Origin of the sequence: Mesorhizobium sp. M1050 (assembly GCF_040318715.1) — a bacterium.
In the GTDB taxonomy this organism is placed as follows: Bacteria; Pseudomonadota; Alphaproteobacteria; order Rhizobiales; family Rhizobiaceae; genus Mesorhizobium.
In genome coordinates this window covers 1-57,671 of the sequence record NZ_JAMYMV010000025.1, presented here as the reverse complement: position 1 = coordinate 57,671, position 57,671 = coordinate 1, and the positions used below count along the sequence as shown (strand labels likewise).

The following is a 57,671-nucleotide window of genomic DNA, read 5'->3' as shown; positions in this document are numbered from 1 at the left end:
ACCTGATCGCCAGGGGCCGCGACCCCGCAAAAGAAGGGCCCTCGGGATGTGAAAACCCCCGAAGGTTGATCTCCAACTTTCGGGGGTCAGTTCAGATTGCCGGGTCTTTCTGGGGATCGATCAGGCCATCCGCGCGCCTTCTCAGGCGTGCAAAGGACGCTGCAACACTTTGATTTTGCGCATGATCCTTTTTTGAAAATCGAATCCGATTTTCGGGGTTACGCGCGAGCCTTTTCGTACAGTTCCAGCACGTGATCCCAGTTGATCAGGCTGTCGACGAACGCCTCGAGATATTTCGGCCGGGCGTTGCGATAATCGATGTAATAGGAGTGCTCCCAGACATCGACGCCGAGGATCGGAGACGCGCCATGGACGAGCGGGTTCTCGCCATTCGGCGTCTTTGAGATCGCCAGCTTGCCGTCCTTGACTGAAACCCAGGCCCAGCCGGAGCCGAACTGCGTCGTGCCGGCGGCAATGAAGTCGGCCTTGAACTTGTCGTAGCCACCGAGGTCGCTATCGAACGCGTTCTGCAGGGCGCCGGGCAGCTTGTTGCCGCCGCCGCCCTTCTTCATCCACTTCCAGAAATGGATGTGGTTGTAGTGCTGAGCGGCATTGTTGAAGAGACCGGCATTCTTGCCGAACGACTGCTTGACCACCTCTTCGACCGACAGATCGCCCAGGCCGGCCTCGGCAGCGAGTTTGTTGCCGTTGTCGACATACGCCTTGTGGTGCTTGTCGTGGTGATATTCCAGCGTCTCTTTCGACATGTAAGGCTGCAAGGCCTCATAGTCGTAGGGCAGAGCGGGCAATTCAAAAGCCATGGACAGTACTCCCTCGTGGAAAAATCCGGTGTCGATACCGGACTAAGATAGGTCTGGAATGGGTTGGGGCAACTCCGGAATGGAGCGCCGATCGCCTTTTTATCCGCTCAGGCGGCGGAAGTCGAATGCGCCCATTCCCAATAGAGTTCGCGCGCCTTCTTGGCCACCGGCCCCGGCTGCAGATTGCGGTCCTCGATACGCGTGATCGGCACCACCTTGGAATGATTTCCGGTCGAGAAGATCTCGTCCGCTTCGAGGAAGTCGCGCACCGACAGCGTCTTTTCGGTGGTCTTGAAGCCATATTCGCCAAGCAGCGTCATCGTGCGCGAGCGGGTGATGCCGGACAGGAAGGTGCCATTCGGCGCCGGCGTCAGCACATGGCCGTCCTTGACCAGGAAGATGTTCGAGGTTCCGGTTTCGGCGACGTTGCCCAGCATGTCGAGCACCATTGCATTGTCGAAGCCGCGCATCTTGGCTTCTAGAATGGCACGGCCGTTGTTGGGGTAGAGGCAGCCGGCCTTGGCATTGGTCGGCATGGTTTCGATGGTCGGGCGCCGGAATGGCGACACGGTCACCGAAAAGCCGGTCGGCGGGATCATGGGCGACTCATAGAGGCAAAGGCAGAAGCGGGTCGAGGCGGGATCGGCCGGCACGCCCATGTAGCCGCCATGCTCGGCCCAGTACATCGGCCTGATGTAGACCGCCGTCCTGCCGTCGAACTTCTTCAACCCATCCCATGTCAGCCCGACGATCTTGTCGGCGCTCATCGACGGCTTGAGGCCGAGTGCAATCGCCGAAGAATTCACCCTGGCGGCATGAAGCTCGAGGTCCGGGGCGACGCCTTCGAACCAGCGGCCTCCGTCGAACACGCTGGTGCCGAGCCACATCGCGTGGCTTCGCGGCCCCAGAATGGCGACATTGCCCTCGTGCCAATCACCATCGACGAAAGTCCATGTCGTGGATTGCGCCGCAGCCGCCAGTGTCATCGTGTTGTCCCGCCTCAATCGGTCTCGTGTGAGCCATTGGAAGATGCTTTGGCGGGCGCCGTCAACCGGCATCGAATAGTTTTGTTGAGGCCAGCGACGGGGCGCCGTGCAATCAAAGCTTGCACCTTGTTGCGCCTGCCCTCAAAACTGTCTTCATGCAATACGCCGCCTATGTCTTCGACGCCTATGGCACGCTGTTCGACGTGCATGCCGCCGTACGCCGTCATGCCGATCGGATCGGGCCGGACGGTCAATTGTTGTCCGAGATCTGGCGTGCCAAGCAACTCGAATATTCCTGGGTGCGCTCGCTTATGGGTGCCTATGCCGATTTCTGGCAGTTGACCGAACAGGCGCTCGATTTCGCCCTGCGCAAGGTTCCCTCGGCCGATCCCAGCCTCAAGGCGATCTTGCTGGATGCCTACTGGCGGCTGGATTGCTATCCGGAAGTGCCGGCCGTGCTCAAGGCGCTCAAGGCTTCGGGAGCGAGGCTGGCGATCCTGTCCAATGGCTCACCCGAAATGCTCCAGGCAGCGGTCAAGTCCGCCGCGCTCGACCAGGTCCTGGACGACATCTATTCCGTCGACGCGGTCCAGCGCTTCAAGACCGATCCGGCGGTCTATGACATGGTCGCGACCGGCTGGCGCCTCTACCCGGGCGCGGTTTCCTTCCAGTCCTCCAATCGCTGGGATATCGCAGGCGCCACCAAATTCGGTTTTCGCACGGTCTGGATCAATCGCTCCGACCAGCCGGAAGAGTACCGGGACTTGCCACCGACCCTGATCCTGCCGTCGCTCGAAGCTTTGGTTCCAGGCAGCTGAGACGCGCGCATGTGTCCCTGTCGCCACAGTGGCAACGCAGTCACAGCTTCGCCTTGGTTTGTCCACCTTCCGGCCAGAATCGGAACTGCCTATCGCCCCAGGTGTTGTCAGGCACCCGCGCAGCGATCGGCGCATTGACGCTTTGTTGCGATTTGAGACTTAAAGAAGGCAAACATGTCCAAAATCGAAATCGAATCCTATCGCCTGAGCCGTCGCGGCTTTCTCAACGCCGCAGCCTTAGGCGCTGCTTCGATCGCGGTTTCCGCATGCGCGACCACCGGACCGGGGCCGGTCGAGCCACCGCCGCCAGCCTATGTCGAGCCGCCGCTAGCCGACTATGTGACAATGTACGGCGCGGTCAGTGATGGCGGCTTCGATTTGCCGGCGATCCCGTTCGACAGGATCGATCCGCAGTTCCTGCGCCAGATCGTTCCCGATCCGACCGGCCAGAAGCCGGGAACGATCGTCGTCGATACCACCGGCCATTTCCTCTACCTGGTTCGCCCGGGGGGCCAGGCAATCCGTTATGGTGTCGGCCTAGGCCGCGCCGGTTTCGAATGGTCCGGCGATGCCGTCGTCCAGTGGAAGCAGAAGTGGCCGAAATGGACGCCGCCGGATGAAATGATTGCCCGGCAGCCGGAATTGAAACCATACAGCGCCGAAAATGGCGGCATGCCCGGCGGGTTGAAGAACCCGCTCGGCGCACGCGCGCTCTATCTCTTCCAGGGCAACGTGGACACGCTTTACCGCCTGCACGGCTCGCCGGAATGGCGGTCGATCGGCAAGTCCGTCTCGTCAGGCTGCGTACGCCTGATGAACCAGGATATCATCGATCTCTATGATCGCGTGCCCTCGAAGACACCAGTTGTCGTCACCAGCGATGCCAGCCAGCCAGTGGTGGCGACTGCGAATCGCCGGGCAATCCCGATCGACGCCGGCGTGCCGGAAGGATCGATCCTGCTCGGGCCTCTGAAAGAGATCACCAACTCGATCTTCTGATCCGACGGGCGGCGGGCAACGCCGCTGCCTCCGGTCCTAACGCCCCCGCGACAGGCTGCCCAGGATGCCGCGAACGATTGCCCGACCGACTGACGAGCCGACGGATCGAACCACCGACTTGATCGCCGCCTCGGCCACCGTCTGGCGGTTGGACGGGCGCGGTGCAGGCGAGCGCCTGCCATCGGATTGCGGCGCGGACTCGTCGTTGCCGAAGCCCGGAATCGTCCAGCGCGAGCGACCGCTGCCGGCCTGCTGCGCCTGCTCCTCGGCATCCTGCGCATCCTTGGCCTTTTTTTGCAGCATCTCGAAGGCCGATTCGCGATCGATGACCTGATCGTACTGGCCGGCGACCGGGCTTTCCTGGATCAGCTTCTGGCGCTCGGCCACCGTGATGGGCCCAAGCCGCGACGATGGCGGGCGTATCAGTGTCCGCTGCACCATCGACGGAACCCCCTTGGCTTCCAGCGTCGAGACCAGCGCCTCGCCTGTGGCGAGCTGAGTGATGGCGGTCATGCAATCGAAATCTGGATTAGGCCGGAACGTCTCGGCTGCCGTCTTCACCGCCTGCTGCTCGCGCGGCGTATAGGCGCGCAGCGCGTGTTGTACGCGATTGCCGAGCTGGGCGAGAACCTTTTCAGGGATATCCAAAGGGTTTTGCGTGACGAAATAGACGCCGACGCCTTTCGAGCGGATCAGCCGGACCACTTGCTCGACGCGATCGATCAGCACTTTGGGTGCTTCGTCGAACAGAAGATGCGCCTCGTCGAAGAAGAACACCAGCTTCGGCTTGTCCGGATCGCCGACTTCCGGCAGCACCTCGAACAGTTCCGACATCAGCCACAACAGGAAGGTCGCGTAAAGCCGTGGATTCATCATCAGCTTGTCGGCGGCAAGCACGCTGATGGCGCCGCGCCCGTCGCGGGTGGTGCGCATGATGTCGGCGATGCGCAGTGCCGGCTCGCCGAAGAAGTTTGCCGCGCCCTGCTGCTCCAGGACCAGCAGCGTTCGCTGGATAGCCCCGACCGATGGCTTCGTCACATTGCCGTAACGCGAGCCGATCTCCTCGGCGCGCTCGGCGATGTTGGCCAAAAGCGCCTGCAGATCCTTCATATCGAGCAGCAGCAGGCCTTCCTCGTCCGCCAGGCGGAAGGCGATGTTCATGATCCCTTCCTGCGCCTCGGTCAGGTTCATCAGGCGCGACAGAAGCAACGGCCCCATTTCCGAAACCGTGGCGCGGATAGGATGACCCTGTTCGCCGAATAGATCCCAGAAAATGACGGGGAATTCCTGGAAGTCATAGGGGTCGAGCTTGACCTGTTCGGCCCGCTTGACGAGAAAATCCTGCGCCGTACCCATCATCGCGATGCCGGACAGGTCACCCTTGATGTCGGCGCAGAACACCGGCACGCCGGCGTTGGAAAAACCTTCGGCCAGGATCTGCAAGGTGACGGTCTTGCCGGTACCGGTGGCGCCGGTCACCAGGCCATGACGATTGCCATATTGCAGCAACAACTGCTCGGCACGCTGATAGCTGTCGTCGGGCTTGCGGCTGGCGCCGATGAAAATACTGGTGTCGTCAGCCATATGTCCGGTCTCCGCAAACTGATGTGTTCAAAGCCAGTGCCTTGCCGCAGGTATAGTCAGGCCGTTGCACAGCGACAATGCCATTCGTTCAAGTTGGAACCATTCGTCCAAGTCGTGGCAATCGTTCAATCGCGGGAACCCTCCAATCGATTTTTTGAAGCTTGCGGATTTTGCCGGTGTTTGGCAATCGTTCATGGTTCGTGCACGTGGGCCGACCTATATCTTTTGGATCGAATTCGGCCGCTGAAAACGCATTGGATTGCGATATCGAACCGAGGACCGTAGACTGAACCGCTCCAGGCTGGTGCGGGCGCATAAAGCGAGGAAGACGGATGGCCGCCGAAGCCCTGACCAGGGATGTCGAACCAGAGAACGCCGAGCGCCAGCGATGGCGAGCCTTGGCGGAAAAGGCACTCGCCGGCGCATCCTTCGAAGAGAAGCTGGTCTCGCATACCGACGACAACATCCGCATCGAACCGCTCTACGATCGCAGCACAGCGGCAGAACCGACCGTGCGCGCAAACCCGAAATCGCCGTGGATCGTCAGCCAGCGCATCGACGATCCGGATATCGAGCGCGCCAGAACCCAGGCTCTGGACGACGTAGCGCAAGGCGCCACGGGATTGTCACTTGTCTTCGAAGGGGCGCCGAACGCGTTCGGCTACGGCCTGCCGAGAGCGGCGGAAGCCCTGGAGACGGTATTGGACGGCGTACCGCTCAACCGCGTCCAGGTTCGCATCGACGCCCATCCCTGGAGCCGCGCCGTGGCCGACTGGCTGGTGGCGTTCCTGAGCAAGCGCCGGTCAGACCCGGCAAAACTCAACCTCTCCTTCGGCATCGATCCGGCGGCGATCTTCGCCGGAACCGGCCGGCTGCGCATGTCGATCGAGGCGTTGCAGGCTTCGATGCCGCAGTCGCTGGCGCATTTCTTCTCGATGGGCGTTCCGGGCGTGCTGCTGGAAGCGGACGGACGTGTGTTCCACAATGCCGGTGCGACGGAAGCGCAGGAGCTTGGCATCATGCTGGCTTCGGCGATATCCTATCTCAGAATGTTCGAGACGGCGCGGCAGCCGCTTGTCTATGCCGCGCCCCATATCGGCTTTGCGCTGAGCGTCGACCAGGATCAGTTGCTGTCTATGGCCAAGGTGCGGGCGCTGCGCAGGCTCTGGGCGCGGGTGCAGGAGACCTGCTCGATCCCCAATTCCACGGCCAACATCCATGCCGAGACGTCGTTTCGGATGATGACAGCGATGGATCCGGAGACCAACATCCTGCGCACCACAATCGCCTGCTTTGCCGCGGCGTCCGGAGGCGCCGATTCGATCTCGATCCTGCCGCACACGATCGCGCATGGCTTGCCGGCGGGGTTTGCCCGACGTGTCGCCCGCAACACGCAGCTGATCATGGCGAATGAAAGCCATATCGATCATGTCGCCGATCCTGCCTATGGTTCCGGCGCGGTCGAAGCGCTGACCAACGAACTCTGCGAGATGGCCTGGGCGCAATTGCAAACAATCGAGGCCGAGGGCGGCATCCTGTCCAGCCTTCGGGACGGACATATCCAGAAGCGAGTTCACGCCGCGGCAGCGCAGCGCAATGCGGCCTACCAGGCAGGCGAGCGGGTCATCATCGGCACCACGCTCTACCCGCTGAAAGGTGAACGTCCGGTCGAGACGCTGGCAGCGGAACGGCGGCCTGCCTTCACCGAAGGCGTTGCCATCTGTGAGCCGCTGTTTCCGGTCCGCATCGACCAATCCATCGGAGCCGCCTCTTGATCCCCGATTTCAGCCAGATCGGTTGGGTCCCGCCACCCCGCGCACCCGTCGAGGTCAAAGGCCAGCGGACGACGCCGGAAGGACTTGTCGCCAAGCATCTGTACAATCAAAGCGACCTCAAGGGGTTGCCGCATCTCGACACCTATCCGGGCCTGCCGCCCTTCGTGCGCGGCCCCTACCCGACCATGTATATCCAGCAGCCCTGGACCATCCGGCAATATGCCGGCTTCTCGACGGCCGAGGAGTCCAACGCCTTTTACCGGCGCAATCTTGCCGCCGGCCAGAAGGGGCTGTCGGTCGCCTTCGATCTTGCCACGCATCGCGGCTATGACAGCGACCATCCACGCGTTGCCGGTGACGTCGGCATGGCGGGGGTAGCCATCGATTCCATCCTCGACATGCGGCAACTGTTCGACGGCATTCCGCTCGGCGAGATGACGGTGTCGATGACGATGAACGGCGCCGTGCTGCCGATCATGGCGCTCTACATCGTCGCGGCGGAAGAACAGGGCGTTGCGCAGAAGGATCTTGCCGGAACCATTCAGAACGACATCCTGAAGGAGTTCATGGTCCGCAACACCTATATCTATCCGCCGAAACCCTCGATGCGGATCGTTTCGGACATCTTCTCCTACACGTCGAAGAACATGCCGAAGTTCAATTCGATATCGATCTCCGGCTATCACATGCAGGAGGCCGGCGCGACAGCCGACCTGGAGCTTGCCTACACGATCGCCGACGGCATCGAATATGCCCGCGCCGGCGTTGCAGCGGGCCTCGATATCGACCGCTTCGCGCCGCGTCTGTCCTTCTTCTGGGCGATCGGCATGAACTTCTTTATGGAAGTCGCCAAACTGCGGGCTGCGCGCCTGCTGTGGGCGACCCTGATGAAGAAGAATTTCTTGCCCAAGGACGAGCGCTCGCTGTCGCTGCGCACCCATTGCCAGACTTCGGGCTGGTCGCTGACGGCGCAGGATCCCTACAACAACATCATACGCACCATGATCGAGGCGATGGCGGCGACGCAGGGACATACACAGTCGCTGCACACCAATTCCTTCGACGAGGCGATGGCGCTGCCGACCGACCACTCGGCACGGATAGCCCGCAACACGCAGCTCATTCTGCAAAAGGAATCCGGCACGACACGCGTTATCGATCCATGGGGCGGCTCGGCCTATCTCGAACGGCTGACGCATGACCTGGCGGCCCGCGCGCTTGCCCACATCGAGGAGGTCGAGGCGCGCGGCGGCAGGGCCGCCGCGACCGAACAGGGCATTCCCAAGCTGCGCATAGAGGAAGCGGCAGCGCGCACGCAGGCACGCATCGATTCCGGCGAACAGATGCTGGTTGGCGTCAATGCCTATCGTCCCAAGAAGGACATGGAGGTCGACGTGCTGAAGATCGACAATGCCGAGGTCAGGGCCAGGCAATTGTCGAAGTTGCAACGTCTGAAGGGCACGCGCGACGTCGCCGCCGTCGAAACCGCACTCGATGCGCTGACCCGTGCCGCACGGGGCAACGAAAACCTGCTGGAGTTCGCCATCCGGGCCGCGCGAGCCAATGCCACGGTAGGCGAGATTTCATTCGCGTTGGAAAGAGCCTTTGGGCGCCATGTCGCTACGGTGCAGACCATTTCTGGCGTCTATCGCAAAGCCCTTGGCGATCATCCCGTTGTCGACGGGCTGCAGGAGAAGCTTGAGGCCTTCGAGAAGAGAACTGGGGGCAAGCCGCGTATACTCGTCGCCAAGATGGGACAGGACGGCCACGATCGTGGGCAGAAGGTTATCGCCACGGCCTTCGCCGATCTCGGCTTCGACGTCACCGTCGGAGCGATGTTCCAGACACCCGATGAGATCGCCAGGCTGGCGGTCGCACAGGACGTCCACATCGTCGGCGCCTCGTCGCTGGCTGCAGGGCATCTGACGCTGATCCCCGAGCTACACGACTCGCTGAAGAAGCTCGGCCGCGGCGACATGCTGATCGTCGTCGGCGGTGTCATCCCTCCACAGGACTATGACGCGGTGCTGAAAGCAGGCGCGGCTGAGATATTCCCGCCGGGCACGGTCATTCCGGAAGCAGCGGATCGCTTGCTGGACCGGCTGCTTTCCGCTTGATAGCCTTGTTATAATAACTGTTGCAACACGGGCGATTGCGTTATAATCGAGATTGCAACAGGATGACCCATCATGAACACGACCATTCGCAAGATCGGTAATTCCGAAGGCGTGATCCTGCCCAAGGAGCTGCTCGATCGTCTGAACATGAAGGCAGGCGATCAGCTTCAGATCGTCGAAACGGACAAGGGTATTGCTCTTGAGCCGGTGGACGACAGTTTCGAACGGCAGATGGAAGCTGCTCGCAAGGTCATGGACAAATACAAGGTCGCTCTTCAGAAGCTCGCGGAATGAACTGGGAGTTCCTGACCCGACGCGCGGTCGAAGCGATGCATGCCGAGCAGTTGCGCAGGCATGGCGGGGCACAAGGTTTGAGAGACGAGAACGCTCTCGAATCAGCGCTTTCACGCGATGAAAATAAGGCGAACTATGGGGATCCGGCGATCGAGGATCTCGCTGCCGCCTATGTCTTTGGTATTGCCCGGAATCATGCCTTTGTCGACGGCAACAAGCGTACCGCCATCGTGGCCGCCGGCGCATTTTTGATTGTGAACGGCCATGTCCTGACAGCCGATAACGGCACACTCTACGAATTCGTCATGGCAGTCGCTTCAGGCGAAATCGATGAAGCGGGCGCTGCAGCGTTCTTCCGGGACCATGTCGTCAAGCTCGAAGACTAGCTGTCGGAAAGCTTGACGATTTCCCATTCCTTGCCGTTGACCACGGCTACGTCGCCGACTTTCTTGCCGAACAGAGCGACGGCCATCGGCGATACGTGCGAAATCGTGCCCTTTGCCGGATCCGCCTCATCCTCGCCGACGATTTTCCAGTGCACCTTCCTGCCGTCATCGCCCTCAAGCGTGACGCCCATGCCGAAGCGTACAAGGTCGCTGCCCGGTTCCGGCACGGAGAGTTCGGCGCTTTCACGCCGGGCGGTCCAGTAGCGTAGGTCGCGTGACACCAACGCGATGCGCTCGCGGTCTGCCTTCCTTTCGGCTTTCGCCAGTATATCGCGCAAATCGGAAAGATTGTCCTCGATCTGCGCCAGGCCGCGCTCCGTCACCAGATTGCGGTGGTGGCTGATCGGTCGCTCACCGACGCCGGCAATGGCGTTTTCGCTGTCTTCCTCGCGAGTGAAAGCTCTGCTCATTCCCTGAACTTAGGCGCGGAAAGGCTGCTCGACAAGCGAATGTCGTTGCCCTCGACCGGAGAGGCGGACCGGCTGGCACGATTCCTGCGGTGCAAGGGTCAAAAGCCAGGACCTGTGCCGATGTTGAACAGACGAACGCTGCTGATCGGAACCGCCGGCTTTGCCGTCGTCGGCCTCTCGCTTGGCAAGGCGGCCGCCGCCAGCCTGACTGGCATCGAGAAAGCCTCTATGCGCGGTTCGATCAATGCCACGGAACTTGGCGTGCAGCCCGGCACCCTCGACGATCAGAGCAAGGCCTTCGCCAAGCTGCTGCGCGACGCAAACGATCGCGACATGCCGGTGTTCCTGCCGCCGGGCACCTATGTCGTATCCAACCTCTCGCTGCCTAGCCGCGTGCGTCTTTCCGGCGTGCCGGGCGCAACGCGCATCGTCTATGGCGGCGACGGTCACCTGTTCATGGCCGAGCAGGCCGACCATATCGAACTCGGCGGGCTGGTCTTCGACGGCGCAAACCGCTCGATGGGCGATCATGCGCAAGGGCTGCTCGATCTGCGCCGGGTCGCGCATCTGGTCATCGACAATTGCCAGATCACCGGCAGCGGCAAGAACGCACTGGCGCTGGAACACGCGACGGGGCGTGTCGAACGCTCGGAGATATCGGGGGCTGCCGATGCCGGCATCTATTCGGTCGAAGCCGGCGGGCTGGCGATCACCGGCAACACAGTCTCCGACTGCGCCAATGGCGGCATTCTCGTGCACCGCTGGCAGGTGGCGGAAGACGGCACCATAGTGACCGGCAACCGCGTCGAACGGATCCAGGCACGCAGCGGCGGGACCGGTCAGAACGGCAATGGCATCAATGCTTTCCGGGCCGGCAATGTAGTCATTTCAGGCAATATCGTCTCCGACTGCGCCTTCTCGGCGATCCGCGCCAACAGCGCCAGCAATCTGCAGATATCGGGCAATACCTGCTCGCGTTCCGGCGAAACAGCCGTTTACTCCGAGTTCTCGTTCGAAGGCGCCGTCATCAGCAACAACATCGTCGATGGAGCCGCCAACGGCATCTCGATCGTGAATTTCAACGAAGGCGGGCGGATGGGCGTCTGCTCTGGCAACATCGTGCGCAATCTGTCGACCAGTGGTCCCTACCCCGCCGACTCGCCTGGATTCGGCGTCGGCATTGGCGTCGAGGCCGACACGACCGTTTCCAACAACGTCATCGAGAACGCGCCGCTCTACGGCATGCAGATCGGCTGGGGGCCGTATCTGCGCAACGTCGTCGCCACCGGCAACATCATCCGCAAGGTTGGAACCGGCATCGTCGTGTCGGTGGTTGAGGGCGCCGGCACAGCGGTCATTTCAGACAATGTCATCGACAGCGCGCTGAACGGCGCCGTTGTTGGCCAGCGCTGGGCCGAGCCGGCGACAGGCGATCTCACCTCGTCAAACGATAGCGGATATGCGCATCTGACCGTCGAGCGCAATCACGTCAGTTGAGGGCCGGTTTAATTCAAGGCCCCGGTGGGCCTCAGCGCCCCGACCTTGGCACCGTTCCGGCTTTTGATGGGCACCTTTGCCAGTGCGCTCAGCTTTGACGCCAGGGCCTCGTCGGCGCGCAGCAGTTTGGCAAGAACGGCGGCAACCATGGCTTCGCCGGCGCGGCCGGCGCCATCATCGCATTTGAGTGCAATGCCGAGACCAAGTTCCGGAATTGCGGCACAATAGACGCCTTCGGCGCCGCCTTTCGTAAAAATCCGCCCTGGTGCGGCCTCCATCAGCGCGACGTCTTCGCGGCCGGTGCCGGCAACGAAGAACGGCTCGGCCATGCAGGCAGCCAGCAGACGCTTCGCGGCCTTGGCTCGCTCGGGACCAAAACCATTTGTCGTTGCCATGCGGGCAAAGCCAAGCGCGAAGCTCCGGAGCGGCACCGCATAGGTCGGGATCGAGCAGCCATCGGTCGCCCGCTCGTCCGCGCCATGGACAGCGCCCGTCACCGCCTGCATGGCGTCTCGCACCATCTCCTGCAGGCCGTGCCCCGGCTTGACATAGCCGCGGTGCGCAATGCCGGCGTGGACGCATGTGCAGAGGAAGCCGGAATGCTTGCCGGAGCAATTGTTATGCAATGCATTTGGCGAGCCGCCAGCGCGGGCGAGTGCGATCTCGGCGTCATGATTGGACGGCCAATGCGTGCCGCATTCAAGTGCCGAGCGGTCCAGCCCGGCCTTGGCCAGCATCGATCGCGCCAGTTCGACATGCGCCGGCTCGCCCGAATGGGACGCGCAGGCGAGCGCCAGTTCGCGGTTGCCGAAGCCATAGGCGTCGGCCGCGCCGCTTTCGACCAGCGGCAATGCCTGAATCGCCTTGACCGCTGAGCGCGGGAACACCGGCTTGGCCGTATCGCCGATTTCCCAGACCGGCTTGCCGTCGGCATCGAAGACTGCGACCGCGCCACGATGCGCGCTCTCGACGATCGCGCCGCGCAAGACTTCGATCAGAACCGGATTTGTCATGGCTACCCCGCAAAAATACGGGCTGCTTCTATCTGATCCGGTCCAATATTGAAACGTAGTTGGCGACCGCCGCACCGCCCATATTGAAGATACCGCCAAGTTTTGCGCCGGGCACCTGAATGCCGCCGGCTTCGCCGACAAGCTGCATGGCAGTCAGCACATGCATCGACACGCCTGTGGCGCCGATCGGGTGGCCCTTGGCCTTCAACCCGCCGGACGGATTGACCGGCAGGCGGCCATCCTTGGCCGTTGCGCCGTCCAGCGCCAGTCTGGCGCCCTCTCCCGGCTTGGCCAGACCCATCGCCTCGTATTCGATCAGTTCGGCAATGGTGAAGCAGTCATGCGTTTCGACGAAGGAGAGATCGTCGAGCGTCACACCGGCCGATTTCAGCGCCCGGTTCCAAGCCTGTTCGCAGCCTTCGAAGGTCAGGATGTCGCGCTTCGACATCGGCAGGAAATCCTGCACATGTTCGTTGGCGCGGAAGGCAACGGCGCGGCGCATCTTCAGTGCCGTCGCGGTGTCGGCGAGGACAAGGGCGGCGGCGCCGTCGGAGACCAGCGAGCAGTCGGTGCGCTTCAGGGGACCGGCAACGAAAGGGTTCTTTTCGCTTTCCTGGCGGCAGAACTCATAGCCAAAATCCTTGCGCATCTGCGCATAGGGATTGTCGACACCGTTCTTGTGGTTCTTGGCGGCGATCATGGCGAGTGCGTCCGACTGGTCGCCATAGCGCTGGAAATAGGCCTGCGCGATCTTGCCGAAGACACCGGCGAAACCCGCAGGGGTGTCGCCATCCTCGGGCAGATAGGAGGCCTTGAGCAGGTTCTTGCCGATCTCCGGCCCGGGCGTCGTCGTCATCTGCTCGGCGCCGACCACCAGCACGATGCGGGCAGCATTGGCGTCGATGGCGCGGATGCCTTGCCGGACCGCCGCCGAGCCTGTGGCGCAAGCGTTTTCGACGCGCGTCGCCGGCTTGAAGCGCAGCCGGTCGTCCGCCTGAAGCACCAGGCTGGCGGTGAAATCCTGCGCCGAAAAACCGGCGTTGAAATGGCCGAGCACGATCTCGTCGACCTCGTCAGGACCGATGCCGGCATGGTCGAGCGCGTCCGTTGCCACTTTGACGATGAGGTTTTCGAGCGTTTCGCCCTCGAGCTTGCCGAAGCGCGAATGCGCCCAGCCAACGATGCATGCGGTCATGGCGGCCTCCATTCTTTAGCGCCAGCCTAGCATGTGGGCTCAAGGCGCACCTCGCATTTATTGTTCAAAGATAAACAGTCCTGCCCGCTTCGTGAAGGGCTGCAAGCCGACAATCGCTTGGTACAAACGAAACCAGTGTCGATTTTTTTGTTGATTGACCCGTCAATAAAAAATAATCCTGCTTCAAAGGAACATAGCGAAATGCCGAAAGTCGGAATGGAACCGCTGCGCCGCAAGGCGCTGATCAACGCGACGATCTCGGCGATCGGCGAGCGTGGCTCGCTCGACGTGACCATGTCAGAGATTGCCGGGCGCGCCGGCGTTTCATCGGCCCTTGCCCATCATTATTTCGGCGCCAAGGACGAGCTGCTGCTGGCGACGATGCGCCATATCCTGGCCGAGCTGACCGCCGACACGTTGCGCGCCCTTGGTTCGGCCGGCACCGCGCGCGAACGCGTCTCGGCGGTAGTCGCCGTCAACTTCTCCGACATTCAGTTCCAGCCACAAACCATCGCCTCCTGGCTTGCCTTCTATGTCGAGGCCCAGAAGTCATCAGCCTTGCGCCGGCTGCTCAGGGTCTACGCGCGGCGGCTCCATTCGAACCTGATGAGCGGTCTGACCGGGATCTTGCCCAGAGCCGAAGCCGACCGCGTCGCCGAAGCGACGGCGGCGATGATCGACGGGCTCTACATCAGGCGGGCGCTGAAGGACGGCTTGCCTGATGCTGCGACCGCCATTGCGCTGGTCGAAGACTATCTCGAAACCAAACTTGGCGAGCGGCGCAAACAGTGACAACGAAGCGACCCAATTTCCTGATCGTCATGGTCGATCAGCTCAACGGGACCCTGTTTCCGGACGGCCCGGCAGAGTTTCTGCACGTACCGCACCTGAAAGCCTTGGCCGCACGTTCGGCGCGCTTTGCCAACAACTACACGGCGTCGCCGCTCTGCGCGCCGGGCCGTGCCTCGTTCATGAGCGGGCAATTGCCGTCGCGCACGGGTGTCTATGACAATGCGGCTGAATTCGCCTCATCGATCCCGACCTTCGCCCATCATCTGCGCGCCGCCGGCTACTACACCTGCCTGTCGGGCAAAATGCATTTCGTCGGGCCGGATCAGCTACACGGTTTCGAGGAGCGGCTGACCACTGACATCTACCCGGCCGATTTCGGCTGGACACCGGATTACCGGAAGCCCGGCGAGCGCATCGAATGGTGGTACCACAATCTTGGTTCGGTCACGGGCGCCGGCGTCGCCGAGACGACCAACCAGATGGAATATGACGACGAGGTCGTGTTCCTCGCCACGCAAAAGCTCTATCAGCTCTCGCGCGAGCAGGACGATGCGAACCACCGGCCCTGGTGTCTCACCGTCTCGCTGTCGCACCCGCACGATCCTTACGTCGCGCGCAAGCAGTATTGGGATCTCTATGAGCATTGCCAGGCGCTGGACCCGGAAACCGGATTCATCGCGGATGACGAGCAGGACGAGCATTCCCGGCGGCTGTACCACGCCAGCGACTATCCCTCATTCGAGATCACGCCAGAGCAGGTGCGTCGTTCGCGGCGCGGCTATTTCGCCAACATCTCCTATGTCGACGACAAGCTCGGCGAGCTCCTGGACGTCCTTGAGCGCACGCATATGCTCGACGACACGATCATCCTGTTCTGCTCGGACCATGGCGACATGCTCGGCGAGCGGGGCCTGTGGTTCAAGATGAGCTTCTTCGAGGGTTCGGCGCGGGTGCCGCTGATGATTGCCGGCAAGGGCGTTCCGGCCGGGCTGATCGAGGCGCCGGTTTCCAATCTTGACGTGACACCGACGCTTTGCGACCTCGCCGGCATCGACATCGCCGCGATCGCGCCGTGGACCGACGGCCAGTCGCTGCTGCCGCTCGCCAATGGCGGGCAGCGCACCGCACCTGTCTTGATGGAGTATGCCGCCGAAGGTTCTTCCGCGCCACTCGTTGCAATGCGTGAAGGCAGATACAAATTCGTCCATTGCGAGCTCGATCCGCCTCAACTGTTCGATCTCGAAGCCGATCCGCTCGAGCGAAACAATCTGGCCGACGATCCCGTCCATGCCGGCCTGGTGGTGGCGTTCATGGACAAGATCCGGGCGCGCTGGGACATGGCCGGCTTCGACGCCGCCGTGCGCGAAAGCCAGGCGCGTCGCTGGGTGGTCTATCCGGCGCTGCGCAACGGCGCTTATTACCCCTGGGATTTCCAGCCCCTTCAGAAGGCTTCGGAGCGGTTCATGCGAAACCACATGAACCTCGACAATCTCGAAGAGAGCAAAAGGTATCCGCGGGGCGAATGATGACAACAGCGCTCGTCCCCTCCCTCGATCACCTTAGACAGGCCTATGCCGTTACCTCCCAGGCGACGCAGATCACGCCGCTGCTGGAATCCGCGGCACTAGCCAGAGAAACCGGTGCCGCTCGTGTTTTCGTCAAGCCGGAATCGCTGCAATGGGCAGGCTCGTTCAAGGTGCGTGGCGCCTACTGGCGTCTGAAGCAGCTTTCGCCCGATGAAGCCAAAGAGGGCGTCGTCGCCTACTCCTCCGGCAACTTCGCGCAAGGGCTGGCGGCTGCCGGCCAGGCGCTTGGCATTCCCGTCACCATCGTCATGCCGATCGACGCACCAGCCGCCAAGCGCGACGCAACGGCAGGCTATGGTGCCCGCGTCGTGCTGACCGACCATGGCGAGCGCGCGCGAGAAGAGGTTGCCGCCACCAAGGCGCGCGAGATCGCCGAGACCGAAGGTCTGGCCCTGCTGCATCCGTTCGACGATCCGGAGATTGTCGCCGGCCAGGCGGGTGCCGGCCTCGAAGCGCTCGACCAGCTTGAGGCCAAGGGTGCCAGCGCCGACGTCTTGTTCTGCTCGGTCGGTGGCGGCGGATTGATCGGCGGCGTTTCGCTCGCCTTCCACTATCTGTCGCCCGCCACTGAAATCATCGGCGTCGAGCCGGAAGGTTTCAATGGCATGGGCGCGTCGCTGGCGCATGGCAGCATCGAGACCATGCCGATCGGGCCGAAGTCGATCTGCGATGGGCTGATGTCGCGACGGCCGGGCGACGCGCCGTTCGCGGCGGTCAAGACCGCCGGTGTTCGCGGCGTCACCGTCGATGATTCCTCGGTGCGGCGCGCCATGCGGATCGCCTTCGAGCGCATGAAGCTGGTGCTCGAACCGTCGGGCGCGGCGTCGCTGGCGGCACTGCTCGGCGGCAAGGTGGATGTGAAGGACAAGACCGTCCTTGTTGTGGCTACCGGCGGCAATGTCTCGCTCGCCGATTTTATGGCGCATATGAACCATGCTTGAAGCAGATTTCGTCATCATCGGCTCCGGCTCGGCCGGCTCGGCCATGGCCTATCGCCTGTCGGAGGACGGCAAGCATTCGGTCATCGTCATCGAATTCGGCGGCAGCGATATCGGGCCGCTGATCCAGATGCCGTCGGCCCTGTCGATCCCGCTCAACATGAGCCTCTACGACTGGGGCTTTGCCAGCGAGCCGGAACCGCATCTCGGCGGCCGCGTGCTGGCAACGCCACGCGGCAAGGTCATCGGCGGCTCGTCCTCGATCAACGGCATGGTCTATGTGCGCGGCCATGCGCGCGACTTCGACCATTGGGCCGAAGAGGGTGCGGCCGGCTGGGGGTTTGCCGATGTGCTCCCCTATTTCAAGCGCATGGAGGACTCCGACGGCGGCGAGGATGGCTGGCGCGGTCACGGCGGGCCGCTGCACGTTCAGCGCGGTTCGCGCCGCAATCCGCTCTACGACGCCTTTGTCGAGGCCGGCCGCCAGGCCGGGTTCGAACTGACCGACGACTACAACGGTTCCAAGCAAGAAGGTTTTGGGCCGATGGAGCAAACCATCAGCGGCGGCCGCCGCTGGTCGGCGGCATCGGCCTATCTGAAGCCGGCGCTCGGGCGCAAAAATGTGAGTCTGGTCAAGGGCTTTGCGCGGCGGGTGATCATCGAGAATCAACGCGCCATCGGTGTCGAGATCGAAGCTCACAAACAGGTTCAGGTCGTTAAGGCGCGACGCGAGGTGATCGTCGCCGCATCGTCGATCAACTCACCCAAGATCCTGATGCTTTCGGGCATCGGCCCGGCCGAGCATCTGCGCGAGAACGGCATTCCAGTGCTGGCCGACCGGCCTGGCGTCGGCCGCAATTTGCAGGACCACATGGAGCTCTATATCCAGCAGGAATCCTTGCTGCCGATCACGCTCAATTCAGTGCTCAACCCGTTCTCGAAGGCGCGCATCGGCGCGCAATGGCTATTTTTCAAGACCGGGCTTGGCGCAACCAACCATTTCGAGGCTGCCGCCTTCGTGCGCTCGCGCGCCGGCGTCGACTACCCTGATATCCAGTACCACTTCATTCCGGCCGCGGTCCGCTATGACGGCAAGGCGGCGGCGAAGTCGCATGGCTTCCAGGCGCATGTCGGGCCGATGCGGTCGAAGTCGCGCGGCTCGGTGACGCTGCGCTCGCCGGACCCGAAATCGAAGCCGGTGATCCGCTTCAACTACATGTCGCATCCAGACGACTGGACGGAGTTCCGCCACTGCATCCGGCTGACGCGCGAAATCTTCGGCCAGTCGGCTTTCGATCCCTATCGTGGCCAGGAAATCTCGCCGGGCAGCCAAGTGCAATCGGACGATGATCTCGACGTCTTCATTCGCGACCACGCCGAGAGCGCCTATCATCCCTGCGGCACCTGCAAGATGGGCCGCGCCGACGACATGATGAGCGTGGTCGATCCAGAGTGCCGGGTCATCGGTGTCGACGGCTTGCGGGTCGCCGATTCCTCGATCTTCCCGCGGGTCACCAACGGCAACCTCAATGCGCCTTCGATCATGACCGGCGAGAAGGCTTCCGACCACATCCTTGGCCGCACGCCGCTGGCGCCGTCCAACCAGGAACCATGGATCAATCCACGCTGGCAGGCGTCGGACAGATAGAGCATGATCCACCCGACAGATCGAGCTGCCCGATAGAGCGAGCCACCCATTTGGGGGGCGCAGACCAATTGGAGACCTCCCATGCGCGCCCAGCCCACGGCATCGCACTATGTCAACGGACGCTACATCGAGGACGAAGGCGGCGCGCCGCTGCCGGTCATCTATCCGGCGACGGGCGAGACCATCGCCATGCTGCGCTCGGCGACGCCGAACGTGCTGGAACTCGCCGTCGAGGCAGCGCGGGCAGCGCAGCCCGCCTGGGCGCGGCTGAAGCCGGTCGAGCGCGGGCGCATTCTGCGCCGCGCGTCCGATATCCTGCGCGCCCGCAACGCCGACCTCGCCCGCATCGAGACCCTGGACACCGGCAAGGCAATCCAGGAGACGCTGGTGGCGGACGCCCCGTCGGCGGCCGACTGCCTCGAATATTTCGGCGGTGCGGTTGCCGCCTACAATGGCGAGTCGGTCGATCTCGGCGGGCCCTTCGCTTACACAAGGCGCGAGGCGCTTGGTGTCTGCGTCGGCATCGGCGCCTGGAACTATCCAATCCAGATCGCCGGCTGGAAATCGGCACCGGCGCTCGCCATGGGCAACGCGATGGTGTTCAAGCCGTCGGAAAACACCCCGCTGTCGGCACTGGCGCTGGCCGAGATCTACAGCGAGGCCGGCCTGCCCGACGGTTTGTTCAACGTCGTGCAGGGCTATGGCGATGTCGGCGCCGGGCTCGTCGGCCACGATGTCGTCGCCAAGGTTTCGGTGACCGGCTCGGTGCCGACTGGCCGCAAGGTGCTGTCGCTCGCCGGCTCGAGGATGAAGCACGCGACGATGGAACTCGGCGGCAAGTCGCCGCTGATCGTCTTCGACGACGCCGACATCGAGAACGCCATTGGCGGCGCCATGCTCGGCAATTTCTATTCGACCGGGCAGATCTGCTCCAACGGCACGCGGGTCTTCGTGCAAAGCGGCATCCACGACCGCTTCGTCGAACGCCTTGTCGAGCGGACAAAGAAAATCCGCATCGGCGACCCACTCGATCCCGAAACCCAGATGGGGCCGCTGGTCTCCAAGGCGCAGCACGACAAGGTGGTCGGCTATATCGAAATCGGCAAGCAGGATGGCGCGACACTCGCTTGCGGCGGCAACGTGCCTTCTTTGCAGGGTTTCCAGGGCGGCTTCTTCGTCGAGCCGACCGTGTTCACCGGCGTCACCGACACGATGCGCATCGCCCGCGAGGAGATATTCGGGCCGGTGATGAGCGTGCTGAAATTCGACGGCGAGGACGAAGTGGTCGACCGCGCCAACGACACCGAATTCGGCCTCGCCGCCGGTGTCTTCACCCGCGACCTGCCGCGCGCCCACCGCGTCATTGCCGAGCTACAGGCCGGCACCTGCTGGATCAACGCCTACAATCTGACACCGGTGGAAATCCCGTTCGGCGGCTTCAAGCAGTCCGGCATCGGACGCGAGAACTCGCTGGCGGCACTGGCGCTTTATTCGCAGCTGAAGTCGATCTATGTCGAGACCGGCGACGTGGCGAGCCCGTATTGAGCCGATCTACGCGGCTTTTTCAGCTGTGCTGTCCAGATACGATGACAGAAGATAGCGCCCGCGCTGGTCGATACGGTCGGTGCAGGGTCTATGTGCCAGCGGAACAGGCGACCAACGCGTGACTCGATTTCCTGCTTGAGGTCGGCGCCACCCGAACCGTCTAGAGCGATCGCCGCCTTGATCGCTTATGCGGTCGGTCATTCAATTACCATTCAAAAGGTCTGGTTGTAGGAGCCGACTTCGGGGCTGCGGCGCAGCACCGCGTCGACGGCATCGAACATCTGCCGGCGGGCGCCTTGATCAGCGCTTCGGTCTCGAATTCGAAACTGTTGGGCCAAGCGTCGCCAACGATCCTGAAGGGCAAGACCGGAAACTCCAAGAGGCGGAAGGTACTGATATCGAGGCCCGCTGGCTAGGACGCAAGGCTTTTAGCCACGTTTATCGCGGACCGAAATCCGAGCTTTGCGGAAATGCCCGACGAAAGGAATGAAATGCGACAGAAGTGCTGCCATTGGCGCTTGCAGGAACGAGGTGTGGCGGCTATAAGCCCGCGGTCTGGTCACGGAGTGTAGCGCAGCCTGGTAGCGCACCTCGTTCGGGACGAGGGGGTCGCAGGTTCAAATCCTGCCACTCCGACCAGAAAAAACAGATACTTAGGTATTTGTTTCTCCCGATACCCCACAGCGCGAGGCCTGCCGGCACCCTCAGTTCTGCCGGCCTGGCGACGTGTGCCACCCGATCGGGGTCGTGCTTCGCCAACGAGGGCTGTGAAGGTGCGCCGGTTCAGAGTGTCGGGGCGTTGAGGCGTCAGCTAGAAGCGATAACGAAGCCCAACAGTATTCGCGTTGGAACCCTCTCCCATATTTCCAAACGTACCACCGGCGCCGGATCTGTGGTGGAGTTGATAGACAAGCTCGACATTGGGAGCTTGCCTTAGCCTGAAAGAAAGCTCCGCGCCGATGAAACCAAGCAAAGACGCGTCGCCATCGTAATAGATTTCGCGTTCGCGTTCGATCTCGGTGGTGCCCGTAACCGCACTCAAACCGGCCGTCACTGCGGGCGCAATCGCCAGATCGCCGATGACAAGGCCCTGGTGACGAACCCTAACCCCGGCCCAAACTTCTCCTGACGTGTCGTCGTCCTCGCCAAATCTTACGGCAGCCCCGGTCACACCGCCAAGAACGAAACCAGCGCCCATATCGACGAAATCGCGACCATAGGCAGCTCCGATTATGTAGTTGTTCGTATAGTCGGCGCCGAATATGTTAATTGTGTTCCCAAATGATCCGGCCGCAAAAACGCCGCCAAAAAAATACACGTCGTTCTTCGCCGGTTGACCGACGGTGAAAGGATCTTCGGTAGCAATATAGATGAAGGGAGAATTGTCGGCGAGAGCGGAAGTGATGGAACCGGTCAGGACCAGTGCAGCCACAGCTGCTCGCACCCCGCGCATTCGCAAGCTCCGAATCAATCCTCAGTCGATCATCTTTCTTCCGGTATTTCACGGGAAGAAGCAAGTTCCCTGATCCGGGAATTGGATGGAGCTCTACCCATTGATTGGGCAAGCCTTTCTTTCCGAAATGCAGGTCAGCTCACCAAATCGGATTCCCTTTTGCCAGCGCCACCTACGGGATCTGGTCAGATGAAAAACGCGTATCTTGCTCCGACGCAGGGCTGTAGCCCGTCGGACCAGCCTCATGGCAAAACCCCAGTTGAACTCCAGGCCGCACTCTTCCGGCCCCAGTAAAAGTCCCGCCGGACCCTTGATCGTCAGAAAATGAGTTCCCAAGTGGGTACCAACCCGCTGGTCCGGGCCCCTCTGGTGAGAGCCTCGTCACTCTTACGATGTCGGACCGATTTTCTGACAGCCGTGCCGACAGGGGATTGCCCTTGAGTTTTTTGTTCATCGAATGGCTCGGAACGCCGCTCTGGATGTGGTCGAGCTTTTTTGCCCTCGTTATCGCTATTCTGTCGTTCGACCTTGGAATTCTTCACAGGCAGGACAAGGAAATTGGCGTCCGCGAAAGCGTGATGCTTTCTGCCCTCTATGTCGCGCTCGGGCTCGCCTTCGGTGGCTGGGTATGGTGGTATCTCGGCGCCGACGCCGGCCTCGCCTATCTAACAGGCTTCGTCGTCGAAAAGACGCTGGCGCTCGACAACATCTTCGTAATTGCCCTGATATTCTCATTCTTTGCTGTGCCGCGCATCTACCAACACCGGGTGCTCTTCTGGGGCGTCCTCGGTGTCATGGTGCTGCGTGCCATTATGATCGGTGTCGGCGCGATGCTGGTCGCCGAGTTCGCTTGGGTTCTTTATATCTTCGCCGCGTTCCTGATCATCACCGGCATCAAGATGCTGATTGTCAAGGAGGCAGAACCCGACCTGTCCAAGAACATCCTCTTCCGCTTCATGCGCAATCGCTTTAAGGTCACCGAAGAGCACCACGGACAGCGGTTTTTCGTCAAAAAGACAAATCCCGGAACAGGCCAGGCGAGTTGGTTCATCACGCCGCTCTTCATGGCCCTGGTGATGGTCGAGGTGGCCGACATCATCTTCGCCGTGGATTCCGTCCCTGCCATTTTCGCGATCACGACCGACCCATTCATCGTCTACACCTCGAACGTCTTTGCGATCCTCGGCCTTCGCGCCCTCTATTTCGCGCTTGCGGCGATGATCCACCGCTTCCGTTATCTGAAGCCCGCGCTCGCTATCGTCCTGGTCTTCATCGGCTCGAAGATCTTCGTCGCCGATCTCCTTGGCCTTGAAAAGTTCCCGGCCGCCTTCTCGCTCGGCATTACCTTTGCGATCATCGCCGCCGGCGTGGTCTGGAGTCTTCTCAAGACCAGGGATCAGCAGCGGCGGTCCGCGTGAACGGGGAGTCGACCCTGTCAAGGTCGTGGACTGGTTGGAACATGTCAGCGACGCCGACGACGGCCCTTGGCCTCCTTCGCTCGGTCGCGGCGCGTATGGAAAAGAGAGTTCGCTCACCAGGATTACCACCCGGCGAGCGAACCCTATCGGCGCAGGAAGGGACGTAGCTGCGCCGATGTGCAAATCTTCATGGGTTATCTCCTGGACGATCAGCCAAGGGCTAGTCCAATAGCCATCAAGGTGATGGCCATCGCGAAGACTGGTGCGAGCAACCAGCGCGCCTGGCCAACGCTCTTCTCCATCGGTTTCCTCCCACAACTTGCAGCGGACAACGACCGCAAACAGCGGCCGTTCCGGGCTACGCCCTTGGTAAGACCATTGCCTTTTGCGATCAGACTTAAGTCCCCTGCTCCGCCCGACCGAAGCCCAGCCGTGGGAACGTTTGCACCTGCCCCAAGTTCGAGTGATTGGCGCAGACGATGTAGTGCTGCGTCGGTTTGCAAAGGAGGAATTCATGAAAATGCATCTTACCACCGCGGCGGCGGCGCTTCTGTTGCTTGCAGGTATCGGAGCAGCCGCAGCCGAGGACATTATCCTCCAGCCCGAGCAGGAAACAGTCATCCGTGAATATGTGAAGAAGCAGCCCCTCGCTTCGGTGAAGCTTCCCGGTGTGGAACTCAATGTTGGAACAGCGCTGCCCGACACGGTCGAGCTTCACGAAGTCCCCACCGTCAAATACCGCTACACAGTGATCGACAACCGAACAGTTGTCGTGGATCCGGGTACCCACAAGATCATCAAGATCATCGACTGAACCAGCCGCTGTCGGCTGAAGCCCGCCGCCCTTTGGGGCCACGGGCTTCGCAGCAAAACGGATGCAGATCGCCATGAACCGTGAGACTGAAATATCCCAAGCGCTGGGGGTGCGCGTGGCTGACCTCAAGGCCAAGATGCAAGAGGCCCGCATCACCAAGGGCGAAATGAAGACCTTCCAGAAAGTCGCGGCCATGATGGAGGACCGCGAGGGGCGAATTCAGGGCGACGACCTGATCGCCGCGTCTTTCGTCTCCGATCTGATCAGCCAAAATCCCGACTAGCCATGGCGACAATCAGCAGACTTTTTGATTCGCCTGCCGAAGCTGCCCGGGTCGCAGGCGACCTTAGGGGAGCTGGAATTCCTCGGGTGGAGATCGCCATCATTGGACCTTACCGGGACGAAGCGGAATTTCTATGGGCGCTCGCTCTGGGATCAATCGCTGGCGCTGGCGCTGGCGGGTTGGCCTGGTTGAGCGGCGTTGCCGTTCACGCCATCAATCCTCTTGCTGCGGGACTATCGGCAACAGCGATGGCAGGCGCTGTCTTTGGCGGCCTTGCCGGCGGCCTGCTCGGCACATTCACCACGAGTTCCGCAAAGACGAATGATGCGAGCATGGCTGAGGGCATCATTTTGGTGACGGCGCATGTCGATGAAAACGAGATCGATGCCGCTCAGGCGGTGCTCGGGGACGAATCGGCGAAGTTCGTTGCCGAAGCAGCGTGAGAGTTCGCAGGGAAATTGAACGAATGGCCCGACAATTTGGAGGGCGGGCACGGTGCGGCGGCTGGCTTACCGCTATCAGCTGCCGAAGTTTGCACGTCGACCAGCCGATCGGAACGAACAGCTGCACAAGCTTTTCCAAGTCGGAGACAACCAAAATGCGAAAGCCCGCCGCGGCTCACGCCGAGTGACCCGAGGAACGTTCCTGTATGAAAGGCTCAGTTCAGCGGCACGGTCCTTCTCGATCGCAAACTTTGACGAAAATGGCCGTCAGCGCTAGGTACTTCGATGCGGTATGACGGGCTCTATGTAACGGCAAGCCGGATGCGACATGAATTCGAATTCAACGACAGTCTCGCCACTGGCCCTGATGATTGCGCTGTTTCTTGTCGTCGGCTGTTCATCGATCGGCAGAACTGTCGATCCGGCGAAATACGATGCGATGTCGTGCCCTGAGCTCAACAGCGCGCTGGGAGGCATCGCCCGCGACATCTCGCGAACCGCAATTACCCGCGGCAAAGTCGCGAATACCAACGTTCCGCGCTGGCTGCCGGGCGGCTCGCGTGTAAAAACCGCGGTCGCCGACCGTGAAACGGCCAGGATCGACCGGCTGAAACAGCAGCAAGATACCATAGTTGCGGTGCGGGCAAACAAGTGCCCGAGGTCAACGGACTGAGTGAACAGGCACTGTCTGGTGCTTTGCGCCTTTTGGTGGCTACGGTCTCAGGCGCTCAACCGAAACCGTGTGACGTCGATCGCCGCGGCCATCAGCGTCTGGGTGTAGACGTGCTGCGGATTGCTGAAAATCGCCTCGGTCGGCCCTTCCTCGACGATCTTGCCCTGTTTCATGACGATGATGTAGTCGGCCATGGCGCGCACGACTGACAGATCGTGGCTGATGAAGAGGTAGGACAGCTCGTGGTCGGCCTGCAGCTTGCGCAGCAGTTCGACGATCTGTTTTTGCACCGAGCGGTCGAGTGCCGAGGTCGGTTCGTCCAGCACCACCAGCTTGGGCTTCAGGATCATGGCACGGGCAATGGCGATGCGCTGCCGCTGGCCGCCGGAGAATTCGTGCGGGTAGCGGTTGCGGGCATTGGGATCGAGGCCGACCTCGCGCAAGGCCTCGACCGCGCGCTGGTCGCGTTGCTTGCCCGAAAGGTTCGGCTCATGCACCAGAAGTCCTTCGGTGACGACCTGGCCGACGGTCATGCGCGGCGATAGTGAACCGAACGGATCCTGGAAGACGAGCTGCATCTGGCGCCGCAGCGGCCGCATCGCCTGTCGGTCGGCAGTGGAAATGTCGCGATCGCCGAAACGGATGATGCCGTCGCTCGGTAATAGTCGCAGCAAGGCGCGGCCGAGCGTCGATTTGCCCGAGCCGGATTCACCGACGATGCCGATGGTCTGGTTGCGCTGCAGCCGGATCGAGATGTGATCGACCGCACGTAGCATCAGCGGCTCGCCAGCAAGAAACCCGCCGCCGATCCTGAACGTCACTTCGACATTCCTGCCTTCGAGCAGCACCGGGGCGTTGGCGGGCGGCGGCGCCTTGTGGCCGGTCGGCTCGGCTGCCAGCAGCATTTTCGTATAGGCATGCTGCGGGTTGACGAAGATGGCTTCAGCCTCCCCCTCCTCCACAACTTCGCCCTGGCGCATGACATAGACACGGTCGGCAAAGCGACGGACGATGCCAAGATCGTGGGTGATGAAGACGATCGCCATGCCGAGCTTGCGCTGCAATTCGGCCAAGAGCATCAGGATTTGCGCCTGGATGGTTACGTCGAGCGCCGTCGTCGGCTCGTCGGCGATCAGGATGTCGGGATCGTTGGCGAGCGCCATGGCAATCATCACGCGCTGGCGCTGGCCGCCAGACATTTCGTGCGGATAGGACTTCATCCGCCGCTCGGGATCGGGAATATGCACCAGCCGCAGCAGCTTGAGCGCCTCTTCGCGCGCCTCGGCGACATTCAAGCCGCGATGCCGGCGGATCGGCTCGATCAGCTGATTGCCGATCGAATAGAGAGGATCGAGCGACGTCATCGGCTCCTGAAAGATCATGCTGATCTTCCGGCCACGGACCTTGTTGAGCTCGGATTTGCTCAGAGCCAGAAGGTTGCGACCGCGATAGTCGACGCTGCCTGTCGCTTCGCCATTCGATGCCAGCAGGCTCATCGCCGCCATCATCGTCTGGCTCTTGCCGGAGCCGGACTCACCGACGACGGCAACGGTTTCGCCCGCGTTGACGTGGATGTTGATGCCCTTGACCGCCTCGACCGCGCCGTCGAGCGTGCGGAAGCGGACGCGCAGGTCCTTGACGCTGAGGATCGTTTCGGAAGCAGCCATCTCAGTGATCCCCATCTTAGCGATCCCTTGGGTCGAGCGCGTCGCGAAGGCCGTCGCCGACGAAGTTCAAGGCGAACAGCGTCGAGACGAGGAAGAAGGCGGGAAACAGGAGCAGCCAGTTGGCGGTGCCGATATTCTTGGCGCCGACCGAGATCAGTACGCCCCAGCTGGTCATCGGCTCCTGCACACCGAGCCCCAGGAACGACAGGAAGCTCTCCAGGATGATGACCTGCGGCACCAGCAGCGTCATGTAGATCACCACAGGCCCGAGCAGATTGGGGATGACGTGGCGCAGGAGAATGCCGCGCTGGCCGACACCCATGGCCTCCGCCGCCTGGACATATTCCTGCCGGCGGATCGACAGTGCCTGACCGCGCACGATGCGCGCCATGTCGAGCCACAGCACGGCGCCGACCGCCAGGAACATCAGCACGAAGTTGCGGCCGAAGAACACCACCAGCATGATGACGAAGAAGATGAAGGGCAAGGAATAGAGCACGTCGACGATGCGCATCATCACCTCGTCGACCTTGCCGCCGGCAAAGCCGGCAGCGGCGCCGTAGACCACGCCGATGACCACCGCCACGATGCCGGCGAGCAGGCCGATGGCCAGAGATATGCGCCCGGCCATCAGCGTGCGAGACAATAGATCGCGGCCGGTGTTGTCGGTGCCGAACAGGAAGTATTGCTGCTTGATCGAGGCGCTCATCGTCACTTCGAGGCCGTCAGGCGACTTGCTTTCGATCTTGGTGCCGTCAAAGGCATCGGAACGATCGAGATAGCGGATGTTGCGGTCGTCGATCGGCTTGGTCGACTTGACGGTAACGAAGACCTGGTTGCCATCCTGCCGCCACTCCTTGAGGTCGACCCGCATGCGTTTGATCGCTTCGGTGAGTGCCGTCTCGATGGTGTCGGCCTTCGGGTAGGCCGAAAGGCTTGGCGGCGTGCGCACATAATCACCGTAGATGGTCGTGTATTGATGCGGCACGAGTGAGGGGCCGACCACGCTGATGAGCGCGATCAAAGCGAGGTAATAGAGGCTGAACATGGCGGCGCGATTGCCCTTGAGGCGCGCCCAGGCGTCCCCCCAGAGCGAGCGGCCGATGACGGCGGGAGCCGTGGCTGCGATGTCAGTCATAGCGCACCCTCGGGTCGACGACCGCGTACATGACGTCGACAATCAGGTTGAAAACGATGGTGAAGATGGCGATCACCACCACCGTTCCCATCACCAGCGTATAATCGCGGTTGAGCGCGGCATCGACGAAATAGCGGCCGACACCGGGAATGGAGAAGATCGTCTCGACGATGACCGAACCGGTCAGCAGAGCCGCGGCCGCCGGGCCGGTGAAGGAGACGATCGGCAGGATGGCGCCACGTAGCGCGTGCTTGACCACTACCGACCAATCGGAGAGGCCGAGCGCGCGTGCCGTGCGGATGTGATGGGATCGCAGCGATTCGATCATCGAGCCGCGCATCAGGCGGGCGACGATGGCGATCTGCGGCAGAGCGAGAGTCAGCACCGGGCCGACCTTGTTGATGAAAGCGCCATCGCCCCATCCACCGATCGGCAGCAGTTTCCAGGTCAGCCCGAACAGAAGCTGGATCACCGGCGCGATCACGAAGGTGGGAATCGTGCTGCCGGCGGTCGCCAGCGCGATCACCGTATAGTCGCCAAGCTTGTTCTGGTTGAGCGCGGCAATGGTACCGAGCACGGAACCGAGCAGAAGCGCCAGGACGAGTGCCGACGCGCCGAGCTGGACCGAAATAGGCAGTCCCTTGGCGAAGAGTTCGGTGACGGTGAAATCCGGCATGTTGTAGCTCGGCCCGAAATTGCCGCGCAAAAGATTGCCGAGATAGTGGACAAATTGCAGCCAGAGCGGGTCGTTGAGACCGAACTGAGCTTCGAGATTGGCTCTGATCTCAGGGCTCAGCCCCCGCTCCTGGTTGAACGGGCCGCCTGGCGCGACGCGCATCAGGAAAAACGCCATTGTCACGATGACGAACAGCGTCGGAATGGCGGTCAGAAGCCGCCTTAATACATATCGCAGCATCGGTGCCCCGCTTGATCCAGAGCAGTGTACGTCCAACTGGACGATTATGCTCTAGCGTTCAAATCTTCGCACCGACATTGTCGAAAATCGATCCGGTTCCCGGGCCGATGCGATGGCAAACCAGCACCGCCGCGCATGAGTTGCGCGGCGGCCCAGCCAAGGGATCAGTCCTTGCTGATGAAGCGGGACGGATGGATGTCCATCACATTGTCGTCGAAGCCGTGCAGCTTCGAGGACACGATGTCGTGGTAGCTGTAGTAGAGCAGCGGGATCTGGCCGACATCGTCAACCAGAATGCGCTCGGCCTCGGAGAGCTCCTTCATGCGCTCCTCGGGCTTGCCGCCGGCGGCGGCTGCCTTGTCCATGGCCGCTTCATAGGCCGGGCTGTTGTAGTTCGAATAATTGTTGCCGCTGGCCTTGCGCGAGATGCCGAGGAAGGTTTCCGGGTCCTTGTAATCTGCGATCCAGGCGGCACGCGCCACATCGTAGTCGCCCTTCTGCTCGAGGAACGAGTAGTGGGTCTTGGTGTCGGTGTTGAGCAGCGTGATCTCGACGCCAAGCGGCTTCAATTGTTCCTGGATGGCGACAGCGGTGTTCTTGTGGTTTTCCGAGGTGTTGTAGCGGATCTCCATCTTCAACGGATGCTCGGGTGTATAGCCGAGTTTCTCGAGGATCTTCTTGGCTGCGTCTTCGCGGTCGATCTGCGGCATGTCGGCGTATTTGGCCAGTGCCGGCGTGTAGCCTTCGATGCCCGGAGGTACCATCGAATAGCCGGGCAGCATCGAGTTCTGCCAGACTTTTTCGGCGAGAAAGTCGCGATCGATCGCCATCGAGATGGCGTTGCGCAGTTCGACATTATCCCACGGCGCCTTATCGGTCTTGATCGCATAATAGTAGGTGCCGAGATATGGCCCGACACGGACCTGGTCGCCGAATTTGGTCTTGAGGTCGGCGAGCTGTTCGGTCGGCAGGTCACCGTAACTGTCGAGTTCACCGGCCTCGAAGCGCTTCATCGCCGACGAGCGATCCTCGGTCGGGATATAGTTGACCACGTCGACCTTGACGGTCGCCGCGTCCCAGAATTTCGGATTCTTGACCAGCTTCAGATGGTCGTTGGGAATCCACTCCGCCGCTGTATAAGCCCCGTTGGAGACCAACTTGCCTGCCTTGATCCAGTCGGCGCCAAGCTTTTCGATAGACGCCTTGTTAACCGGATAGGTCGCCTGGTGGGTCAGCATCTCCAGGAAGTAAGGCGTCGGCGCCTTCAGCGTGACTTCGAGGGTATTTGCGTCAAGCGCCTTGACGCCCATGTCCTCCGGCTTGCCCTTCTTGGTGTTGACTTCCTCGGCGTTCTTCACGGGATAGAGCATGGAAGCGTATTCGGCAGCGGTGGCTGGATCTTCCAGCCGACGGAACGAATAAACGAAGTCGTCGGCCGTCACCGGGCTGCCGTCCGACCAGAGGCCGTTCTTGCGCAGCTTGAAGGTGTAGACTGTGCCGTCGTCGGACACCGTCCAGCTTTCGGCGGCGCCCGGAATGAGGTTCGTCTTCTGGTCATGCATGACGAGGCCCTGGAACAGGTCGCGTATGATATCGGCTTCGTATACCGTCGACGTCTTGTGCGGATCGAGCGTCTCCGCTTCGGCGGCGGATCCGCGGTTGTAGACGGTCTCGGCGAAAGCGGGCGTGTAGAACGTGCCGGCTGTCACCGCCATGGTCGTGGCGAACACAGTCGCCCTCAGCATGTTTTTCAGCATGAAGTTCTCCCTGTCGGCGCTGCCCGTCGGCGCGCCTTTACGTGTTGACGCCCCGGAGCCGATATCTGACTCCTTCGAGCGCGCCACCGGTTCCCTCCGATGGCTGGTGGCAGGAGACTAGACAGGAGGTAAGCTCTTTTCAACTGAGTACTGATTGACCCTAAGTCAGCAATGAGAAGAAAGAAGCTATCGCTAAATTAGAACATGCCTTCAATCGCTCACACCGCCAGGTTGCACCTGGGGTTTCCGCTTTTTGCATGCGAACTTTGGCATGTTCAGCGACATGGTTCGCCGTCTCATTCTCATGGCCAGAAGCCGCCGATTCCGGATAAGTGCTTCGGGAACTTCGGCGGTTGAGTTCGCCCTGCTCTCACCGATCTTCATCCTCATCCTGCTTGGAATGGTCGCGTACGGCATATATTTCGGTGCGGCCAACTCTATCCAGCAAATCGCGGCGGACGCCGCACGGACAGCCATTGCTGGGATGAACCAGACCGAACGGCAAACGCTCGTGGCCAGCTTCGTCACCAACAATGCCGGTGGATATCCGTTCGTGGATGCGAACAAGCTAACCTATCAGGCCAATGACAGCACAGCCGATGGCAGCCAGTTCGTGGTTTCCATTCACTACGATGCCCGCAACCTGCCGATATGGAATCTCTTCCCTGGCATCGCGATGCCAGGGACCACGATCACGCGCCAGTCAACCATACGGGTCGGAGGTATCTGAGTGTTGCCGCATGCGCGCAAGGAGATCGGCCGGCTGGCGCGGTTGATGCTGAGTGACAGAAAGGCGAATTTTGCCGTGATGACCGCGCTCATGGCGCCGGTCGGGCTTGCGCTGGCTGCCGTCGCCATCGACGAAGCCTCGATCTACACCGAGCGTCGCGAAGCACAAGCAATGGTGGACTTGGCCGCGATCACCGCCGCCTCGAACATCACAAAGATCGACACCGCAGTCGTGACCACGCTGACCGACAACGGCATGCCGGGGGTTGTCGTTCAAGGCTCTGGACAGACGATCGCACCGGCCGTCGGCAAAACCGTCGTTTCGGTCACACCGGGACGATACGCGGCATCCGGTGCTAACGTAAGCCAGCGCTTCCAGGCCAACTTGACACCCTACAATGCCGTCCGCGTAACCCTGAAGAAGATCCCGGCCCGCTATTTCGCGAGTTCACTGATCCCCACTCCGGTCATCGGCACTGAGGCGACGGCCAGCATGACACCGCTGGCAACGTTCTCGGTAGGGTCGAGGCTGGCCAGCGTCAATGGCGGCATCCTCAACGCGCTTCTGAGCGGACTTCTCGGCGGCAACATTTCGCTCAGCGTCATGGACTACAACGGGTTGATCTCGGCCGATGTCAGCGTCCTCTCCTTCATCAGTGCCCTTGCCACGCAAGCGAACGTGACCGGCGGTACCTATTCGGATGTGCTGGCCTCCAAGGCGACCGTCGGCCAGATCGCTACCGCCATGGCCAATGTGCCTGGAGTTGGCAATACGGCCAAGGTCGCCCTGCAGACGATCGCGTCCAAGTCGACCAGCACGGTCAAGATCCCGCTCAGCAGCCTTGTCGACCTCGGCTCCGTGGGCAGCGTGGGGTTGGGGCAAACCCCGACAGGCCTAGGGGTCGATGCAAGCGCCATGGGAATGCTGACTGCCGCCGCAGTGCTGGCTAACGGCACCAACCAGGCTCAGGTCAATCTCGGAGCCACCGTACCGGGGCTCCTTTCCACCAAGCTTACAATTGCGATTGGCGAGCCGGCACAATTTTCGCCATGGCTCGCGGTCGGTAGAATCGGTACCACGGTGCGCACGGCCCAGACGCGCATCAAGCTGGTGGCCAGCGTCGGGGTCGGCACGCCTGGTCTCGGCGGCGGCGTCAGTCTGCTGGCCGTCAACCTGCCGCTCAATGTGGAAGTCGCCTATGCCGAAGCCAAACTGACCGACATCACTTGTCCGACAGGGCCTTCCAGCATCAAGGTTTCCATCGCGGCCCACCCAGGCATTGCCGCACTGCATCTGGCCAACAGCAACACTTCAGGCTTTGGCGACTTCAGCCAACCGCAGACATTCACCGACGCTGAAATCGCGGATGCGAACCTCAAGCTGCTGCTGACCAACATTCCGCTGATACAGATGATGGGCTCCGCCGCCACCGCGATCACCAACAACAACCCGACAACACTGACCTTCGATGCGGCCGACATCGCCAACAAGACGATCAAGACCGTTTCGACGCGCAACATTACACAATCGCTCGCCACGTCTCTGGTCAGCAACCTGTCGCTTTCGGTCAATGCGCTTGGCCTGGGGATCGACCTGACAGCCCTGACCGGAGCGGTCAAGCCGGCGGTGGTGACGGCGCTGAACGGTGTAACAGCGCCCGTCGACGACTTGCTCTACAATGTGCTCTCGGCGCTGGGTGTCGGCGTCGGCGAGGCCGATGTACGGGTTACAGGCGCGACCTGCGGACGCTCGGTACTCGTCCAGTAAGGACGGACGTCAATCGAGGCGGCCAAGAAAATATCCGAGCGCAGGCAACGGGAGCCCGGTCTCCTCGACGGCAGCTGCATCGCCGGCAAGCTTTACGACCGCTCCGATATCAGGAGGCAAGGGCCAATTCGCCGGCTCCCCTGTGAAATTGAAGACACAGAGCAGTCTCTCGCCGCCGCCTTCGCGGATGAAGGCGAGCACGTCACCCTCAGCGTCAATAAAGAGGATCGAGCCTGTTACCAGCGCCTCATGCTCCCTGCGCAACGCCAGGGCGGCCCGATAGGACGTGAGCACCGATGTGGCGTCTGCATTCTGCACGTCGACCGCTCGGGCGCGATGGCTGGCCGGTATGGGCAGCCACGGCTTGGCCGTCGAGAAGCCCGCATTGTCGGCGCCGGCCTCCCAGACCATCGGCGTGCGACATCCATCCCTGCCCTTGATGCCCGGCCAGAAGCGGATGCCGACGGGATCGCGCAGATCCTCATAAGCAAGCTCCGCCTCCTCCAGGCCGAGTTCCTCGCCCTGGTAGAGGCAGATCGAGCCGCGCAGGCACGACAGCAGCATGATCGAGAATCTTGCGACCGCGTCGGGATCGCTGCCCGGCCTTGTCCAGCGGCTGACATGGCGCACCACGTCATGGTTGGAGAACGCCCAGCAGACCCAGCCATCGGAAACGGCCGCCTCGAAGGCTTCGACGCAGCCACGCACATGCGCCGCCGAGAACTGCGGCCCCAGCAGGTCGAAAGTGTAGCACATATGCAGCTTGTCGCCGCCTGAGGTGTAGGCGGCGAGCGTCTGCAGGGAGCGGCCCTCGTCGCCGATCTCGCCGACGGCGGCGCGGTCGTCATATTCGTCGAGCAGCGCCCTGAAGCGCCTGAGGAACGCCAGGTTTTCCGGCTGCGTCTTGTCGAACAGGTGCTCCTGGTAGAGGTAGGTGTTGGTCTCGCTGTTGGTGCCGGCGACGCTCGACGCCAGGGGCGGATTGCTGCGCAGCCAGCGGTCATGGACATAGTAGTTGACCGTATCCAACCGGAAGCCGTCGACCTCGCGCTCCAGCCAGAACCGCACCGTTTCCAGAAGCGCATCCTGAACCTCCGGATTGTGGAAATTCAGGTCCGGCTGCGAGGCGAGGAAATTGTGCATGTAATATTGCCGGCGGGTCGAATCCCATTCCCAGGCCGGGCCACCGAAAACAGAGAGCCAGTTGTTGGGCGCGCCGCCATCAGGCTTGGCGTCGGCCCAGACATACCAGTCGGCCTTGGGATTATCGCGGCTGGCGCGGCTTTCGACGAACCAGTCGTGTTTGTCGGATGAATGCGACAGCACCTGGTCGATGACGATCTTCAGGCCGAGACGATGCGCCTCGGCAACCAGCGCATCGAAATCCTCAAGCGTGCCGAACATCGGATCGACATCGCAGTAGTTCGACACGTCGTAGCCCATATCGGCCATCGGCGACTTGAAGAAGGGCGACAGCCAGACAGCATCGACACCAAGCGAGGCGACATGAGCGAGCCTCGACGTAATGCCTGCGAGATCGCCGCTGCCGTCGCCGGTCGTGTCCTGGAACGAGCGCGGATAGATCTGGTAGATGACGCAGCCGCGCCACCATCCGGCCTTGTCAGCTGACGCCATTGCGCTTCTCCCTTGTGCCGGCCTGCGCTTGTTCGATCATGAAGATCACCGTCCGCCCCGATACCGGCCGCGAGATGTCAGCTGCCTCGACGGCGGCGGTCCAGAAAAACCCTTCACGCTCAGGCAGGGTGACCATGCAGGCCCGACGATCGCCGTTGATGATGACGGCAAGGCGACCCTCGCCATCGATGGCGCCACCCAGGATCATGACAAGACGGTGCCGCTGCGGATCCTGCCAGCTCTGTTCATTGAGCGGCACGCCTGTCTCGGTCAGCCAGGCGACGTCCGGCATCTCCGAGCCTGCCGGCGACCGGCCAGTGAGGAAGCCTGTATCGGAAAGCACTGATGTCGCGCGGCGCAACGTCGAGAGCAGCGCCGTGTAGCGCTCAAGAGCCTGGTCGCGGCCGGCCCAGTCGAGCCAGGTGATCTCGTTATCCTGCGCATAAGCGTTGTTGTTGCCCTGCTGGGTGCGGCCGAATTCGTCGCCAGCCGTCAGCAAGATGGTGCCGCGCGAGGCAAACAGTGTGGCGAGCAGCGCGCGCTGGTCGTTCAGGCGAGCCGCTGCCACAGCCGGGTCGTCCGCATCCCCTTCGACGCCGTTGTTCCAGGACAAGTTCTCGTTGTGGCCGTCGCGATTCTGCTCGCCATTGGCCTCGTTGTGCTTGCGCTCGTAGCGCACGATGTCGGCGAGCGTCATGCCGTCATGGGCGGCGATGAAATTGACCGAGCGGCTGCCGTTTCGTCCCTTCGCGACAAACACATCGGACGAACCGGCCAGCCGGGTAGCCAGGGCGCCGACCATGCCGGCGTCGCCGCGCCAGAAGCGCCTGATATCGTCGCGGTACTTATCGTTCCATTCAAGGAAGGAAGGCGGGAAATTGCCGAGCTGATAGCCATCCAGGCCGATATCCCAGGGCTCGGCGATCAATACGCGCTCGGCTAGGAGCACATCTTCGCGCATCGCCTTCAGCAGCGGCGCCTCGGCATCGAATGTTCCTTCGACACGGCCCAGAATGGGCGCCAGGTCGAAGCGGAAACCATCGACGCCGGTATCCCGGACAAAGTGGCGAAGCGTGTCGAGGACCATTTCCCTGACGACCGGATGATCGCAAGCGACGGTGTTGCCGGTGCCGGTATCGTTGGCCAGCCTGCCGTCAGATGTATGCCGATAATAGGCCTGGTTATCGAGACCGCGCAGCGACAGCGTGGGCCCGAGCCTGTCGCTCTCGCCGGTATGGTTGAAGACGAGATCAAGGATGACGCCGATGCCAGCCCGGCGCAGCACGGCGACGGTGTTTCGCAATTCCATGATGCCGCCCGGCGCCAGGCGTGGATCGAGCGCCATGAACGTGACGGGATTGTAGCCCCAGGCGTTGCGCAGCCCGAGCGACGGCAAATGCCGCTCATCGATCGATGCCGTCACCGGCATCAGTTCGACCGCGCCAACGCCGAGTTTTTTTAGGTGCTCGATTATCGCGGGGTGAGCCAACGCCGCGACCGTACCGCGCAATTTTTCCGGAACGTCTGGGTGCAGCATTGTGAAGGCGCGCACCGGCACTTCGTAGATCAGATCACCGGGCTGAAAGAGCGGCGGCGCAGCCTGCACCGGCTTCGGCAAGGCAACCGCAATCGCCTTCGGCATCAGCGGCGCGGTATCGGCGCCCTCGCCGCGACGCTGGGCCAGCCGCCAGTCATAGGCGTAAGACCTGTCGATCTCGACGGCGTAAGGGTCGGTCAGGAGCTTGGCGGGGTCGAACCACAGCCCGCGCTCCGGCGCGTAGTCGCCATCGGCGCGAAAACCGTAGCGGGTGCCGGGGCCAAGACCCGCAACAAACAGCGCATGGACGCCCTCGCCTTCCGGCCGCAGCTCGAGCCGTTCGATTTCCCGATTGCCCTGCTCGTTGAAGATCGAGACCCAGAGCCGTCTGGCGGCCTGCGACCAGGCGGCAAAGCGGATGCCGTCGCGGGTGACGGTAGCGCCGAGCTGGCTCACCAGCGCGTCCTCCACCCTCCCCCTTGTGGGGAGGGTCGCGAACGAAGTGAGCGGGGTGGGGGGCGGCGCAGGAAAAGCGCTTTATGAGCACCCCCATCTCGCTCCGCAACGCGGATCGACCCTCCCCACAAGGGGGAGGGTGAAGCCACCGCCACCCTCAAGTGATCACGCTCGGCTTGTTGCGACCGGTGTGACTCTTGATCCCGGCAATATCATCGGCCGCGGCAATCAGATCGGCAAGTGCGGCCTGCGTGTCGAGATCGTGTCTCGACTTGTCCGGCTCATAGCGCTCGATATAAACGCGCAACGTCGCGCCCGACGTGCCGGTGCCGGACAACCGGAAGACGACGCGCGAACCGCCTTCGAACATAACCCTGATGCCCTGATGCTCGCTGGTCGAACCATCGACCGGATCGTGATAGGCAAAATCGTCGGCACTGGCGACTGTCATGCCTCGCACGCTGGTGCCCGGCAACGCGCCGAGCCTGGCGCGGAGTTCGTCGACCAGCGCGTTGGCACGGTCGCTCTCGACCTCTTCATAGTCATGCCGCGAATAGTAATTGCGGCCGTAGGTTGCCCAGTGCTCGGTGACGATCTGCTTGCAGCTTTCGCCGCGCGCGGCAAGGATGTTGAGCCACAGCAGCACCGCCCACAGACCGTCCTTCTCGCGAACATGGTTGGAGCCGGTGCCAGCACTTTCCTCGCCGCAAATCGTCGCCATGTCGGCGTCGAGCAGATTGCCGAAGAACTTCCAGCCGGTCGGCGTCTCGTAGATGCCGATGCCGAGTTTTTCAGCAACACGATCGGCAGCGCCACTGGTCGGCATCGAGCGGGCAATGCCTTTCAAACCAGCCTTGTAGCCGGGCGCCAGGCGGGCGTTAGCGGCGAGCATGGCGACTGAATCCGACGGAGTGACGAAAATGCCCTTGCCGATGATCAGATTGCGGTCGCCGTCGCCGTCCGAGGCAGCGCCGAAATCCGGTGCGTCCGGCCCCATCATCTCGTCATAGAGGTGTTTGGCATGGACGAGGTTCGGGTCCGGGTGATGGCCGCCGAAATCCGGCAACGGCTTGAAGTTGCGGCAGGTGCCGTTGGGCGCACCCAGCCGGTTTTCCAGGATTTCCTTGGCATAGGGGCCGGTCACGGCATGCATGGCGTCGAAGCGCATGCGGAAGCCGGACTTGAACAGTTTGCGCAATGCGTCGAAATCAAACAGGCTTTCCATCAGCTCGGCATAGTCGGCGACCGGATCGATGATCTCGACCGTCATGCCGGCGACCTCGACCGTGCCTGTTGTGTCGATGTCGATCGGATCGATATCGGCGGTTCTGAAGCTCGAGATCGCCTTGGTCTTGGCGAATATCGCGTCGGTCAGCTTTTCAGGCGCCGGGCCGCCATTGCCGGCATTGTACTTGATGCCGAAATCCTCGTGCGGGCCGCCCGGATTGTGGCTGGCCGACAGGATGATGCCGCCGAAGGTCTTGTATTTGCGGATGACATGCGAGGCGGCCGGCGTCGACAGGATGCCGCCCTGGCCGACCATCACCTTGCCGAAGCCGTTGGCGGCCGCCATGGCGATTGCCTTCTGGATGACCTCGCGGTTGTAGAAGCGGCCATCGCCGCCGATCACCAGGGTCTTGCCCTTGAAACCATCGAGCGCGTCGAAGATCGACTGGATGAAGTTCTCGGCATAGTGCTCCTGCTGGAACACCGGCACCTTCTTGCGCAGGCCCGACGTGCCGGGCTTCTGATCGGAATAGGGTTTGGTGGGGACGGTCCGTATCATGCTTCAAGAAACCCTTTTCGAAAGCAGCGAGCGATAGAGTTCAAAATATTTTTCCGCGCTCTTGTCCCACGACACATCGGCTTTCATGCCTTGGCGTTGCATCGATTCCCAGACCACCGGACTGGCATGGGCGTCGACCAGGCGGCGGATGGCGTGCAGCAAGGCACCCCCATCGTTGGGCGCGAACTGGAAGCCGGTGGCCACACCGGCTGAAATGGCGGCCTCGTTGGCGTCGATGACCGTATCGGCCAGGCCGCCGGTGCGGGCGACCACCGGAACGCAGCCATAGCGCAGTCCGTAAAGCTGTGTCAGCCCGCAGGGTTCGAAGCGCGAAGGAATGACGATGGCGTCGCAGCCGCCTTGCATGATGTGCGACAGTCCCTCGTCATAGCCGACCACGACCCCGATACGGCCGCGATGCCTGGCGGCCGCGGCAAGCAGTGCGCCTTCAAGACCAGCATCGCCCGAGCCCAGAATCGCCAGGCGCGCGCCAGTCGCAACGACGCCATCAACGGCTGTCGCCAAGATGTCCATGCCCTTTTGCCAGGTCAGGCGACTGACGACGCAGACGATCGGACTGTCGTCGCGCTCAAGGCTGAAGCGATCTTCGACGGCCGCCCTGTTGGGGGCGCGCGCCTTCAGCGTGCTGGCCGTATAGGTGGACACCAGATGCTTGTCGGTTTCGGGATCCCATATCCCGGTGTCGATGCCGTTGACGATGCCATGGAGATCGCTGGAGCGCATGTTGATGAGGCCGTCGAGACCCATGCCGAATTCCGCTGAGCGAATCTCCTGCGCGTAGGTTGGACTGACCGTGGTGATTGCCCAGGCCGCCTGCAGGCCGGCTTTGAGGAAGCCGACGCCACCGTAATATTCGACGCCGTCGAGCGCCATCGCCGCCGCCGGCAAGCCGAGCTCGCCGAAGATGCCGGCGCCGAACTGGCCCTGGAAGGCGAGATTGTGGACGGTTAGCATCGAGGGCACGCCGACTGCCCTGCCGTAGCGCATGTAGGCCAGGGCCATCGCAGACTGCCAGTCATGGGCATGGACGATGTCGGGCTGGTAGCCCGAGATGGCGCCACCGGCAATGTCGCTGCCGACCTGGCTCAGCGCCGCGAAGCGCCGCCAATTGTCGGGCCAGTCGACGCCGGTCGCATTGCCATAGGGACCGCCGGGACGATCGAACAGATGCGGCGCGTCTAGCACGAACAGCTCGAGCCCGGCGAGCTGGACGGAATGGACGGAGGCCTTGCCACCCTGCAGCAAGGGATATTGCAGAACCGCCTTCCTTTTCTTGAAGGCGGCCATGACGGTCGGAAAACCGGGAATGAGCGTGCGCATGGTCACGCCCTTGGTCGCCAGCGCGATGGGCAGCGCGCCGGTCACGTCGGCAAGTCCACCGGTCTTGATCAGCGGGAAAATCTCAGGCGTGACCGACAGAACCTGCATGCACTAGAGCCCTAACTTGTCGATCATGTCCTGGGTGACCAGGCAAATGCCCTTTTCCGAAACCCGAAAACGCTTGGCGTCGAGAACGGGATCTTCGCCGACTACCAGCCCTTCCGGTATTCTAACACCGTGGTCGATGACCACGCGCTTCAACTTTGCGTTCCGGCCAACATGAACGTCGGGCAGCATGACGACTTCTTCCAGCGTCGAATAGGAATTGATGCGCGCACCGGTGAAGATCAGGCTTCGTTTCAGCGAGGCCCCCGAGACGATGCAATCGCCCGATACCAGCGAGGACACGGCCGAACCCCGGCGGCCATCCTCGTCATGCACGAACTTTGCCGGCGGCTTCAATTCGGCATAGGTCCAGATCGGCCAATCGCGGTCGTAGAGATCGAGCTCCGGCGTGATATCGGTCAGGTCGATATTGGCTTCCCAATAGGCGTCGACCGTTCCGACATCGCGCCAGTAAGCCTCGTTCTCGGCGGTCGAGCGGACGCAGGACTTGGCGAAGCGGTGGGCAATCGCCTTACCGTGCTGGACGATATAGGGGATGATGTCCTTGCCGAAATCGCGGCTGGAGCCCGGCTCGGCCGCGTCACGGCGCAACTGCTCCATCAGGAACTTGGTCTTGAAGACATAGATGCCCATCGAGGCCAGAGCGAATTCCGGCTTGTCGGGAATGCCGGGCGGGTCGGCGGGCTTTTCGACGAAAGCAATGATGTTGTCCTTGCCGTCGACATGCATGACGCCGAAGCCGGTGGCTTCCATGCGCGGCACTTCGAGGCACCCGACGGTGACATCGGCATTGGCGTCGACATGCTGGCGAAGCATCAGTTCGTAGTCCATCTTGTAGATGTGGTCGCCAGCCAGGACCACCATGTATTCGGGGCCGTAGGCCTCGATGATGTCGATGTTCTGATAGACGGCGTCGGCCGTGCCCTCATACCACTGCGTTTCCGAGACGCGCTGGCTGGCCGGCAGGATGTCGAAACTCTCGTTTCGCTCGGGCCGCAGGAAGTTCCAGCCACGTTGCAGATGGCGGATCAGCGAATGCGCCTTGTACTGGGTGGCGACGCCAAGGCGGCGAATGCCGGAGTTGAGTGCGTTGGAAAGCGCGAAGTCGATGATGCGCGTCTTGCCGCCGAAATAGACGGCCGGCTTGGCGCGCCGGTCAGTCAGTTCCTTGAGGCGGCTGCCACGGCCGCCGGCCAATACATAGGCCATGGCATCGCGCGCCAGCGGCTGGGTCCGTTTCAAGTCTGCCATTTCTACCCTCCCAAGTTACTCAGTCTCGACTTACTCGACCTCGACATGGCTCAGTCGGCCACGGGTTCAAGCATGATCGTCGACAGCGGCGGCAAAAGCATCGTCGCAGAGATGCTTCCGCCCTCCGCCCGGGCCTCGACCGTGCCGCCATTGCCCTTGCCGGAACCGCCATATTCCGAAGCGTCGGTGTTGATGATTTCGCGCCATTTGCCGGCCGTTGGCAACGGCACGCGATAGTTGTCGCGCGGCACCGGCGTAAAATTGGAAATGACGGCCACCGGGTTGCCCCCCGGTGCGCTGCGCAGCCAGGCGAAAACCGAATTCTGGCTGTCGTCGACGATCAGCCAGGAAAACCCTTCCGGTTCGCAGTCGCGCCCGTGCAGCGCCGGGCGCGAACGGTAGAGATAGTTGAGATCGCGCACCGTCTGCCAGACGCCGCGATGCGGCCGGAATTCGAGCAGGTTCCAGTCGAGCGCGCGCGCTTCGCTCCATTCGCGGCGCTGCGCGAACTCCTGTCCCATGAAAAGTAGCTTCTTGCCGGGATAACCCCACATGAAGGCGTAGTAGGCGCGCAAAGTCGCGAATTTCTGCCAGTCGTCGCCGGCCATCTTGCCAAGCAGCGTGCCTTTGCCATGCACGACCTCGTCATGCGAGAGCGGCAGCATGAAGTTCTCCGAGAAGGCGTAGGTCAGGCCGAAGGTGAGGTCATTGTGGTGGTGCTTGCGGAAGATCGGCTCCTTGGAGAAGTACTCCAGCGTGTCATGCATGAAGCCCATGTTCCATTTGAAGCCGAAGCCTAGGCCGCCCTCGTGCACCGGCGCCGAGACCTTCGGCCATGAGGTCGATTCCTCGGCGATGGTCATGACGCCGGGATGGTGGCCATAGACCTCCTTGTTCATCTTCTGCAGGAAGCTGACCGCCTCGAGGTTCTCGCGGCCGCCCTTCTCGTTGGGGATCCATTCGCCGGCCTTGCGCGAATAGTCGAGGTAGAGCATCGAGGCGACCGCATCGACGCGCAAACCGTCGACATGGTATTTTTCGGCCCAGAACAAAGCGTTGTTGACGAGGAAGGACACCACTTCGCGGCGGCCGAAATTATAGATCGCGGTGTTCCAGTCGGGATGAAAACCCTTGCGCGGATCGGCATGCTCATAAAGCGCGGTGCCATCGAAATTGGCCAGGCCATGCGCATCGACCGGGAAATGCGCGGGTACCCAGTCGAGGATGACACCGACGCCGGCGCGGTGGGCGCCATCGACGAAACGGGCAAAGCCGTCAGGGTCGCCGAAGCGGGCCGACGGTGCGTAGAGGCCGGTCGTCTGATAGCCCCAGGATGGGTCATAAGGGTGTTCGGAGATCGGCATGAATTCGATATGGGTGAAGCCGGTCTCGACGACATAGGGGATCAGCCGGTCGGCCAACTCGTCCCATGACAGGAACGTACCGTCGTCGCGAAGCTGCCAGGAACCGGCATGGACCTCATAGATCGAGATCGCTTCGCGCCGGTGGTCGGCATTGCGCCAGAAATTGCGATGCGCCTCATCCCCCCACTCATGCGCTGGTGGCATGGCCACGACCGAAGCGGTGGCCGGCCGCAATTCGGATTTGAAGGCGAACGGGTCCGCCTTCAGCGGCAGCCTTACGCCGTCCGGGCCGATGATCTCGTACTTGTAGGGTCGTCCGGCACCGATGTCGGGTACGAACAGCTCCCAGATGCCGGTGTCGCGGCGATCGCGCATCGTGTGCCGGCGACCGTCCCATTCGTTGAAATCACCGACCACCGAGACGCGTCGGGCATTGGGAGCCCAGACGGCGAAATGCACCCCGGAAGCGCCTTCGTGGTCGATGACATGGGCGCCGAGCTTGTCGAACAGTCTTAGGTGCGAGCCTTGGGCGATGTAGTAGTCGTCCATCGGGCCAAGCACCGGACCGAACGAATAGGGATCTGTCAGCCACCAGTCGCCGCCGGCATTGCGCGCGTGATAGCGCAGGGGCTGGCGCTTCTTGATCGAGAGCTTGCCTTCGAAAAAGCCGCCATCGTCGCGCCTGGACAGTTCCCCCGCGATGATGCCGGTCAGCGTGTAGGCTGTGACGAATTCGGCATGTGGTACAAAGCAGCGGGCAAACAGGTTCTTGCCGACCTCATGGACGCCAAGAACTGCGAAGGGGTCACCATGCGTGCCGGCAACAATCGCCGCAACATCGCTGGCCGGCGCCAGTCCGTCCGGCCCGCTTGTCCCAGCGGTCGCGCGCGGCTTCTTCATCAGGCAGTGTCCCTCCCCAGGCACCAAGCGTTTGTTTGGGGTGTGAATTCGACTGTCGAATTCACACCCCAGGACCACCTCGTTCGCAGCCTCATGCAATCACATCAGACAGGCACGTTCCAGATTTCTTTCGCATATTGACGGATGGTGCGATCGGAGGAGAACCAGCCGACACGCGCAACGTTGCGGATTGCCCGGGCATACCAGTCGGGACTGTTGCGCCAGACTGCATCGACCTCGCGCTGGGCGGCGGCATAGGCATCGAAATCGGCAGCAACCATGAACCAGTCGCTGCTGTAGAGACCGTCGATAAGGTCGCGGTAACGCTCTGGATCGTCCGGCGAAAAGACACCTGACGAAACAGCCGCAACTGCTTGCGCCAGCTCGGATGATCCTTCGATGACAGCGCGCGGGTTGTAGCCGTTGTTTCGCCGCTCTGCGACCTCGGCGGTGCTCAGGCCGAAGATGAAGATATTGTCGTCGCCGACGCACTCCTTGATCTCGACATTGGCGCCGTCGAGCGTGCCGATGGTCAACGCGCCGTTCAGGGCGAACTTCATGTTGCCAGTGCCGGACGCTTCCATGCCGGCGGTCGAGATCTGCTCCGACAAGTCGGCAGCCGGCATCATGATCTCGGCCAGGCTGACATTGTAGTTCGGCACGAACACCACCTTCAGCAAGCCGCGCACCGCCGGGTCGCGGTTGATGACCTTGGCGACGTCGTTGGCGAGTTTGATGATCAGCTTGGCATTGTGATAGCTGGGCGCCGCCTTGCCGCCGAAGAATTTCACGCGCGGCATCCAGTCACGCTCGGGATGCGAGCGGATCTGATCGTAAAGCGCGATCGCCTCGAGGATGTTCAGGAGCTGGCGCTTGTATTCGTGAATGCGCTTGATCTGGATATCGAACAGCGCCGAGGGGTCGACCTTGATGCCGAGACGGTCGGCGACGAGGTTGGCCAGCCGCGCCTTGTTGGCGCGCTTGACGGCGGCGAACTTGTCGCGAAACGCGGCGTCGCCGGCGAAGCCATCGAGATCCTTGATGGCGTCGATGTCGTCGAGAAAGCGATCACCGATCGCCTCGCGGGCGAGCGACGTCAGGCCGGGGTTGCACTGGATCAGCCAGCGCCGCGGCGTGATGCCGTTGGTCTTGTTGTTGATGCGATCGGGGTAGAGCTTGTGCAGGTCGGCAAACACCGTCTCCTTCATCAGGTCGGTGTGCAGAGCCGAAACGCCGTTGATCGAATGCGAGCCGACAAAGGCCAGATTGCCCATGCGCACCCGGCGGTCGCCATTTTCCTGGATCAGCGAGATGCGGCTGATCTGCTCGTCCGAGAACTGGTTGGACGCGCGCGCCTCAAGCAGCACTTCGGCATTGATGGCGTAGACGATCTGCATGTGGCGCGGCAAAAGCCGCTCGAACAGCGGCACCGGCCAGCTTTCCAGCGCCTCGGGCAGCAGCGTGTGGTTGGTGTAGCCGAAGGTGCGCTTGGTGGTATCCCAGGCCTGATCGAAATCCATGCCGTGGACATCCATCAACAGGCGCATCAGTTCAGGCACAGCGATAGCCGGGTGGGTGTCGTTGAGGTGGATCGCAGCCTTGTCGGGCAGCGATTTCAGGTCGCCATACTGGCTGAGATGCCGCTGGACGATGTCCTGCAGCGAGGCGGTGGAGAAAAAGTACTCCTGTCTGAGCCGCAGTTCCTGCCCGGCCTTGTGGGAATCGGCGGGATAGAGAACGCGCGACAAGGCATCGGCCTTGTTGCTTTCGGCAAGCGCGCCGATATGGTCGCCGGCATTGAATTTGTCGAGCAGGATCGGATCGACCGGCATGCCCGACCAGAGCCGCAGGGTGTTGACGCGATTGGCCCGCCAGCCGACCACGGGCGTATCATAGGCGACGGCCAGCACATGCTCGGTCGGCTTCCAGACATGGCGATCGAGTCGGCCATCCTTCGAGGTGATCGATTCCACCGAACCACCGAACCCGACCTCGAACGAGCGTTCGCGGCGTTCGAACTCCCACGGGTTGCCGTGATCGAGCCAGGTTTCGGGCAATTCGACCTGCCAGCCGTCGTGAATCTCCTGGCGGAACATGCCGTTGGCGTAACGAATGCCGTAGCCATGCGCGGGGATGTCGACGGTCGCCATGCTTTCCATGAAGCAGGCGGCAAGCCGGCCGAGGCCGCCATTGCCGAGTGCCGCATCAGGCTCGAGCGCGGCGATGAGATCGAGATCGACGCCCAGCGACGACAACGCCTCGCGCATATTGTCCATCAGACCGAGATTGGAGAAGGCATCGCGCATCAGCCGGCCGATGAGGAACTCCAGCGACAGATAATAGACGCGCTTTTCCTTCTGGTCATAGGCCTCCTTCGTCGCCTGCATCCAGCGGTCGACGATGCGGTCGCGCACGACCTTGATCGAGGCGGTCAGCCAGTCGTATTGGGTCGCGACCGTGGTATCCTTGCCGACCCGATATTTGAGGGCCATCAAGACTTCCCTTGCGAGCGTCTCTGGATCAGGATTTTCGAGCAGTGGCGGGAGGGGTTCGGATGTCATCGCGCTCGTCATGCTGCCTCTCGTGCGGTTGCCATGATCATACCGGCTTTCATCGTTCCTCCCAGCCCATGCTAGCCGATACCGCTTCATGTTCAATCGATTTAGATCAGCCCATGCTTGCTTTACCCTGCGGCAATTTGACAATTTCAAGCGCGGCGCGCTGAGACGATCTGCGCATCGCGCTTCAAATTCTTGTTCCGTGCCTGTCGTTGTCCCAAAACCGTCACGCACTTTGGCCACATGCCTCAAGCCGCGAGCGCTGCCTCGGGCGGAACCTTTGCACCGGTCATGAAAGCCACGGCATCGGACATCGTATATTGCTTGGGATCGATGACGCAGAGGCGACGACCCAGCCGGTGGATGTGAATGCGGTCGGCCACTTCGAAGACATGCGGCATGTTGTGCGAGATGAGCACGATCGGAAGGCCGCGCTTCTTGACGTCGAGGATCAGTTCGAGCACGCGGCGGCTCTCCTTGACGCCAAGGGCTGCCGTCGGTTCATCCATGATCACGACACGACTGCCGAATGCGGCGGCGCGCGCCACCGCCACGCCTTGGCGCTGGCCGCCTGAGAGCGTTTCCACCGCCTGGGAGATGTTCTGGATGGTCATCAGGCCAAGTTCGGTGAGCTTGTCGCGGGCGCGCTTTTCCATCGCCGGACGGTCGAGCATACGAAGCCAGTCGCCCAGAAAACCCGGTTTGCGGATCTCGCGGCCAAGGAACATGTTGTCGGCGATCGACAGCGCCGGCGACAGCGCCAGATTCTGATAGACGGTCTCGATGCCGGCTTCGCGGGCCTCCATCGGCGATTTGAAGGCGACGGGTTTGCCTTCAAGCCGGATCTCCCCTTCGTCGGGCACGGCCGCGCCGGAAATCGCCTTGATGAGCGACGATTTGCCGGCACCATTGTCGCCTATGACGGCGAGGATTTCGCCTGGGTAGAGGTCGAAGTCCGCATTGTCGAGGGCGGTGACGCGGCCATAGCGTTTGATCAGGCCACGAGCGGTGAGGATGGGTTCCTGAGTCATGGTCATGCCGAAACCTTTCTGATCCATTGGTCGACAGCCACGGCGCCGATGATCAGCACACCGGTGAGCAGCACTTTCCATTGCGGATCGGCGCCCAGCATGTTGAGGCCCATGGAGACGACGCCGACGATCATCGCGCCAAACAGCGTGCCCAGGATCGAGCCGCGTCCGCCGAACAGGGAAATTCCGCCGATCACCGTCGCGGTGATCGCCTGCAGATTGTAGTCTGTGACGGCGGCGGACGGCGAGATCGACCCGTTGCGGCCGATCGAGACCCAGGCCGCGAAAGCTGCGATCAACCCGGCAAGGGTGTAGACCGTCACCAGCACCTTCTTGGTCTGGATACCCGACAGCTTCGCCGCTTCCTGGTCATCGCCGACGGCATAGACATGGCGGCCCCATGCCGTGTGATTGAGCACGTACCAGAGGACCATCACAAGCAAGACTGTCGCAATGACGCCGAGCGTCAGCACCGCGGTCCCAACTTTAAAGCTAAGGGCGAACAGATGCAGCAGCGGTGCCTGGTTGTCGACGTCGGTGTCGCGGATCGTCTCATTGGCCGAATAGATGAAGTTCGTGGCCATGACGATGTTCCAGGTGCCAAGCGTCACGATGAAGGGCGGCAGCTTCATGTAGGCAACCAGCAGCCCGTTGAGCAGCCCGCAGGCCGCGCCGGCGGCAAGCCCGATCGCCACGGCGAGCACACTGGGCATACCGTAACTGACCGCGCAATTGCCGATGATCACCGCTGAAATCACCATGATGACGCCAATCGACAGGTCGATGCCGGCGGTCAGGATGACCAGCGTCTGCGCGGCGCCGAGAATGCCGACGATGGCAATCTGCTGCAGGATCAGCGTCAGCGTGTAGGACGAAAAGAACCGCCCTCCGATGGTGATGCCGAAGACGATGATTGCCAGAACCAGCACGATCAACGGCACCGCGGCCGGGGTCGAATGCAGGAAATGCTGGATGCGTTTGACGGCCGATTTGTGCTCGTCAAAAGCGGCTACACTGGTGTCGCTGCCCGAGAGAACTTTCTCGAATTCTTGAGCTTGAGCCATATTTCCTCCCCGTGGGGCTGCAGCCAAACGCCGACGCCCGTCCACGCTTGTCCGGTCTGCTGCCGGGATTGTTCGCGGTCACGCGACCATCGTCCACCCGAAGCGGCCGGGGATCAAGCCCCGACCGCTCAGGTTTGGTTGTTGCCGGTCAGACCGGCATCAGCCCCAGCACTTGGCGAGGCCTTCCTTGGTGTCGATGGACTTCACGCCGGTGGCCGGCTTATCGGTCACCAGGTTGACGCCGGTGTCGAAGAAATTCTTGCCTTCGGTCGGCTTCGGCTTGGTTCCGTCCTTGGCGAAAGCAGCGATCGCCTCGATGCCAAGCGCCGCCATCTGCAGCGGATATTGCTGCGACGTGGCGCCGATGACACCTTCGGCCACCGACTTCACGCCGGGGCAGCCGCCATCGACGGAAACGATCAGCACCTGGCTTTCGAGGCCGACGGCCTTGAGCGCCTGGTAGGCGCCGACAGCTGCGGGCTCGTTGATGGTGTGGATCACGTTGATGGTGTTGTCCTTCTGCAGAAGGTTCTCCATCGCCTTGCGGCCGCCCTCCTCGTTGCCGTTGGTGACGTCGTGGCCGACGATGCGCGCATCGTCCTCATCGCCGATCTTGTTGGGATCCTTCACGTCGATGCCGTAGCCCATCATGAAGCCCTGGTCGCGCAGCACATCGACGGTCGGCTGCGAGGGGGTCAGGTCGAGGAAGCCGATCTTGGCGTCCTTGGCCTTGTCGCCGAGTGTGGCGGCGGCCCAGGCGCCGATCAGCTTGCCAGCTTCGAGATTGTCCGTTGCAAAGGTTGCGTCGGCGGCGTCGATCGGATCGAGGGGCGTGTCGAGTGCGATCACCAGCAGACCCGCGTCACGCGCCTTCTTCACGGTTGGCACGATGCCCTTGGTGTCGGATGCCGTGATCAGGATACCCTTGGCGCCGTCGGCGATGCAGCTTTCGATCGCCGCGACCTGGCTCTCGCTGTCGCCGTCGATCTTGCCGGCGTAGGTCTTGAGGTCGACGCCGAGTTCCTTGGCCTTCGCCGTCGCGCCTTCCTTCATCTTGACGAAGAAGGGATTGGTGTCGGTCTTTGTGATCAGGCAGGCACCGACACCGGCCGCGGATGCGGACGAGGCAAACGCCATCAGGCTCAGGGCCGCGGCGGCAAACACGGTCGATTTCAACAGTTTTGTATTGGTCACGATCTTCCTCCCAGTGGAACCATTCCGGATGCCGGCCAACCGGCACCTGCGGCGCATCCAACGAAATTCTCCCAGCGTGGACGCTGTCTCAACAGACACCAGCCCGAGGCTTCTGTCAATAATTAAATCACTCTTATTTATTATTGACAGTCTTGCTTCGTTCACCCATTCTGGCCCGAAAAGCCTTGAAGGGAAACGACGGGAGGAACAGGGTGGAAACCGCCATTGCGAGGCACGGTTCGCCCGAGATGAATGACAGCCTCATTCACCGCGGCACCAACCAAAGTGGCATGCGCGACCACAACGAGCGGTTGGTGCTCTCACTGGTGCGTCAGCATGGCAGCCTGGCGAAATCCGACATCGCCCGCATGACCGGACTTTCGGCGCAGACGGTTTCGGTCATCATGCGCGAACTGGAGGAAGAAAACCTTCTGCTGCGCCAGGCGCCGTTGCGCGGCAAGATCGGCCAGCCCTCCATCCCGATGGCGCTCAATCCCGAAGGCGCTTTCTTCATCGGCCTGAAGATCGGGCGGCGCAGCGCCGAACTCGTGCTGATCGACTTTCTCGGCAATGTGCGCTCGATGCTGCAGCATTCATACCGCTACCCGGCGCCACGCGAGACGGTGGACTTCGTGAGCAACGGCATGCGGCAGATGCGTGGCGAACTGACGCCCGCACAGGACAAGCGTATCGCTGGGCTCGGCATCGCCATGCCGTTCGAATTGTGGAACTGGGCCGATACCGCCGGCGCCCCGCGCGACGTCATGGACGAATGGCGTCATCGCGACATCAGGGGCGACATCCAGGCGCAATGCGATTTTCCAGTCTACCTGCAGAACGACGCTACTTCAGCCTGCGGCGCAGAACTCGTCTTCGGTCAGGCGAGCGCTGCGCGTGACTTCGTCTACTTCTATATCGGCGCCTTTGCCGGTGGCGGCATCGTGCTGAATGGCCGGCTGTTTGGCGGCCCGACCGGCAATGCCGGCGCACTCGGTTCGATGCCCGTACCAGGGCCGGACGGCAAGCCGACACAATTGATCGACGTGGCGTCCATTGCCATGCTCGAAAAGGCGCTCAATGCGCGCGGCGTCGAGGCCTCGCATCTGTGGACGTCGCCGGAAGACTGGGGCGAGATCGGCGCCGAACTCGACGACTGGATCGCCAGTGCTTCGCGAGCGCTCGCCTACGCGATCGTCGCCGCGTCCTCGGTCATCGATTTCGAAGCGGCGGTCATCGACGGATGGATGCCGAAGGCCGTGCGCCGCCGGCTGGTCGATGCCATCATCGCGGCCATCGCCACGATCGACGGCGAAGGCTTGAAGCTGCCCGCCGTTCGCGAGGGAACCGTCGGCATTCATGCCAGGGCGCTCGGCGGCGCCAGCCTGCCACTTTCCGAACGCTTCCTGATTGGCTCGACGACGATTTCCAGGAGCGCCTGATGTTGATCGGAATCCCGGCGCTGCTCGGTCCGGAGCTTCTGGCGATCTTGCGCGGCATGGGCCATGGCGACGAAATCGCCCTTGTCGACGGAAATTATCCGGCCGAGCAACAGGCGACCCGGCTGGTGCGGGCCGACGGTCACGATCTTATCCCTGTGCTCGACGCGATATTGAGCATCTTGCCTGTCGATGACCTTGTGCCGGAGGCGCTGTTTCGTGCCTCCGTCAAAGGCGATCCCTCGCTTGCCGATCCTGTCCACCAGGAGATCGAGGCAACCTGCGCCAAACGCGCTCCGGGCCGCAAGGTGGTTGCACTGGCTGGCGCCGACTTCTATGCACGGGTCAAATCGGCGTATGCCATCGTCGCGACAAGCGAGCCGCGGCTCTACGCCAACATCATCATCCGCAAGGGCGTGATCTATCCGCCGGAGACCAGGAAGCCATGATCCTCTGCTGCGGCGAAGCCCTGATCGACATGCTGCCGCGTACGACGACAGCGGGCGAGCCGGCTTTTGCACCTTATGTCGGCGGAGCCGTGTTCAACACGGCGATCGCGCTTGGTCGGCTCGGCGCGCCGGCCGGCTTCTTTTCCGGCCTGTCGTCGGATCTATTCGGCGGTCAGTTCAGGGCTGCGCTGGAGGCGAGCAAGGTCAGCTCCACCTATGCACACACCTCGCCACGACCGACCACATTGGCCTTCGTCAAGCTCACCAACGGCCAGGCGACCTACACCTTCTATGACGAGAACACCGCTGGCCGCATGCTCACTGTCGACGACCTGCCGCAGCTCGGCGGCGAGATCGAAGCCATGCTGTTCGGCGCCATCAGCCTGATCTCCGAGCCCGCCGGCAGCGCCTATGAAGAGTTCATGCGGCGCGAGCATGGAAGCCGTGTCATGATGCTCGATCCCAACATCCGGCCGAACTTCATCCCGGACAAGGCCAAGCACCTCAGGCGCATCCGCGCCATGATGACAATGGCCGATATCGTGAAACTGTCGGACGAAGATTTGAACTGGTTCGGCGAAGCCGGCTCGCATGAGGATGTCATCCACAGCTGGCTGGACCGCGGTCCCAAGCTGATCGTCGTCACGCATGGCAGCGAAGGCGCCGTCGGTTATAGCAAGGAGCACGCCGTCACGGTGATGCCGGAAAGGGTCGAGGTGGTCGACACGGTCGGCGCCGGCGACACGTTCAACGCGGGGATCCTCGCTTCGCTGCATGAACAAGGCCTGCTGACGAAGACGGCAATCGCCAGTCTTTCCCGGGATGCCATCGGCAAGGCGCTGGCGCTTGGCGCCAAGGCAGCGGCGGTCACGGTCTCGCGCGCCGGCGCCAATCCACCCTGGCGGCACGAGATCGCCTGAGCGGCCCGAACGTGCTCAAGATTAGTTGAGCGCGTCGATCACTTTATGTTTCGCTGGGCCGATGCCAGGGATAACAAGGGCAGGATCGTGCCTGATGAAGCCCGGAATTCCGGCATCTCGCGAAGTCATGCCGAGAAATACGGGTAACAGACTGCGACACCTGGGCAATTCGCGGTTTTGCCTGTCCGGCTTTCTCGGCAGGCGCAACTCTGGTACCAGCGGCCGGTTATCTGGCTAAACCGTTTTTGAGGCCGACATGCAGTTCATCGATCTTGGCGCGCAGCGCGAACGAATCCGCGACCGGCTGAAGGCCGCGATCGACCGCGTCGTCGATGAGGGCCGCTATATTCTCGGCCCCCAGGTCACCGAATTCGAAAACAAGCTCGCCGCCTATGTCGGCACCAAGCATGTCGTGGCCTGTGCCAACGGCACGGATGCATTGCTGTTGCCGCTGTTTGCGGCCGGGGTTGGCCCGGGCGACGCGGTCTTCGTGCCGAGCTTCACTTTCGCCGCCACCGCCGAAGTGGTGGCGCTGGCCAAGGCCGAGCCAGTGTTCGTCGATGTCGACCCGCATACGTACAACATCGACATTGCCAGTCTTGAGGCGGCCATCGCCATGATCAAGAAGGAAGGCCGGCTGAAGCCGAAGGCAATCATTCCCGTCGATCTGTTCGGCCTTGCCGCCGACTACGAGGCGATCATGGCGATTGCCAACCGCGAAGGCCTGATGGTGATCGAGGATGCCGCCCAGTCGATGGGCGGTTCGCTCGAGGGCAAGATGTGCGGTTCCTTCGGCGCGGTCGGCTCGACCAGCTTCTATCCGGCAAAGCCGCTTGGCTGCTACGGCGACGGCGGCGCGATGTTCACCAATGACGATGCGCTGGCCGAGCAGCTCAGATCCTTCGCCTTCCACGGCAAGGGCGAGACGCAATACGACAATGTCCGCGTCGGCATCAATTCACGGCTCGACACGATACAGGCGGCGATCCTGATCGAGAAGCTGGCCATTCTCGAAGACGAGATGGTTGCCCGCCAGATGGTGGCAATGCGCTATGCGGACGGACTTGGCGACATCGTTACCGCCGCCCGCAATCTGGACGGCAGCCGTTCGGCCTGGGCGCAGTACGCGATCGAGACGCCGAAGCGCGACGGGTTGAAGGCGCATCTTGGTGAAAAGGGCATTCCGTCTGTTATCTACTATGTGAAGCCGCTGCATGCCCAGGTTGCTTACCGCGACTACCCGCGCACGCCGACCGGCCTTGCCGTGTCGGAAGACCTACCGAAGCGAATCCTCTGCCTGCCGATGCACCCTTATCTCAGCGAAGCCGACCAGGACCGCATCATCGAGACGATCCGCAACTATATCGGCTCGAATTCAGCACAGGCCGCAGCCGAGTAAGCTGCCGGGCCTTCTCAAGCGGGGCTGGCCCCTGCCCCGCTGGCAATAAAATGCGGATTGGCAAAATCCTCGTCGTCGCTTTGCCTGCCTAGCGTCCCATATACCGCCGAACTGATCAGGCGACGAAAGCAATCTTGGAGCCAAGCATTCCAAGGACTTCGCCCTCCGGACGGGGCCGGCCGAAATAATAGCCTTGAACCTCGGTGTAGCCTTGTTCGCGCACCAGTCTGAACTGCTCCGCAGATTCCACGCCTTCCGCTGTCGTGATCATTCCAAGGTTCGCGCCGAGATCGGCTACCGTCCTGACAATCGCGGACATTCCCTTCTCGTCTGGCAGACCGTCAATGAAAGAGCGATCGAGCTTGATCTTGTCGAAGGGGAAAGACCGTAAATAACTCAGCGAGGAATAGCCGGTGCCAAAATCATCCATGACGATACGCACACCCAACTGCTTCATATTGTAAAGCGCGGCGAGTGTCGCCTCTGTGCCGGTGAGCAGCACCGACTCGGTGATCTCCAGTTCCAATCGACCCGGCGACAGGCCCGAATCCGCCAGTGCCAGCGCCACGTGATGCACGAGGGCGTGGCTTTTGAATTGAACCGCCGAAAGGTTGACGGCAACCTTGATGTCATGCGGCCACGCAGCCGCATGGGCGCAAGCCTGCCGGAGCACCCACTCTCCCAAGGGAATGATCAGGCCGATCTCCTCGGCCAGCGGGATGAACTCCGACGGGAGGACGACACCGCGCGCTGCATTATTCCACCGCAGCAGCGCCTCAAAGCCGATCACCTTCTGGGTCTGAGCGTCGACCAGTGGCTGGTAGTATAGCTCGAACTCGCGGCTAACCAGTGCGCGCCTCAGATCCAACTCGAGCTGGCGGCGGCGCTGCGCCCGCGCATCCATCTCGGCTTCGAAGAAGCGGTAGGTGCCTCGACCGTCCGCCTTTGCCCTGTAGAGCGCCAGATCCGCATGCTTAAGCAAGCGATCCGCGTCATCGGCATCGTCCGGGCCAAGCGCGACCCCGATGCTCGTGCCGATCACCACCTGGTGACCCTCGAGATCGAACGGCTGACAGAGGCTGTCAATGAGATGGCGGGCGAGCGCCTCAGGCTGCTCCGGTCCCTCGATGCCGGACTGAACGACAACGAACTCGTCGCCACCCAGGCGCGCGAGAGTGTCGTTCTCACGAACACAACCGGTCAGGCGCTCTGCTACCGCCTTCAACAGCAAGTCGCCGACGGTGTGACCGAGCGTGTCGTTTACCATCTTGAACTGATCGAGGTCGAGGCAAAGCACCGCAGCCCTCTCACCGGCCCGGGTGCGGCCGAGAGCGTCTGCAATCTTCTCATGCAGCAGGTAACGGTTCGGCAGTCCGGTCAGAGCATCGTGCCCCGCCATATGTGCAATTTCCGCCTCGGCCCTGACGCTCTCGGTGATGTCTTCGTGTGTTGCGACGTAACCCCCTTCCTGCCTGGGATTGTATGTGACCTTGACGGTTCGGCCGTCGGTGAGCTCCATCTTGGCGCTTGCGACTCCGCCTCTCGATCGAGAGACCATTACGACGTCGAAGTACGTCGCCATGTCGACCGGAGCGTTGCCGACCGACGCGCGGTGCTCGAGGATGCGATCGAGCGGCGTGCCGGGAGTCATCAGGTCTGCAGGCAAATCGTACATTCGGCCATATTGGGCATTGCAGACGATCAGGCGTGTCTGTGCATCGAACATGCACATCCCGTGCGGCAAATTCGTCAGCGCTGCGTCTAAGCGACTGTTCTGCTCCGCGAGTGCGGCCTCGATGCGCCGTCGCGCCACGACACTATCACGAAACTCCTCGACAGCCCTTCCGATCGAACCAATCTCGTCGTCGCGGTTGGCAACGTCGAAAACCACGACGTCGTTATCGCCTTGGGCCAGCCGCGACAGCGCACGCGCGATTGAGACAAGAGGATCGGACAGACCCCTCTTGAGGCGCAGGATGATCCAGGCCGTGAGGATCAGGCCAACCGCTCCGATGCCGGCCATGAGCCCGATGGCGAATTCAGAAACCTCTTCGGCCTCGCTGACGTCGTTCGTTGCGGACGTTGCGGCGGCATGGCTCAAAGCATCCAGCGCGCGAGAGACCCCGTCGCTGAGCGTTCTCAGCTTGTTGCGTTGGACCGCATCGGCGGCCGCATTCGGCGCGGCGTCCGTCGATGCGTCAAGCTTTGCCAGATAGGCCTCGAGGGCATCGCCGAGGGTCGCGGCCATGCGTCGCTCCTCGCCCGACAAAGCGAGGTTCGAGTAGGCGGTCCCGAGATCCCGAAGACGCTGGCGTGCTCGCGCCGGCTCCAAACCGGCAACGTTTGGCAGAGATGTGGCCTCGGCGAGGCGAAGCCGGCCAAGTTCGGCTTCAATGTCGCCAAGAATCCGCGCCGCCGGGAGCGACTTCAGGTTCAGGCTTTCGACGAGATCTTCGATGAGATCGATCTGTATCGAGGCGAGCGACACCGTCGCCAAGAGCACGACAAAGAAAAGGCCGGAAAGGCCCAGGAGACGCGCCCGAATGGATTTGGCAAACATCCTGATTGACTTCTACCCCAAGCGTTGACAACTACAGGTTGCCACACTCGCCTTAAGCACAAGTGAAGACATTCAAGATGAATGGAACTACCTGAATTCAACGCAGGCCGCAGCCGAGTAAGCTGCCGGGCCTTCTCAAGCGGGGCTCACCCCTGCCCCGCTGGCAATAAAATGCGGATTGGCAAAATCCTCGTCGTCGCTTTGCCTGCGCTTGCCATAGAGCAAAGGTTGGCCGTCCAGTGTGCGTGTCATGCCGCCGGCCGCGCGCAACACGGCGTCACCCGCTGCCGTGTCCCATTCCATGGTGCGACCGAAGCGCGGATAGACATCCGCCTCGGCGCTGGCGACAAGACAGAATTTCAAGGACGAACCGACCGAGACGATTTCGGCGGCGCCGAGGTCGCGAATATAGGCCTCGGTTTCCGGCGTGTTGTGCGACCGACTGGCAACGACGGCCAGCGGCGGCACGGCTGTTCTCACCGAAATCGGCCGACGGGCCGTGATCTGGTAGTCGCCATTGATCTCCAGAGATTCCGCCTTGCCCGGCAGGCCCGAAAAGAAGCGGCCCGTGCAGGGGGCAAAGACAACTCCGACCTCCGGCACGCCGTGACGGACAAGCGCGATGTTGACGGTGAAATCGGTGCGTCGGTTGACGAATTCCTTGGTGCCGTCGAGTGGATCGATGAGAAAGAAGGCCCCGTCCAGGTTGGGCGGCACGATGCCGGCGGATGCTTCCTCTTCGGCCACGCAAGGTATGTCGGGAAACGCGGCGCGCAGTCCGGCGAGAATGATCTTCTCACTCTCACGGTCCGCCTCGGTCACTGGCGACGAATCGGACTTGCGGTCGACCGCACAGCCGGCATGGAACACGCGCATCACCTCGCGCCCGGCCGCCAGCGCAAGCCGCTCGAAGGTTTCGAGCATCTCCGTGTCGTCAGATGCCGCCGCCGCTGTCGTATTGGTCTTCGGCAATGTCGCGCTCGTTCAGCCAGTGTTCCAGGGCGTCTACCATCTGTTCGGCCGACTTGCCGAGTGTCTGGAGATGGATTTCCGGGTTTTGCGGCGCTTCGTAGGGAGAATCGACGCCGGTGAAATTCTTGATCTCGCCATTCAGCGCGCGCGCATAGAGGCCCTTCGGATC

Annotated in this window: 47 protein-coding genes and 1 tRNA gene; 24 read left to right on the top strand and 24 right to left on the bottom strand. The window is 62.0% G+C overall.

Annotated elements, in window-relative coordinates; genetic code table 11:
• Positions 1 to 218: 218 nt before the first annotated feature.
• Both NKH57_RS15985 and NKH57_RS15980 read right to left on the bottom strand, forming a co-directional pair.
• Positions 219 to 821 (bottom strand): superoxide dismutase, encoded by a 603-nt coding sequence (locus NKH57_RS15985; RefSeq protein WP_352945355.1) that lies wholly within the window; start codon positions 819 to 821, stop codon positions 219 to 221.
• A gap of 107 nt (positions 822 to 928) precedes the next feature.
• Positions 929 to 1,807 (bottom strand): branched-chain amino acid aminotransferase, encoded by an 879-nt coding sequence (locus NKH57_RS15980; RefSeq protein ID WP_352945353.1) that lies wholly within the window; start codon positions 1,805 to 1,807, stop codon positions 929 to 931.
• A gap of 155 nt (positions 1,808 to 1,962) precedes the next feature.
• Here NKH57_RS15980 and NKH57_RS15975 point away from each other — a divergent pair, with 155 nt between their 5' ends.
• Together NKH57_RS15975 and NKH57_RS15970 are read left to right on the top strand one after the other, a co-directional pair.
• Positions 1,963 to 2,625, top strand: a complete 663-nt coding sequence (locus NKH57_RS15975) for a haloacid dehalogenase type II (protein WP_352606702.1) — start codon at positions 1,963 to 1,965, stop codon at positions 2,623 to 2,625.
• Positions 2,626 to 2,799: 174 nt separating this feature from the next.
• Positions 2,800 to 3,624: a L,D-transpeptidase gene (locus NKH57_RS15970; RefSeq protein WP_352606700.1), complete on the top strand. Its 825-nt coding sequence runs from the start codon at positions 2,800 to 2,802 to the stop codon at positions 3,622 to 3,624.
• 36 nt (positions 3,625 to 3,660) lie between these two features.
• Here the strand turns inward: NKH57_RS15970 and NKH57_RS15965 are convergent, their stop codons facing one another.
• Entirely contained in the window at positions 3,661 to 5,208 is a 1,548-nt protein-coding gene (locus NKH57_RS15965; protein WP_352945350.1) for a helicase HerA-like C-terminal domain-containing protein, read from the bottom strand.
• A gap of 332 nt (positions 5,209 to 5,540) precedes the next feature.
• On the opposite strand from NKH57_RS15965, the gene NKH57_RS15960 reads away from it, so the two are divergent.
• The 4 genes from NKH57_RS15960 (at position 5,541) to NKH57_RS15945 (ending at position 9,780) form a co-directional block, all read left to right on the top strand.
• Positions 5,541 to 6,983 (top strand): methylmalonyl-CoA mutase subunit beta, encoded by a 1,443-nt coding sequence (locus tag NKH57_RS15960; RefSeq protein ID WP_352945348.1) that lies wholly within the window; start codon positions 5,541 to 5,543, stop codon positions 6,981 to 6,983.
• Positions 6,980 to 9,100 (top strand): methylmalonyl-CoA mutase, encoded by a 2,121-nt coding sequence (gene scpA, locus NKH57_RS15955; RefSeq protein WP_352945346.1) that lies wholly within the window; start codon positions 6,980 to 6,982, stop codon positions 9,098 to 9,100. Before NKH57_RS15960 ends, scpA begins: the two co-directional genes overlap by 4 nt.
• Positions 9,101 to 9,172: 72 nt before the next feature.
• Positions 9,173 to 9,394, top strand: coding sequence for an AbrB/MazE/SpoVT family DNA-binding domain-containing protein (locus tag NKH57_RS15950; protein WP_140643466.1), 222 nt, complete (start codon positions 9,173 to 9,175; stop codon positions 9,392 to 9,394).
• The gene (locus tag NKH57_RS15945; RefSeq protein ID WP_352606691.1) at positions 9,391 to 9,780 is read left to right on the top strand and encodes a type II toxin-antitoxin system death-on-curing family toxin; all 390 of its coding nucleotides are present in this window, start codon (positions 9,391 to 9,393) and stop codon (positions 9,778 to 9,780) included. Before NKH57_RS15950 ends, NKH57_RS15945 begins: the two co-directional genes overlap by 4 nt.
• On the opposite strand, the gene greA is transcribed toward NKH57_RS15945, so the two are convergent.
• Positions 9,777 to 10,250, bottom strand: coding sequence for a transcription elongation factor GreA (gene greA, locus NKH57_RS15940; RefSeq protein WP_023760505.1), 474 nt, complete (start codon positions 10,248 to 10,250; stop codon positions 9,777 to 9,779). The genes NKH57_RS15945 and greA overlap by 4 nt on opposite strands.
• Before the next feature lie 120 nt (positions 10,251 to 10,370).
• Between greA and NKH57_RS15935 the strand changes: the two genes are divergently transcribed.
• Entirely contained in the window at positions 10,371 to 11,747 is a 1,377-nt protein-coding gene (locus tag NKH57_RS15935; RefSeq protein ID WP_352945343.1) for a TIGR03808 family TAT-translocated repetitive protein, read from the top strand.
• Between the two features lie 8 nt (positions 11,748 to 11,755).
• On the opposite strand, the gene NKH57_RS15930 is transcribed toward NKH57_RS15935, so the two are convergent.
• Complete coding sequence (locus tag NKH57_RS15930) at positions 11,756 to 12,760, bottom strand: asparaginase (protein WP_352945341.1); 1,005 nt, start codon at positions 12,758 to 12,760, stop codon at positions 11,756 to 11,758.
• Between the two features lie 28 nt (positions 12,761 to 12,788).
• Positions 12,789 to 13,955: an acetyl-CoA acetyltransferase gene (locus NKH57_RS15925; RefSeq protein ID WP_352945339.1), complete on the bottom strand. Its 1,167-nt coding sequence runs from the start codon at positions 13,953 to 13,955 to the stop codon at positions 12,789 to 12,791.
• A gap of 201 nt (positions 13,956 to 14,156) precedes the next feature.
• Here NKH57_RS15925 and betI point away from each other — a divergent pair, with 201 nt between their 5' ends.
• From betI to NKH57_RS15895, 6 genes are all read left to right on the top strand, one after another.
• Positions 14,157 to 14,747: a choline-binding transcriptional repressor BetI gene (gene betI, locus NKH57_RS15920; RefSeq protein ID WP_352945337.1), complete on the top strand. Its 591-nt coding sequence runs from the start codon at positions 14,157 to 14,159 to the stop codon at positions 14,745 to 14,747.
• Positions 14,744 to 16,273 (top strand): choline-sulfatase, encoded by a 1,530-nt coding sequence (gene betC, locus NKH57_RS15915; protein WP_352945335.1) that lies wholly within the window; start codon positions 14,744 to 14,746, stop codon positions 16,271 to 16,273. The genes betI and betC overlap by 4 nt, the downstream gene beginning before the upstream one ends.
• Entirely contained in the window at positions 16,273 to 17,274 is a 1,002-nt protein-coding gene (locus tag NKH57_RS15910; RefSeq protein WP_352945333.1) for a threonine/serine dehydratase family protein, read from the top strand. Before betC ends, NKH57_RS15910 begins: the two co-directional genes overlap by 1 nt.
• Entirely contained in the window at positions 17,267 to 18,919 is a 1,653-nt protein-coding gene (betA, locus tag NKH57_RS15905; protein ID WP_352945331.1) for a choline dehydrogenase, read from the top strand. Before NKH57_RS15910 ends, betA begins: the two co-directional genes overlap by 8 nt.
• A gap of 81 nt (positions 18,920 to 19,000) precedes the next feature.
• On the top strand, positions 19,001 to 20,464 hold the full coding sequence (gene betB, locus NKH57_RS15900) for a betaine-aldehyde dehydrogenase (protein WP_352945329.1): 1,464 nt from the start codon (positions 19,001 to 19,003) through the stop codon (positions 20,462 to 20,464).
• A 562-nt stretch (positions 20,465 to 21,026) separates the two neighbouring features.
• A tRNA-Pro gene (locus tag NKH57_RS15895) sits at positions 21,027 to 21,103 on the top strand.
• A 172-nt stretch (positions 21,104 to 21,275) separates the two neighbouring features.
• On the opposite strand, the gene NKH57_RS15890 is transcribed toward NKH57_RS15895, so the two are convergent.
• Positions 21,276 to 21,917, bottom strand: a complete 642-nt coding sequence (locus NKH57_RS15890; RefSeq protein WP_352945327.1) for a hypothetical protein — start codon at positions 21,915 to 21,917, stop codon at positions 21,276 to 21,278.
• Between the two features lie 431 nt (positions 21,918 to 22,348).
• Between NKH57_RS15890 and NKH57_RS15885 the strand changes: the two genes are divergently transcribed.
• The 5 genes from NKH57_RS15885 (at position 22,349) to NKH57_RS15865 (ending at position 25,548) form a co-directional block, all read left to right on the top strand.
• Entirely contained in the window at positions 22,349 to 23,335 is a 987-nt protein-coding gene (locus NKH57_RS15885; protein ID WP_352945325.1) for a TerC family protein, read from the top strand.
• Positions 23,336 to 23,849: 514 nt separating this feature from the next.
• Positions 23,850 to 24,149, top strand: coding sequence for a DUF1236 domain-containing protein (locus NKH57_RS15880; protein WP_352945323.1), 300 nt, complete (start codon positions 23,850 to 23,852; stop codon positions 24,147 to 24,149).
• A 61-nt stretch (positions 24,150 to 24,210) separates the two neighbouring features.
• Entirely contained in the window at positions 24,211 to 24,432 is a 222-nt protein-coding gene (locus NKH57_RS15875; protein ID WP_352945321.1) for a hypothetical protein, read from the top strand.
• An 86-nt stretch (positions 24,433 to 24,518) separates the two neighbouring features.
• Positions 24,519 to 24,875 (top strand): hypothetical protein, encoded by a 357-nt coding sequence (locus tag NKH57_RS15870; protein WP_352945319.1) that lies wholly within the window; start codon positions 24,519 to 24,521, stop codon positions 24,873 to 24,875.
• A gap of 367 nt (positions 24,876 to 25,242) precedes the next feature.
• On the top strand, positions 25,243 to 25,548 hold the full coding sequence (locus tag NKH57_RS15865) for a hypothetical protein (protein ID WP_352945317.1): 306 nt from the start codon (positions 25,243 to 25,245) through the stop codon (positions 25,546 to 25,548).
• Positions 25,549 to 25,595: 47 nt separating this feature from the next.
• Here NKH57_RS15865 and NKH57_RS15860 read toward each other — a convergent pair whose 3' ends face one another.
• The 4 genes from NKH57_RS15860 to NKH57_RS15845 form a co-directional block, all read right to left on the bottom strand.
• Positions 25,596 to 27,215 (bottom strand): ABC transporter ATP-binding protein, encoded by a 1,620-nt coding sequence (locus tag NKH57_RS15860; RefSeq protein ID WP_352829915.1) that lies wholly within the window; start codon positions 27,213 to 27,215, stop codon positions 25,596 to 25,598.
• Positions 27,216 to 27,231: 16 nt separating this feature from the next.
• A complete protein-coding gene (locus NKH57_RS15855) occupies positions 27,232 to 28,353 on the bottom strand; it encodes an ABC transporter permease subunit (RefSeq protein WP_352945315.1) in 1,122 nt (373 codons plus the stop codon).
• Positions 28,346 to 29,269 (bottom strand): ABC transporter permease subunit, encoded by a 924-nt coding sequence (locus NKH57_RS15850; RefSeq protein WP_056580795.1) that lies wholly within the window; start codon positions 29,267 to 29,269, stop codon positions 28,346 to 28,348. Before NKH57_RS15850 ends, NKH57_RS15855 begins: the two co-directional genes overlap by 8 nt.
• Positions 29,270 to 29,433: 164 nt before the next feature.
• Positions 29,434 to 31,026, bottom strand: coding sequence for a peptide ABC transporter substrate-binding protein (locus NKH57_RS15845; RefSeq protein ID WP_352945312.1), 1,593 nt, complete (start codon positions 31,024 to 31,026; stop codon positions 29,434 to 29,436).
• 283 nt (positions 31,027 to 31,309) lie between these two features.
• Here NKH57_RS15845 and NKH57_RS15840 point away from each other — a divergent pair, with 283 nt between their 5' ends.
• Together NKH57_RS15840 and NKH57_RS15835 are read left to right on the top strand one after the other, a co-directional pair.
• Positions 31,310 to 31,756: a TadE/TadG family type IV pilus assembly protein gene (locus NKH57_RS15840; RefSeq protein WP_352945381.1), complete on the top strand. Its 447-nt coding sequence runs from the start codon at positions 31,310 to 31,312 to the stop codon at positions 31,754 to 31,756.
• Positions 31,757 to 33,523, top strand: a complete 1,767-nt coding sequence (locus tag NKH57_RS15835; RefSeq protein WP_352945310.1) for a Tad domain-containing protein — start codon at positions 31,757 to 31,759, stop codon at positions 33,521 to 33,523.
• Positions 33,524 to 33,532: 9 nt separating this feature from the next.
• Here NKH57_RS15835 and bglA read toward each other — a convergent pair whose 3' ends face one another.
• The 10 genes from bglA to NKH57_RS15785 all read right to left on the bottom strand — a co-directional run bounded on the left by bglA (position 33,533) and on the right by NKH57_RS15785 (position 49,709).
• Positions 33,533 to 35,158 carry a beta-galactosidase BglA gene (gene bglA / locus NKH57_RS15830; protein ID WP_352945308.1) on the bottom strand — a complete coding sequence of 542 codons (1,626 nt, stop codon included), beginning with the start codon at positions 35,156 to 35,158 and terminating at the stop codon, positions 33,533 to 33,535.
• Positions 35,145 to 37,151, bottom strand: a complete 2,007-nt coding sequence (gene glgX, locus NKH57_RS15825; protein WP_352945306.1) for a glycogen debranching protein GlgX — start codon at positions 37,149 to 37,151, stop codon at positions 35,145 to 35,147. The genes bglA and glgX overlap by 14 nt, the downstream gene beginning before the upstream one ends.
• A gap of 157 nt (positions 37,152 to 37,308) precedes the next feature.
• Positions 37,309 to 38,937 (bottom strand): alpha-D-glucose phosphate-specific phosphoglucomutase, encoded by a 1,629-nt coding sequence (locus tag NKH57_RS15820; protein ID WP_352945304.1) that lies wholly within the window; start codon positions 38,935 to 38,937, stop codon positions 37,309 to 37,311.
• 3 nt (positions 38,938 to 38,940) lie between these two features.
• Positions 38,941 to 40,386 carry a glycogen synthase GlgA gene (gene glgA / locus NKH57_RS15815; RefSeq protein ID WP_352945302.1) on the bottom strand — a complete coding sequence of 482 codons (1,446 nt, stop codon included), beginning with the start codon at positions 40,384 to 40,386 and terminating at the stop codon, positions 38,941 to 38,943.
• A gap of 3 nt (positions 40,387 to 40,389) precedes the next feature.
• A complete protein-coding gene (glgC, locus tag NKH57_RS15810) occupies positions 40,390 to 41,655 on the bottom strand; it encodes a glucose-1-phosphate adenylyltransferase (protein WP_023760530.1) in 1,266 nt (421 codons plus the stop codon).
• 50 nt (positions 41,656 to 41,705) lie between these two features.
• Positions 41,706 to 43,919, bottom strand: coding sequence for a 1,4-alpha-glucan branching protein GlgB (glgB, locus tag NKH57_RS15805; protein WP_352945300.1), 2,214 nt, complete (start codon positions 43,917 to 43,919; stop codon positions 41,706 to 41,708).
• Positions 43,920 to 44,023: 104 nt separating this feature from the next.
• Positions 44,024 to 46,492 carry a glycogen/starch/alpha-glucan phosphorylase gene (locus NKH57_RS15800; protein ID WP_352945299.1) on the bottom strand — a complete coding sequence of 823 codons (2,469 nt, stop codon included), beginning with the start codon at positions 46,490 to 46,492 and terminating at the stop codon, positions 44,024 to 44,026.
• A 233-nt stretch (positions 46,493 to 46,725) separates the two neighbouring features.
• The gene (locus NKH57_RS15795) at positions 46,726 to 47,508 is read right to left on the bottom strand and encodes an ATP-binding cassette domain-containing protein (protein WP_023760533.1); all 783 of its coding nucleotides are present in this window, start codon (positions 47,506 to 47,508) and stop codon (positions 46,726 to 46,728) included.
• A 2-nt stretch (positions 47,509 to 47,510) separates the two neighbouring features.
• On the bottom strand, positions 47,511 to 48,572 hold the full coding sequence (locus NKH57_RS15790; RefSeq protein WP_352945297.1) for an ABC transporter permease: 1,062 nt from the start codon (positions 48,570 to 48,572) through the stop codon (positions 47,511 to 47,513).
• 159 nt (positions 48,573 to 48,731) lie between these two features.
• A complete protein-coding gene (locus tag NKH57_RS15785) occupies positions 48,732 to 49,709 on the bottom strand; it encodes a sugar ABC transporter substrate-binding protein (RefSeq protein ID WP_502898064.1) in 978 nt (325 codons plus the stop codon).
• 269 nt (positions 49,710 to 49,978) lie between these two features.
• On the opposite strand from NKH57_RS15785, the gene NKH57_RS15780 reads away from it, so the two are divergent.
• The 4 genes from NKH57_RS15780 to NKH57_RS15765 all read left to right on the top strand — a co-directional run bounded on the left by NKH57_RS15780 (position 49,979) and on the right by NKH57_RS15765 (position 53,970).
• Entirely contained in the window at positions 49,979 to 51,205 is a 1,227-nt protein-coding gene (locus NKH57_RS15780; RefSeq protein WP_352945295.1) for an ROK family transcriptional regulator, read from the top strand.
• Entirely contained in the window at positions 51,205 to 51,651 is a 447-nt protein-coding gene (locus NKH57_RS15775; RefSeq protein ID WP_352945293.1) for an RbsD/FucU family protein, read from the top strand. The genes NKH57_RS15780 and NKH57_RS15775 overlap by 1 nt, the downstream gene beginning before the upstream one ends.
• Complete coding sequence (locus tag NKH57_RS15770) at positions 51,648 to 52,571, top strand: carbohydrate kinase family protein (RefSeq protein ID WP_352945291.1); 924 nt, start codon at positions 51,648 to 51,650, stop codon at positions 52,569 to 52,571. Before NKH57_RS15775 ends, NKH57_RS15770 begins: the two co-directional genes overlap by 4 nt.
• A 256-nt stretch (positions 52,572 to 52,827) precedes the next feature.
• On the top strand, positions 52,828 to 53,970 hold the full coding sequence (locus NKH57_RS15765; protein WP_352945289.1) for a DegT/DnrJ/EryC1/StrS family aminotransferase: 1,143 nt from the start codon (positions 52,828 to 52,830) through the stop codon (positions 53,968 to 53,970).
• A gap of 115 nt (positions 53,971 to 54,085) precedes the next feature.
• On the opposite strand, the gene NKH57_RS15760 is transcribed toward NKH57_RS15765, so the two are convergent.
• From NKH57_RS15760 to NKH57_RS15750, 3 genes are all read right to left on the bottom strand, one after another.
• Positions 54,086 to 56,458, bottom strand: a complete 2,373-nt coding sequence (locus NKH57_RS15760) for a putative bifunctional diguanylate cyclase/phosphodiesterase (protein WP_352945379.1) — start codon at positions 56,456 to 56,458, stop codon at positions 54,086 to 54,088.
• 207 nt (positions 56,459 to 56,665) lie between these two features.
• Positions 56,666 to 57,454: a 3'(2'),5'-bisphosphate nucleotidase CysQ gene (gene cysQ, locus NKH57_RS15755; protein ID WP_352945377.1), complete on the bottom strand. Its 789-nt coding sequence runs from the start codon at positions 57,452 to 57,454 to the stop codon at positions 56,666 to 56,668.
• 10 nt (positions 57,455 to 57,464) lie between these two features.
• Positions 57,465 to 57,671 (bottom strand): adenylyl-sulfate kinase (locus NKH57_RS15750; RefSeq protein ID WP_352945287.1); only part of this gene is annotated, 207 nt, incomplete at its 5' end.

What these genes read in the sequence shown, in the direction of transcription:
- NKH57_RS15985 (WP_352945355.1), bottom strand. Translation starts at nt 821, where the DNA reads ATGGCTTTTGAATTGCCCGCTCTGCCCTACGACTATGAGGCCTTGCAG.
- NKH57_RS15980 (WP_352945353.1), bottom strand. Translation starts at nt 1,807, where the DNA reads ATGACACTGGCGGCTGCGGCGCAATCCACGACATGGACTTTCGTCGAT.
- NKH57_RS15975 (WP_352606702.1), top strand. Translation starts at nt 1,963, where the DNA reads ATGCAATACGCCGCCTATGTCTTCGACGCCTATGGCACGCTGTTCGAC.
- NKH57_RS15970 (WP_352606700.1), top strand. Translation starts at nt 2,800, where the DNA reads ATGTCCAAAATCGAAATCGAATCCTATCGCCTGAGCCGTCGCGGCTTT.
- NKH57_RS15965 (WP_352945350.1), bottom strand. Translation starts at nt 5,208, where the DNA reads ATGGCTGACGACACCAGTATTTTCATCGGCGCCAGCCGCAAGCCCGAC.
- NKH57_RS15960 (WP_352945348.1), top strand. Translation starts at nt 5,541, where the DNA reads ATGGCCGCCGAAGCCCTGACCAGGGATGTCGAACCAGAGAACGCCGAG.
- NKH57_RS15950 (WP_140643466.1), top strand. Translation starts at nt 9,173, where the DNA reads ATGAACACGACCATTCGCAAGATCGGTAATTCCGAAGGCGTGATCCTG.
- NKH57_RS15945 (WP_352606691.1), top strand. Translation starts at nt 9,391, where the DNA reads ATGAACTGGGAGTTCCTGACCCGACGCGCGGTCGAAGCGATGCATGCC.
- greA (WP_023760505.1), bottom strand. Translation starts at nt 10,250, where the DNA reads ATGAGCAGAGCTTTCACTCGCGAGGAAGACAGCGAAAACGCCATTGCC.
- NKH57_RS15935 (WP_352945343.1), top strand. Translation starts at nt 10,371, where the DNA reads ATGTTGAACAGACGAACGCTGCTGATCGGAACCGCCGGCTTTGCCGTC.
- NKH57_RS15930 (WP_352945341.1), bottom strand. Translation starts at nt 12,760, where the DNA reads ATGACAAATCCGGTTCTGATCGAAGTCTTGCGCGGCGCGATCGTCGAG.
- NKH57_RS15925 (WP_352945339.1), bottom strand. Translation starts at nt 13,955, where the DNA reads ATGACCGCATGCATCGTTGGCTGGGCGCATTCGCGCTTCGGCAAGCTC.
- betI (WP_352945337.1), top strand. Translation starts at nt 14,157, where the DNA reads ATGCCGAAAGTCGGAATGGAACCGCTGCGCCGCAAGGCGCTGATCAAC.
- NKH57_RS15910 (WP_352945333.1), top strand. Translation starts at nt 16,273, where the DNA reads ATGACAACAGCGCTCGTCCCCTCCCTCGATCACCTTAGACAGGCCTAT.
- betA (WP_352945331.1), top strand. Translation starts at nt 17,267, where the DNA reads ATGCTTGAAGCAGATTTCGTCATCATCGGCTCCGGCTCGGCCGGCTCG.
- betB (WP_352945329.1), top strand. Translation starts at nt 19,001, where the DNA reads ATGCGCGCCCAGCCCACGGCATCGCACTATGTCAACGGACGCTACATC.
- NKH57_RS15890 (WP_352945327.1), bottom strand. Translation starts at nt 21,917, where the DNA reads ATGCGCGGGGTGCGAGCAGCTGTGGCTGCACTGGTCCTGACCGGTTCC.
- NKH57_RS15880 (WP_352945323.1), top strand. Translation starts at nt 23,850, where the DNA reads ATGAAAATGCATCTTACCACCGCGGCGGCGGCGCTTCTGTTGCTTGCA.
- NKH57_RS15875 (WP_352945321.1), top strand. Translation starts at nt 24,211, where the DNA reads ATGCAGATCGCCATGAACCGTGAGACTGAAATATCCCAAGCGCTGGGG.
- NKH57_RS15865 (WP_352945317.1), top strand. Translation starts at nt 25,243, where the DNA reads ATGATTGCGCTGTTTCTTGTCGTCGGCTGTTCATCGATCGGCAGAACT.
- NKH57_RS15860 (WP_352829915.1), bottom strand. Translation starts at nt 27,215, where the DNA reads ATGGCTGCTTCCGAAACGATCCTCAGCGTCAAGGACCTGCGCGTCCGC.
- NKH57_RS15855 (WP_352945315.1), bottom strand. Translation starts at nt 28,353, where the DNA reads ATGACTGACATCGCAGCCACGGCTCCCGCCGTCATCGGCCGCTCGCTC.
- NKH57_RS15850 (WP_056580795.1), bottom strand. Translation starts at nt 29,269, where the DNA reads ATGCTGCGATATGTATTAAGGCGGCTTCTGACCGCCATTCCGACGCTG.
- NKH57_RS15845 (WP_352945312.1), bottom strand. Translation starts at nt 31,026, where the DNA reads ATGCTGAAAAACATGCTGAGGGCGACTGTGTTCGCCACGACCATGGCG.
- NKH57_RS15840 (WP_352945381.1), top strand. Translation starts at nt 31,310, where the DNA reads ATGGTTCGCCGTCTCATTCTCATGGCCAGAAGCCGCCGATTCCGGATA.
- bglA (WP_352945308.1), bottom strand. Translation starts at nt 35,158, where the DNA reads ATGGCGTCAGCTGACAAGGCCGGATGGTGGCGCGGCTGCGTCATCTAC.
- NKH57_RS15820 (WP_352945304.1), bottom strand. Translation starts at nt 38,937, where the DNA reads ATGATACGGACCGTCCCCACCAAACCCTATTCCGATCAGAAGCCCGGC.
- glgA (WP_352945302.1), bottom strand. Translation starts at nt 40,386, where the DNA reads ATGCAGGTTCTGTCGGTCACGCCTGAGATTTTCCCGCTGATCAAGACC.
- glgC (WP_023760530.1), bottom strand. Translation starts at nt 41,655, where the DNA reads ATGGCAGACTTGAAACGGACCCAGCCGCTGGCGCGCGATGCCATGGCC.
- glgB (WP_352945300.1), bottom strand. Translation starts at nt 43,919, where the DNA reads ATGAAGAAGCCGCGCGCGACCGCTGGGACAAGCGGGCCGGACGGACTG.
- NKH57_RS15800 (WP_352945299.1), bottom strand. Translation starts at nt 46,492, where the DNA reads ATGACGAGCGCGATGACATCCGAACCCCTCCCGCCACTGCTCGAAAAT.
- NKH57_RS15795 (WP_023760533.1), bottom strand. Translation starts at nt 47,508, where the DNA reads ATGACTCAGGAACCCATCCTCACCGCTCGTGGCCTGATCAAACGCTAT.
- NKH57_RS15790 (WP_352945297.1), bottom strand. Translation starts at nt 48,572, where the DNA reads ATGGCTCAAGCTCAAGAATTCGAGAAAGTTCTCTCGGGCAGCGACACC.
- NKH57_RS15785 (WP_502898064.1), bottom strand. Translation starts at nt 49,709, where the DNA reads ATGGCGTTTGCCTCGTCCGCATCCGCGGCCGGTGTCGGTGCCTGCCTG.
- NKH57_RS15775 (WP_352945293.1), top strand. Translation starts at nt 51,205, where the DNA reads ATGTTGATCGGAATCCCGGCGCTGCTCGGTCCGGAGCTTCTGGCGATC.
- NKH57_RS15770 (WP_352945291.1), top strand. Translation starts at nt 51,648, where the DNA reads ATGATCCTCTGCTGCGGCGAAGCCCTGATCGACATGCTGCCGCGTACG.
- NKH57_RS15765 (WP_352945289.1), top strand. Translation starts at nt 52,828, where the DNA reads ATGCAGTTCATCGATCTTGGCGCGCAGCGCGAACGAATCCGCGACCGG.
- cysQ (WP_352945377.1), bottom strand. Translation starts at nt 57,454, where the DNA reads ATGCTCGAAACCTTCGAGCGGCTTGCGCTGGCGGCCGGGCGCGAGGTG.